Below are 57,671 nucleotides of genomic sequence, written 5' to 3'. Positions count from 1 at the left end.
CGCAAGTATGTTTGGTATTAAAAAAAGTGCATTGCTATTAGATTGCAGAACAGTAGAATCTGAACCTTATAAAATAGATTTTAAAGATTATAAATTAATGCTTATTAATAGTAATGTTAAGCACGATTTATCTGAAAGTGCCTATAATGATAGACGCGAAGTCTGTGAAAGAGTTTCTGAATTATTACATCTTGATGCCTTAAGAGATGCTTCGAAAGAAGATTTAGATAGAATTAAAACAGATATTTCAGAGGAAGACTATCAAAAAGCATTGTACGTGATTAATGAAAATAATCGTGTAAAACAGTTTTCTGAAGCCATAAAAAAAGATGATATAGAAGCTTTAGGAGATTTATTATATCAATCTCATGAAGGTTTAAGTACAAACTACAAAGTAAGCTGTAAAGAATTAGATTTCCTTGTGGACAGAGCCAAAGAAAACACTAATGTTCTTGGTGCTAGAATGATGGGTGGCGGTTTTGGTGGCTGTACTATTAACTTGGTGAAAAAAGACGAGTTCAAAAAATTTAAAAAAGAGGTCGCTAAAAAATTTAGAGCAACATTCGAATATGATTGTTCTGTGTACAGTGTAAAGCTATCAAGAGGAACACAAATTGTTAAAAAAGAAAACAACTAAGATGGATACAAATTTACAAGACTATTCGCATAAGCGATTTAATATACTTACAGGAGAATGGGTTTTAGTTTCTCCACATAGAGCTAAAAGACCTTGGCAAGGACAAAATGAAGATGTGTCCAACGAAAAACGTCCAGCACACGATCCAAGTTGTTACTTATGCGCAGGAAATACTAGAATAAATGGAGAAGAAAATCCAAAATATGAAGACGTATTTGTTTTTACAAACGATTTTGCTGCCTTACAAACAACCTCTCCAAAATTTGCTGTAAACGAAGGCTTATTTAGAGCAGAAAGCGAACAAGGTATCTGTAAAGTTATCTGTTTTAGTCCAGATCACTCTAAGAGTTTAGCAGATATGGCGGTTAAAGACATTGATAAGGTTGTAAAAACTTGGCAAAAAGAATATACCGAGTTAGGGTCTAACGACATGATTAACTATGTTCAGATTTTTGAAAATAAAGGATCTGTAATGGGTTGTAGTAATCCACATCCACATGGTCAAATATGGAGTCAGTCTACATTACCAAATGAAGTTGATAAAAAAGACCAACACCAAAAAGCATATTTTAGTAAAAATAACAGCAGTTTATTAGGCGATTATTTAAAACAAGAATTAGAAGCTAACGAGCGTATTATTTATCAAAACGACCATTTTGTAGTATTAACACCTTTTTGGGCTGTATGGCCTTTTGAAACTATGATTGTTCCAAAAACACAAAAAAGGAATATTGCAGAACTATCTAATGAAGAAAGTTTGGCTTTTGCTGATGCCATTTCTAAAATTACAGTAGCTTACGATAAATTATTTGAATGTTCTTTTCCATATTCTAGTGGTATACACCAATCTCCAACAAATGGAGAAGCAAACAACCATTGGCATTGTCATATGAGTTTTTATCCACCTTTATTAAGAAGCGCAACTGTAAAGAAATTTATGGTAGGTTACGAAATGTTTGGATCGCCTCAAAGAGATATAACAGCAGAACAAGCTGCTAATAGATTAAAAGATTTACTATAATACAAAAACATAAACATTGAAAAAAGCATTAAACCCTTTCTTATTTATTTTCATTCTATTATTAATAGGCTGCAAAGAAGACACTAAAAATATTAAAAAAGAGGAAGTAATAGTTACAACAACTAAAGATGCTGCTCCTACGGAAGCTACAGTTAAAACTCCTGAGGGAATGTTATGGGTGCCAGAAAAAATATTCTTGCAAGGTGGAAAAACTGGTGATCAATATGCAATGCCAAGAGAAAAACCATCTCATAATGTAAAAGTGGATGGTTTTTTTATTGATGTTACGGAAGTAACCAACAAACAATTTAAAGCTTTTGTTGATGCTACAAACTATTTAACTGTTGCAGAGCGTGAAATTGATTGGGAGGAAATGAAAACACAATTACCAGAAAACACTCCAAAACCACATGATTCTATATTACAGCCTGGTAGTCTTATTTTTAATAAAGATGTAAATGCTGTAGTAAACATGCAAAACTATGGGCAATGGTGGACATGGAAAATTGGAGCCAATTGGAAACAGCCACAAGGTCCCGATTCTTCTATAAAAGGACAAGATAATTACCCAGTAGTCCATGTAGCCTACGAAGATGCTCTAGCGTATTGCAAATGGGCAAATAGACGTCTACCTACAGAAGCCGAATGGGAGTCTGCAGCGCAAGGAAAAAACACAGATGCAATTTTTACTTGGGGAAACGACCCACAGTTACTAAATAAAAATGCAAATACTTGGCAAGGTACATTTCCAACTATAAACAATCCTATTGACAGATTTAAATATATATCACCAGTAAAATCTTATGATCCTAATTCGATTGGTTTATATGATATGTCTGGAAATGTTTGGGAAATAACTAGTGATTTTTTCAATACTAATTATTATAAAACCTTAACAGATAATGAAATTTTAGATAACCCTAAAGGAGCTTCAAAAACATATACAGCAACTAATCCTTTTGTTACTGAGTATGTTATTAAAGGCGGTTCTTTTTTATGTAATGCTTCTTATTGTGCAAGTTTTAGAATTTCAGCAAAAATGGGAATGAGTCCAGATTCTGGATCGGACCATATTGGTTTTAGAACTGTGGCTACAGTAGACATGCTATCTCAAAAATAATAGCTCTTTTACTTTTATAGCAATAGCTTAAAATTCTTTTAATTAAAAACACTCAATTCTATAAGTAGAATTGAGTGTTTTTTTTTGTTTTTATCTAAAGATAACTTCCTTTACATTTCTATCATATCCTTCACCTCTTAAGGATTCAAATATTTGAAGTAATTCTTCTAATTTTTCAGGATTTGATTTTGCTAAATTATTTTGTTGGCCTGCATCTTCTTTTAAATTATACAGTTGAAATTCTGGTAAATTACCCACTTCTATCCCAACTTTTTCTCTAAAATTCTTTCCTTTATAAGGCGGAATCATTAACCAATCTCCATGACGTAATGCTGTTTTTCCTGTGGCTTCAATAATTAAGTTTTCTCTTCCTACTTTAGATTCTCCCATTAAAACACTTAGAAAATCTTTACTATCTGTTGTAGTATCTTCTGTACCAACTAAATTAGCTAAAGATGCTAATAAATCCATTTGACAAACAACAGCGTCAGACACACTTGGATTAATTTTCCCTTTCCAATACGTTATAAATGGTACACGCGTACCTGCTTCAAAAATACTATACTTACCTCCTCTTAATCCACCACTAGGATCGTGCTTTCCTGTTTTTTCTACTGCATCATCATAATAACCGTCGTTAAGTACTGGTCCATTATCGCTAGAAAAGACAATTAATGTGTTCTCTAAAAGACCTTCATTTTCTAAAGTCTTCATGAATTCCCCAATACACCAATCTGCTTCTAAAATTACATCACCTCTTGGTCCTAAACCAGATTTACCAGCAAATCTAGGATGTGGTGTTCTTGGTACGTGTGGTTGTTGCATTGCATAGTATAGAAAAAATGGTTTATCCTTATGTGTTTTTACGTAATCTTGAGCCTTTACTAAAAAATGGTCTGCCATATCTGTATCTGTCCATTTAGCAGCTTCTCCACCTTTCATATAACCAATACGACCAATACCGTTTACAATACTGTTATTATGGCCATGATGCCATTTCATATCTACCATTTCAGGATTAGAAACAGCAGTTGGCTCTCCTTCAAAGTTCTCTTTGTAACTCACAGAAATAGGGTCGTTTTTATCTAAACCAACTACATTTCCATTATCTATATAAACCGTTGGTACACGATCTTGTGTTGCTGCTAAAATGTAAGATTCATCAAAACCAACCTCATTAGGTCCTGGAGAAACACGCGCGTTCCAATTTACAACTCCGGTTCCTAAACCTAAATGCCATTTACCAACAATTGCAGTATCATAACCTTGACTTTTTAACATTTTTGGTACTGTTTGTTGCTCTGTACTAATTAACAAAGGAGCGGTTCCTGGAAGGATTTTTGCTTTCTTATTTCTCCAAGGATACATACCAGTAAGTATTGCATATCTACTTGGCGTACATGTTGCTGAGGATGCATAACCATTAGTAAACTTTACACCTCCAGAAGCTATTGCATCTATGTTTGGAGTTTTTAATTCTGTAGCGCCATAAGCGCTTAAATCTCCATAACCTAAATCGTCTAAATAGATGACAATAATGTTTGGTTTATTAATAGCGCTTACTTTTTCAACCTGCTTTACTTCTTCTTTGTTTTTATCAGATTTACAACCTAATAAAATTGTAACGGTTAATAAAACGAATAAACTTATATAGCTTTTTCTTAACATACTTAGTTTTTAAATTATTATAATTACTTTAAATGAAGTAATAAAGAACTGCCTAGAAAGAGGTAGGTTTTTTACTTAAAAAAATAGTGTTTATTATCTAACTTCTAAAGGTCTCCAACTTAAATCGTCGAAATACATAATCTGTTCTCCAGTTACACCAACATTGTCTGATGCATTTATTTTAATGTCAAACTTTTTATTAGTTAAAGCGTCTACAGAAATTGTATTACTTACTTCTACCCATTGCCCTCTAGGTAAAGTAGAAATATCCCAAGCTGAAACTTCTCCACCTTGTACTTCCGTTTCAAAAGCTAGCATTGTATTTCCCGGCTCTAAGTATACCATGTAAGACACATTATAAGTTCCTGCTGGTAAAGTAGCAATAGCAAATGTTGATTGTGATCCATTAGTAAACCAAGTCCCTTGTAGTTTTACTGTTGTAACGCCTGCTGGGCTTTCATATTTCATTGAAGCAGACCCGCTATTTGAAAGATCTGTTGTTCTTGTAAGATTAAGAAATGCATTATTAGTGGCACCAACCCAATAACCTTCTGCATATCCTTTTCTAAGTAAATTACCTGTACTTGCTTCTACTTCGAAACCTGTATAATCTAATCCTGAACCTGTAATTATATTGTCGTTACTATGCATTACTACGTTTGTTACAGCAAAACTTTCTAAAACTCTAAAGTCAACAGAACCAATGTTTCCAGCTGTATATTCAACTGTAATGTTATCTGAATTATAAATTGGCGCAGACAATACTAAATCTATTTGTGTAGCATCTGAACTATTTACAGTTGCAGATTGAACTGCAATATTTTGATCGAACATAGGAGTTGCAGCTGCATTAACAACATGTACAGTAAAATTACCTTCCTCACCTATTAGTGTTTCTATTTCTCCTGTTACATTAAAAGAAATAACTTCAGAAGCATTTTCTGTTATCATGCCATTAAGTACGAAAGGTTGTGTAGATGGAATAACCTCAATTTTTAAAGGTATTAACTTAATCGCTTCACCTTCTGGTTTTTCATTATCTGTTCTTGCAGAAATGATAGCTCCAGCAGCAAAATTACCTAACCCGTTATAGGATACATTTACAGTCTCAGCTCCACTATTATTAGGCGATGCACCATTAAGAATCCAAGTTCTGGCATCTGGTGCTCCTGTTGTTGTTAAATCTATATAAGTCAATTGTTCACCAGCTTCTAACGTTACAGTTGGCCATGAAGCAGCATTAGCTTCACTAGGCATATCTGTTTCATTTATTGAAAGTATTTCTTCTGTCCCTTTCATAACTTTAAACATAGGTTTAACATCATCAAAAACAGTAACTGTAAACACTTTATTTACTTTCCATACACCATCACTAAAAACAGATTCTGCAACAGAATCTCTAAATGTATTCCTTAACTCTACCTCTTTAACTCCTGGTTGTCTAAAAATAACATTAATATGATTTTGACTAGATGCTAATGGTCCTGCAGAAGATATAAAATCTGTATAAATTGTATCTTGCTCTGCATTAAAATCTCCATTTAATAAATTTGTTCCTGATGGTATATGCCAACTATGCGTTAATGCATTTTTAGACACATCCCTAAATCCTACATAATCGTTTAAAGCTGAAACGTAATCAGATTCTTCAAAACCTTGAGTTGTAGTCCATAATAGACTTGAAAAATCGCCATAAGGTGCTTCATAATCATCTTTTTCACAACTAACTATAAACGCCAGTATCAATGCCGAAATAATAAATATTTTTTTCATCTTTCTTCTTTTTAAAATTAGTTTGAAACTGAATTGTTACTTAATGTTTCACTTGTTGGTATTGGAAAATATCCATTAGTATAAAACTGTGCAGCTCCTGTATATTCTTGTACTAATTGTGGATCTTCTGTTGAATCTGGACTCACACCTGCTTGTACTAAAGAACTATTTCTTGATAACGTACTAGATGTTTCATCGTCATAATAATCATAATCTATTACGTAAAACGATTGTGTAGATAAATTGTTAAATCTATCACTAGCAACGTTCCAACGTCTTAAATCTATAATTCTAGTTGAAACACCTTCTACAGATAATTCTAATGGACGCTCTACATACATTAAATGATCCATAAGAGATTCTTCTGTATATGGTGTACCATCTGTTAAACTTACGTTAGCATCAAGTAATTGTAATCCCCAACGTTGGCGAATAGGATTTATTAAATCTATTGCTCCACTTATATTATTGTCTCCTTTTAGCACAGCTTCTGCATACATTAAATAGACATCTGCTAAACGATTCATGATTACATTTTTACCAGACTTCCAACTTGTATCTCCAGTATCATTTTCGTTAGCTGCAATATCATGATTAGTATATTTTTTAAAATAACCATATTTTCTTTGTGAGCTACCAAAGTTTTGTGCTATTGGTGCAGATGGTTGTAAATAATACTCAGTGTCCTGGTCATTGACTACAGCTATCATTGCAGAGGATCTAAGTGATACGTGTCTTGCTCTAGGTAAATCTGTTTCTCTGTCTATTACTGTGTTTCTTGAGTCAGACATGTTTAATGGCTCGTTAGCATAAGCATGAATCAACCATGCTGCTGCTGTAAATTGTTGATTAAAACTAGAACCTCCAGCATCCTGTGGCCCGGAGAACCTACCGTTTCTCATATTAAAACTTTCTTCGTCCCATTGCGATTCTTCCAATTGCTGATCGACTGAATAATTAATTTCTAAAATAGACTCAGAATTAAAATCTCCAGCTTCTGTAAACATAAGACTAGCATCTTGTACTAAAGCATAACCATAAGGACCATTAATTACATCATCGAAATACGTTTTTGCTATTTGATAATCTGCTGGATTATTTGAAGCCGAATATAAATAACTTGTTCCCAAAATAGTAGCTGCTGTACCTGCTGTTACTCTTGTTTTCTGAGGAAATGTGTTTGGTAAATTTTGGTAAGCAAATACTAGATCGTCTCTAAAAAATGTCATTACTTCTTCTGAAGTGCTTAATGGTTTAGAAAAATCTGCTTGTGTAGCTGGTATAACGTCTCTTATTACTATACTTCCTTCGTTATATAAAGCGTGTAAATAAAAGTGAGCTAAGCCTCTAAAAAATCTGGCTTGAGCCATTTGTTCTGTCCAACGGTCTGCTGCTTGTAAATCTGCATCCATACTATTTAAACCATCCATAACTTGATTGGCTCTCCATATTACTTGATACAACGCATCCCATCGTTGATTTATAAAATCATTATCTTCATTAATAACGTGCTCATAAATATTTAATGCATCAGCTCTAATATTTCCAGATCTAATCCCTGGAAAGGCCATATCTGATCGCCAAGATTCTTCTCTAGCAGATACAATCCAAGTATTTAACATGGCTCCATAAACTGAAGTTAATACTGTTTCTGACTCGTCTAAATTTTGAAAAAAGGTGTCTGCCGAAATTTCATTTGGGTTCGTCTCTTCAAGATAATCTTCGCATGATTGTACCATTGCTAGGCAAAAAACAAATGCTGCTATTTTTATTAAATATGTTTTCATTTTTCTAAGTTTTTTTTGATTAAAAAGAAAGTTTGACACCTAAACTATAGGTTGACGAAATTGGATATCTTGATTGGTCGATACCTCTTCTTGCGACGTTGTTACCTCCTACTTCTGGATCATAACCGTCGTAACCAGTAATAGTAATTGGGTTTTGTGCGCTTAAATAGACTTTTAATTTGTTCAATCCTATTTTATCGCATGCTTCTTCAGGAAGAGAGAAACCTAAAGTTACTTGTTTCAATCTTAAATAATCTCCATCTTCTAACCAGTAATCTGTTGTTCCTGCATAGTTTGGATGTTCTCTACCTCGACCTTGAAACGAAGGAATATTAGACGTAGGATTGTCTGGTGTCCATTGATTTACTAGGTCTTGGTGACGTTGCCAACCGTACATTGCTGCTTTATTACCATTTAATATCTCGGCTCCTGATGTACCAAACCAATTCATTGAAAAATCGAATCTACCAATATCCCAATTAAAATTAATTCCATATTCAAAATCTGCTAATCCACTACCATGGTATGTTCTATCTTCTGCTGTTATATTTCCATCGCCATTAGAATCTACATATCTTAAATCTCCAACTTCTGCATTGGCTCTTGAAGGAAATTGTCTATAGAGATCTCTTTCTGCTATATTTTTAATTGTCCCAGATGTTTCATGTAAGAAAAATGCACCTGCTTCATAACCTTCCGCAATAACAGTTGTTGCATATAAATCGCTATCACCACTAATTAATGATGAATTACTATTATAAATTATACCATCACCAGCTACTTTAGTTATTTCATTATCGTTAGTAGTAAAAGTTGCACCTATTCTAAACTTACTTTTTCCTATTGATGCTCTATAATTAGCTGCTAACTCTAAACCTTTGTTAGTCATATTACCAACATTTAATATTAGACTTGGATCATAAAGCGCTCCTGAAGAACCTGGAAGTGTTACTGGAAATAACATGTCTTCTTTTTTAGTTATATAGTAATCTGCAGTTAAGGTCACCTTATTTCTAAATAATGAAATATCAACTCCTATATTATTGGATATTGAAGTTTCCCATTTAACATCTCTATTAGCATAAGAACGTATTGAAGAACCAAAGTCTACAGAACTATCATTTTCACTAAAAATATAATCTGCAAATGGTGCAATAGTACTTGCAAACTCATAATCACTAAAACTATCGTTACCTACTTGACCGTGACTTAAACGTAATTTAAATTTATTAACCACTTTCTTTAAAGGCTCCCAAAATGGTTCGCTAGATACATTCCATGCAGCAGCTACAGATGGGAATGTTCCCCATCTAAAGTCTCTACCAAATCTTGATGAACCATCACGTCTCGCTAATGCAGATATAATATATTTACCATCGTAATTGTATTGTATCCTTCCTAAAATACCAACTCTTTTAGTTGTATAATCAAACCCACTTCCTACATTCTCATTCAAAGTACCACCATTTAAAACGGTAATTGCATTATTTGAGACACCGTTTATAGAAGCAAAAAACGTTTTATTATTATCTTCTTCTAATGTAACTACTGCTTGAGCCGAAACACTGTGCTTCCCAAATTCTTTCTTAAAATCTAGACCAGCATCCCAACTAAACTTTGTAGTTCTTGTTGCCGTTTCTGTTACTCCATTTAAAGTAGGATCTGATTCGGTTGTACCATCATCAATATTAAATAAATCGAATTTTGGACGAAAAATACTTCTACTATCATTTGTAATTGAGGAACCAACATTGGTTATAAAATCTAAATTCTCCACTAGTTTACGTCTAATTCCTAAACTAACATTCGTTCTATCTCTATTACTATCATCTTTTCTTTTAAGCGCTTGCCCTAACGCTATTGCTGGTGTTCTAGTTCCTCCAGAGCTATTTACAACTGCAACATCGGCATCTGGATTAATTTCAGGAAAATAAGGTCTGTATCTACTAGCAGTTACTATAAGTCCTTCACTTGCTCTTCTTCTATTTTCGTTGGTAGTAGCTATACTTCCATTAATTTTCCATTTATCAGTATTGTACTGTGCTGAAATACGTCCATTGTAGCGTTTAAAATTTGAATTGACTAATGAACCATCTTGATCATACAAGCTTCCTGAAGCATTATAAGAGAATTTCTCTGTACCTCCAGATAAATTTAAATTATACGTTTTTACTTCGGCAGCATCGACTAAAACATAATCCTCAAAATTATTATCGTTACCTAACCACTCTGGGTTATTAACTGTCGCTGGATCAATACCTCCAAAATAGTTAGCTGTATTAATCTCATAAAATAATTGATCTGCTGTGTTCATTAATGGTGTACCAACGCCAAGAAATTGTTGTCCCACAGTATAATCAAAATCCACACTCATTACGCCATCTCTACCAGTCTTTGTTGTTATTAATATTACACCTGCTGCTCCTCTTGACCCATAAACAGCTGTAGATGCTGCATCTTTAAGTACATCTATAGTTTCTATTTCGTTAGCCGATAGTCCTGGATCTCCAATTTGTGGTATTCCATTAACAACAAACAATGGTGTATTACTTCCACTTAAAGAAGTAATACCACGTATTTGAATATTTGAAGCTTCACCAGGTTCTCCAGAGCTAGCAGATACACTTACACCAGCAATTTGCCCTTGTAATCTTGATGCTATATCTGAGGTTACAAATTGCTCAATATCTTTAGCTTTCACTCTGTTAACAGCACCAGTAACTTCTTTCTTTTTAACCGATCCATATCCTACTACAATAACTTCGTCTAGGCTTTCTGCATCTTCTTCCATAGAAATATTAGCAGTTGCAGAGCTTACTATTAAAGTTTGTGACTTTAAGCCGATAAATGTAAAATTTAGAACATCACCTGTTTTTGCTTCAATGGTGTAATCTCCATCAAAATTTGATGAAGTCCCAACATTTGTACCTTGTACAATTACAGTTACACCAGGAATAGGCATCCCATCTGATGCGTCTGTAATTTTACCACTTACTTGAGCATACCCAAAAAATGACACACCTAAGGTCATCGACAGTAGTAGAGAAATAGATCTCATAAAATTTAGTTTTTTGATTAATATTTTGCTTTTCATATGGTTGGTTTTGATTGATATATTCTATTTAAAGTTTAAGCTAGTTAAAGATTCGTCTGTCTCTAGGATTTCTTTTGCTTTTCCTTGATACGTGTTATTTTCTAATGTAATATTCTTTGATGCTTCAACTCTTATTGCTGGATTATTGGGATGAAGCTGAGGAAATGTACCAGAATTAGTAATCGTGTTTCCTTTAAAAACTAATCCATCTACATTGGTTACTTCTAAAATTAAATTATCGAATTGGTTGAAAGTATTGTTAGTAATTTCAATATTTTTAAAGGCTATATTTTTGTTATCATCATCTGTATCAAAACGAATAACACCTCTATTTTTACCTCCATGTTGACAGTCTTGAAATGTATTTCCTTTAATAACAACATTTGCTGCATTTCCAGATTCGTACCAATGACCACTTTCTACAGGTATTAAAAGGGCTTCCATTTCTGTACTAAAAAAATTGTTTTCTATAACCGTATTTACAGGATTAGAAATTAACAAACCTCTAGCTCTATTATTTCTTATTTTACAATTTTGAACTAATAAATCTGGATAACCATCAAGATTTTCTACTAAATCTCCTGGTTTTACATCTTCTGGCAATTTTTCATTTAATGTAATAATTTGATATCTATTATTAATGTATTCAATGCTTTTGATAGTTGATTTTTGATAGGCGAAAAATGAATTACTCAATCTTACAAAACCTAAATTATCATTTGGTTGACCAATAACAAATGCCTTTTGTTGATGATGTCCCATTCTTACTCCTACTCTATAATCGTCTAAAACATCTACAATTTTTTGATACGTGCCATGAATATTTGAAGCATCGTCTAGTTGATTTTCGAATGTGCAATTTTTTAAGACTACTTTACCACTACAACCTACAAAGTGTGTAGCATCTGCAGTGGTTGAAACCATGCGTCCTTGAGAAGGTGTTACATTAAAATTATCCAATATTAAATCTGAAGAGTTTTCTGCTATAATCCCCATGCCTCCAGCATGATGTACGTTTACATTTAAGGCATTAAAACCATCTGTATGTGTTACTCTAAATGCTGGTGCTACTCTATTTAAACCTTGTTCACCTTTCATCGATAAGACAAAACCAACTGGTGGCATTTTTTTAGTATGACCGTGAATTCTTATTAAGCCTGGTTTTAATTCTTCGGCAGTTACACGATTTTCGATACCTATATCTTTATAACCAACATCGCGTCTATCGTATTCGTACTTATAGCTTATATTTTTTAGGTTACGTTTTACATCTGCTTTCTTTTTAGTTGTAATACTTGTATAAGCTTCGGTATTAAAAGCAATTGCCTTTCTTTCTGGATCGTATAAAATAGATTGTCCGATAGTATGCTGATAGTATTCTTTAACAAAAATTAATTCACCATTTGTTATATAATAAGGATACTTCTCATCGATTTGCATATCGAAAGTTTTATTTTTCGCATCATTAGCTACAATTAAACCTTCACTATGAAAAGACTGAAACCAATCTATCGACACATTCTTTACACTAATATTTTTACTACCTTCAATTAAAAATGGAATGATAACACCATGGAAAATAAAAGTTGAACCTTGACCATCTATTGTTAAGTTTTCCATATTTAATAATGGAAAAGGTGTATTTATCATTAAATCTCCATGGTTTGAGATATAACTAAACTTCTCGAAACCTTTATCTGGATAAAAATGATATGTTCCTTTTTCGAATATAATTTCTGAAATAGGATTATCGTTAGTCTTTAATATTCTAGATACTAATGCTGGTGTTGCATCTTCTGCAATTTCTAAACCAAATGTAACAACTTCTGCTTTTGGCATTGCTTTACTAAAGCATCCTAAATTTAAGAAGGATAGTGCTAATAGAAATAATATGAAACTATTTTTTTGCATAGAGGTTTAAAATTGGTTTGTTACAATGGTTAAATTTCAGTTAATTATATAAAGTGTTTGTATATATGGGTAAATTATATGTCCTTAACAGTAAATTAACATTTAAAACCAAGCCATACGCGGCATTGTTTGATTTATTGAATACATTAAAAAACTTATTTTACTTCAAACTCTAAGTTGCCTTTTAATGATTCGGAACTTGCAGATACACTAATAACCTCTTTAGTGTTTCCTAATTGTAAGATTGCTGATGCAATTCCTGCTTCTGCTTTAACAGCATCAAGATTCATCACTTTTACATTACCATTGATGCTTAAAGTAATGGTTTCAGAAAATTCTGGATTAACTGTATCGTTATCATCAATTGCAGCAACATAAAGAAACATGGTGTCGCTTTGACCTGCAGTTGGAGCTTTACCACTTTCGTCTAACCAAACTTTTAGTTTCGTTGCTTTTTGAGGCGTTATAACAACGTCTTCTCCTATTGCTTTCCCATCAACTAAACCTACTGCTTTTAAAGTTCCAGGTTTAAAAGTTTTTAGACTGAAGGTAAAAGGTGGATGATTTAAATGTGTTGTATTTTTATTAGCATTAGGCTTTTGTTTTCCTACTAATTCATCATTTAAATACAACGCTACCTCATCTGCATTAGAATACACCATAATATCTGTTGGTGATTTATCATTCCAATAGGTTGCTAATTCAACAACTTTTAATTCATCTATATCACGCTGGCTTTGATAAAAATAATAGGCGAATTTTGGTAACCTAAATAAGTCCATTAAACCAGAACGCTCGATATCATCGTGGTAACCTCGGTTATAATCGTACATTACCCAATAACTATCTGAATACGCTCGCATACTTAAATTATCGTTATGCGCTTCTTGGACATTGTAGGCTTGACGCATCATACGTTCTTCTCCAAAACCACGAGCTTGACGACTACTCTTTTCTGTTCTTATATCCTTAGGCATTTTATCTTGATTTAAACCCGCATTTTTCGAGTAGTATTCCCAATCACCATATTCTGAAACTGTAATTGGTTTTTCTTTATAAGGATGTGGCCTTAATATTCTATGCTGACGTGCTTCTAAATAAATATCGTAAACATCGTCCTTCCAACCACAAGAATATACATTCTTACCTGGATATTCGGCATGTGTAATGTTGTTTAATTCTTCCATGAAATAAACTGGCATTGTCTTAGTTTCGTTTAAGGATACTTCCCAAGCCAAAACTGATGGATGATTTCTATCTCTTCTAATTAAGTTTGTTGCAGATTTATAACAATAGTTTCTAAAATCTTCGGTATCATTATAAAATTGCCAACCCATAATGGCATCTATAACAACTAATCCTAATTCATCGCAAGCATCCATAAACGCTGGAGACTGTGGATAATGTGATAACCTGATATAATCGAAACCTCCGTCTTTTATTTTCTTAGCATCTCTATATTGTGCATTGTCTGATAGCGCGTAGCCTATGTATGGATATTCTTGATGACGATTAACACCTCTTAAAAACGTTTTCTCTCCATTGATATACAATTGATGTTTATCATCAAAAGTAAATTCTCTAATACCAAAACGCGTAGTTTGTTGATCTATAATTTTGCCATCCTGAAGTACTTTGGTTTCTAAACTGTATAAATTAGGCAGTTTTGGTGACCATAATTTAGCATCTACAATGGTAATTTGTTTTGATAATTCTATATCTTTTTCTCCTTCTATTCTCACATCGGAAGACTTTATCTCTTCCACTACTTTTCCGTTTCTTAAAACTGTTTGAACTAGTTCAATAGATTTTGAATCTTTATATTCATTAACTAAATGTGTTTTTACATGAACTACAGATTCAGCTTTAGATACTTTTGGATAGGTAATAAAAACACCTCCACCTGCAACTTTATTGGCTAGCACAGGATGTGAAATATAGATTTTTTCTTTTGTAAATAAATTGGCTTTTCTATACAAACCTCCATACATATTAAAATCTAATCGATTTAATGGTTTTGGCCCAGTGACTAAGTTATCGGTATTATCTAAACGTACAGCAATTATATTTTTATCACCAGCTTTTATGTATTTTGAAATATCTACAATAACTGGTAAATAACCGCCTTGATGCTCATTTACTTCTATTCCGTTTATGTACATTTTAGAATAATTCATGGCAGCTTCAAGCTCTAAAAACACTTTTTTATCGTTATCACTCTTAGGTATTGTTATAGTTTTACGATACCAACATATGCCTTGCCACTGGTCGTTTACTGTTAAAGGCTCAATATTAGCTGTATGTGGTAAACTAACCGTTTCCCAAGCCGAATCGTTAAAATCTACAGTATGAATTTTACTATCTAAATCTTTAGATTCTTCTACTTTACTAAATTTCCAATCTTCATTAATTTTTATCTCTTCATTGGTAACAACTTCTTTACAAAATTGAAAAACTATAACAACAACTATTAGTAATAGTACTATTTTTAAATATTTCATATGCCTATATTTATTATTTTATATCACGTGTTATTCTCTATTAGTCATTCTCTTTGACTATATAATTTTGAGCAGCTCGTTATATTAATTAGTTTTTATTTTTGATTCTTTAAATAATTTCTATACTCCTTTCCCCATTTCTTAAAACCTACTTCTACTCCTTCCTCCATTTGTTTTTGAATTTCTGGATGCTCTGTTTTTATCCATTTAACCAAACCAATAGTTTGGTCCATGTTTTTTGGATTATAAATAATGCTTACTGGTTTCATTAGGTTGTCAAAACCTATTGTTTTTTCTCTTAAATCAGCTAACAAACCCTCGTATTGAGGGTTGTCTGCTAGATTCACTAATTCAAAGGGATCATTTATTAAATTATATAATTCTTCTACTGGTTTAGAATCTTCAAAAAAGAATGCTTGTTCTTTAGTTAGCTTTCCTTCTTTTTTCAACGTTCGCATAACATGAACTGCTGGTCTGTAAAATTCTAAATATCCTTGGTGTGCATCGAAAGGAATTTCTGGTTTATCGTTTCTTATATATTTCCACTCATCAGAAGTTATTCCTCGAGATTCTTCTGGAATTTCATCCCATAAATCTCTTGCTCCATAGACATATTCTCTATTGAAATTTTCATTGAACATAGGCTGACCTGTCATGTATTCAGGAATTTTAATATTAGCAAATTCTAAAATACTAGCTGTTATATCTGTAGCACTCACAACATCTTTTCGAACTTCTCCACCTTTAAATTGTTCTGGATAATAGACTATTAAAGGAATACGTAATCCTGGATCGTGTAAATAGCCTTTACCACGAATATTGCAACGACCATTATCTCCAATAAAAATGACAACTGTATTATCTGCCATTCCCTTATCTTCGAGTTCTTTAAAAATCATGCCGACTTCATTATCCATATATTCGATTTGGTCTAAGTATTTAGCCCAATCTAATCGTATAGCAGGATGATCTGCCATATATGGTGGCATTTCTACTGTATCAGGATTTACAGGATGTTTAGATTCACTTCGTACTTGGTCCCACCAATCTCCTCTATGCGTTACAGCTAATTGAATTTGAGCAAAGAAAGGCTCGTCTGCTTTTTCAAAAGTATCATACTTATCAAACAGACCAAATTTTGATTCTCCATCCCACTCTCCTAAAGCTTCATGCTTAAAATTAACGTCGATTTTACGTCCTTTTTTCATGACCGCATGGTTACCCAAAATAGTGGTGTATCCTGCTTCTCGTAATTTCTGAGTAAATGGAGTAAATTGTTTATCTAAAGGAACTTCTCTATTACTTCTATGATGATGCGTATTTGTTTTAACTTGATGTGTTCCAATTATCATAGCAGATCGACTTGGCGAACATATTGGATTGGTTACAAATGCATTATCAAACCTAATGCCTTCTGTAGCCATCTTGTCTAAGTATGGTGTTTTTACATTTGGTAAACCATAGCAAGCTAAATCTGTGCTCATATCTTCTGCCATAAGCCAGATAATGTTGGGTTGCTTCTTTTCTATAATAGCTTCTTTTGTTTGTGACTTTGATTTTTCACATGCTGTAAGTATTAAACTTAATGCTATAATAAAAATGAAGTGTTTTGTATATATTTTCATAGACTAAAAACTTATGTTCTAAAATTAAATTTTATGGTTGAAGCATTAATTAATTACAACTTTCTTCACCATACCAGTTTTACCAAATTTTAAAATATAGACTCCATTACTTAAATGCGAAACGTCTATTTTATTTTGTGATTGCAATTGGTAACTACCAACCCGTTTTCCTAGAATATTATACCACTGAACAGCTCCACCTTCCATATTATTTGGTAGTATAATGTTTAAAATATTAGTTGTTGGGTTTGGATAAATAACGATACTTTCTAATGCAAGATTAGTAACTGATAGTGTTCCATTTTCTAATGGATTTCTAGGATTAGGTGTGTTTTGATAGCCATTAGGTATAAAAAAGTTTACTCCGTTTACAGATTCATTACAAACCTCATAATCATCAACACTGCTTTTAAAAATAGCATTTGTAGGCAAGTAATGTGCTGCAATATTGTACCCAATTGCAGTAACTTCTGTATCTGGAAAATCTAATGTATAATATCCTGGCCTGTCCTCTTCGCTAAGTACTGCTCCCGGAGAAGGCGCAGTTCTGCTTTCTCCATCTGTGTTTAAGGCTGATGCTACACCAATACCTCCAGATCTTTCCACTCTTAACTGACAAGGAATATAACGCAATCTAGAATCTCTCATTTGAGCATTTTGTCCAAAAGTTGCGGTTACATTTCTAATTTTAGAAGTCTCATCAAAAGAACCTGGTATTAAACCATCTGTCTCTTGTGTATTTGTAGCAAACCCTGCAGCCCAAACTACAGCCATTTCGCAGCTAGTTGCAGTAATATTTTCAGCATTAAAATATCCTTGACTTAAGGTGTGTGGAGACAATTGCAAAGCACTTTGTCCATTGGTACATGCGATATTTCTAGCCCAAATATTATCTAATTTTATATCATTAAAATTATAAAGCTCTGTGTATTGTAATAAGTTGAAGCCTGTTTCTAGTCTGAGTGTAGCACCACCAACCGTTGACAAATTTCTAAACAACAAATTTTTACCACCTTGTGTTTGTACTAATCCAAAGCCATAATGTCCATTGGTCATAGATATATTTTCGATAATTCCTCCATTAGGAATACCTCTAATATTATTAATTCTTGTGCCTGATGCTGTAGATGTGGTCGTGTAATTACTACCAAAAGCTAATGAAGAAAACTCAGTATAATTATCTATTATATTAAAGTTAGAGACTTTAAAATTGCTACAATATTTGAAAGAAATAGCTCTTATCCTGATGGTAGCTGCTAATGCTGTAAAATCTATAGTAAAATTACCTCCAATACCAATAAGACTAAAATTATTTATTCCGGTATTTAAATCTGCATTAAACAAAGCATTATTTGCCGAAGCTGAAGGATTAAATGGTAAAAACGTAACACCAGAATTAACTTCAAGATGCACATTAGACCGTAAATTAACTTCCAAAACTCTATAAATCCCTGCGTTAACAATTACTTTTCCACCACCTGCAGTATTTACAGTATTAATAGCGTTTTGAAGTGTTTGCGAATCGTCTCCCGTTCCTCCAGATGCAGAAATAGTTTGTGTTTCAGCTCCTATAGTTGGATTAAAAAATGTGTTATCTAAAGGTAAGGTTTGCGAATAAACATTTGTAACCAACAATAGACCTATAGTGATTTTTAAAAATGATCTCATCTCGTTATTATTTAGTATTCCGGCACTGCTTCAGCTTCCCATGCAGCAATATTCGTTTTTAATTCTTCTTCAATTTTTAATCCTGTTCCAATTAAATTGTTTTGTTCGCTAATATCTTCAGCAACATTAAAAAGTTGAAACTTTCCGCTATGGTATTTTATTAATTTCCAATTCCCATTAATAACTGCTGCATATTGGTCTTCATAACTTCGGAAGAAGTATAGACTTCGGTTCTTAATAGTTTCACCTTTTAAAATTGGCATTAAACTCACGCCTTGAATGTCTTTATTATCGTATTTTTTTCCTGAAGCTATTTCCATTAACGTTGGATATAAGTCTATAGATTGTACAGGAATATTTGTTTCTGTGTTTGCTTTTGTTATACCTGGATAGTTTATTAACAATGGTACTCTTGCGCCTCCTTCGCCTAAAGCGTTCCCTCCTTTTTTACCTCCACTTAATGGCGCATTTGTATAAGCACCTCCTTGATCTGACATTATTATAATTACTGTATTATCGGCTATTCCTTTAGCTTCTATTGCTTCTCTAACACGACCAACAGATTCATCCATCGCTTCTACCATTGCAGCATGATGTGCGTATTTCCCTTTTAATCCTGCATCTTGGTATTTTTTTAGTAAATCCTCTCTTCCAATGGATGGACCATGCACTGAATAATACCAAAAAGACAACATAAACGGTTCGTCTTTATCATAATCTTTTATAAAGTTGACGGCACCATCCGTCAAGACATCTGTAAGGTAGTCACCTTCTTTAAGTCCAGATTTTAAAAATCCTTTTGGATCGTCTTTAGCTTTAAAAAACGGATAGTAATAACTTTTTGGATGTCCAGCATCTGTTGTGCCATAATCTGCATCAAAACCTTGATCTGTAGGATAGCGACCTTGATGGCCTAAGTGCCACTTACCAACAAACATGTTGTAGTAACCAAGCTCTTTTAAACGTTCGGCATAGGTAATCTCTTCTAGTGGTAAATAATTTCTAGATGGTCGTTGCACAGGATCACTTGGCCATAAATTATATTCTGCATCTGGATTTTCTGGATCAATAGAAATATGTCTTGGCATACCTAATCTAATAGCTTCCTTTCCTGTTAAAATAGACAATCTGCTTGGACTGCAAGTTGGTGTTGGTATATATGCACGATTAAAATCTAAACTCTCCTTTTTAAACTGATCTAGATTTGGTGTTTGAAATACATCATTACGATAACCAATATCCGACCAACCGTAATCGTCTATAAATAACAAAATGATATTTGGTTTATCAAGACTTACAACTAGTTTATCTTCTTGACTTTTGCAAGAAAACAAAATCATAGTAAATAGCACAATACTACTTTTTATAAATACATTTTGGATGGTCATGTGGCTATAACAATTAATGTTTAATGTAAATATCGAATGAAACTACTAAAAAATTGTTGTTATTGGTTTAGAAAATGTCTTTAGCAGTAAATTTTATAAATCCACTGTTGATGGGCTTAAAAAATGGCTCTTATTTATCTAAGCGTACATTTTATTTACCTACAAAAACATATTATGGTACAATCTTAGATATATTTATACTATAATTTTAATACACTTAAAAAAAATGAAATACTTAAAAACAACATTGGCAGTAGCAGCATTATTTACTTTTTCTCAAACTTATGCACAAGATATTGACGTTAAAGTAGAAAAGCGATTTAATAAGACTGACGCAAATAATGATAAGTCTATTAATTTAGAAGAATTAACTGCTTTTTATGAAGGAAAGAAAAACAAAAAAGGTGAAGCATTTGATGCTGCAAAAATTTTGAAAAGAAAAGATACTAATGAAGATGGAGCTCTGTCTTTAGAAGAATTTGCTGCAAAAGGAAAGAAAAAAGGAAAGAAGAAAAAATAGCCTCAAACAATTAGTCTGCTAAAAGTCAAAACCGTTTGTGTTTTGACTTTTTCAGTTTAGATTAAACCATTTTACTTTAACTTAGTCCAAAGTAACTTACATGTATACTCAACCAACCAATGCATCAAACTAAAGTATTACTATCTCTTCTTACTTTTGTAACAAGCATAACATTTACATTTGCACAAGATAATATTGCTATAAAAGGTGAAATTCTTGGTTATGGTCAAGAACCTTTAGAATATGTATCTGTAGCTGTTTTACAACAAAGTGATTCTACTTATGTTAATTCTATAACAACAGATGTTAATGGCAATTTTAGCCTTTACGACCTTCCTAAGGATTCCTTATTACTTCAACTAAATTATGTTAGTTATAAACCCTATTTTAAAAGTTTCGTTTATAATAATGAGCTTATAGATTTTAAAACTATTACACTAGAAGAAGATAATAATGCTTTAGATGAAGTGGTTATTACTGTTTCTGCTCCTATTCAAATTAAAAACGACACTATAGCTTATAATGCTAATTCTTTTAAGGTCAATCCTGGAGATAATATTGAAGGTTTATTAAAAAAACTACCAGGAATTGAGTTAGATTCAGACGGAAAAGTACTTGCTCAAGGCGAACCAGTAACGCGAATTTTTGTGGATGGAAAAGAGTTTTTTGGTGGTGATCCTTCAATTGTATTAAAAAATTTATCGGCAGATGCCATTTCTAAGATTGAAGTAATTGATAAAAAAAGTGATGAAGCCGAACTAACTGGTGTAGATGATGGTAATAAGGAAGTGGTTATTAATTTCACCTTAAAAAAATCTAAAAAAAATCGTGGCTTCGGGAAGCTATCTGGTGGATTAGGATTGGATAGTCGCTATTTTGGTAATTTAAATTACAATCAGTTTTCTTCAAAAACACAATTTTCTATAATTGGCAAATTCAATAATATTAACGTTACAGGTTCTAATATTCAAAGTTTTCTTGAAAATGCCGATGGTATTGATGACGACTCTGGAGAGGATGAAAATAATGCTAAACGAAGTAAAAGTTTAAATGGCTTCTTAACTACTGCAGTTACAGGTATACATATTGGTCATGAATTTAAAGATAAAGAATCTTTTAATGCTGATTATTTCTTCAATTTTTCAGACAATGATGGTGTTTCAAACTCTAAACGTATCTCTTTCTCTAACAATAATAATTTTGATTATAACTCTTTTAATCAAAATGTAAAAACTATAAATAAACATAATCTTAATTTTAATTACATTAATAAAGCGTCTAAAACAAAAAGTCTAACTATAAAAGGTCGAATTACTTCAGACAAAACATTTACAGACACCAATAGAGACGAAACCTATATTAACGATTTAGGAGCATTAGCAACAACAAATAATCAAAAATTTAATAACGATTTTAAAAGAACATACGGTAATTTAAAAATTGACTATTACCAACGCTTAGCTAAAGCAGGACGAAGCTTTAAAGTTGGTTTAAATACAAGATTAACTGATTTAACAAAGAACAATAATCAGAATACATTTAACATTAGAAACATTGGCAATACTAATGAATCGACACGAAATATCTCTGCTTTAAGAAATGAGGCTTTTAATATCTCTATTATAGATTTCAATTTTAAATATACTGAACCGATAGCCAAAAATCATTACTTAAAATTAGACACGTATTTTACAAATAAAGTTGAAAAAGAAGACGTTAATCAAACAAGACATACTCAAACCACAACTAGTACAGAAGATACACTTGCTTTTAAATATACTACTAAAGAGTTAAGTGCCCAAACACGACTTGGCTATAGTTATAACAATAAAAAATTCAATTTTTATTCTGCTTTAGGTATGCAAGATCTTAATCGCGCTTATGGTGTGGTTACAGAAAACTCAATACGTAAAAATCAGTATTATTTTAATCCTATTGCATTTGCGCAATACAAACCAAAGAGAGGTTATAAATACAGGATAAATTATAGTAAATCTGTTAAGTCACCTAATCCTTCGCAAAATTCTACGGTAATTAATGATTTAAACCCTAACTTTATTAGAGTTGGAAATCCAGATTTAAAACCCGAAAAACTGCATAATTTGGCACTACTTGCTGTGATAAATAATTACAAATCTGGTGTTAGCTTTTGGTCCAAATTTCAATATCAATATGCTACAAATGCTATTATACAAAGCATATCTATAGATGATGACTTTATAAGAACAAGAGGTTACAAAAATGAAGGTAATAGAAGATTGCTAAATGCCAACATAAGATTTAGTAAAAAAATTAAAACTTTAGGGTTGCGCTACTCTCTTAAAAACAACACCACTTATAGCACGTCGAATTCTTTAATTAATCAAGAACTTAATGACGTTACCTCGCAAGACTATCGATTTAGTACACTTATTGAAAACACCCGTAAAAACAAAATAGATATTAAAATTGGTGCAGAATATAGTATTAACAACACCTCTTTTTCTATAGAACAAGATTTGAATAGAGAATACTCCAAACAACAGTATTTTACTTCTGTAGATTATAACTTCACAAAGCAGCTGAATGTTAACTCACAGTTTGATTATATACTATTTTCTGACAATGCCTTTTCTTCAAATCAAAAATTACCACTTTGGAATGCAGCAATATCTTATTCCTTTTCAGAACAAAGAAATAGTATAGTAAAGTTAGTACTTATAGATTTACTAAATAAAGATGTGGATATTTATAGAAGGAGTACAACAAACTACTTTGAAGAAACTACGTCTCAAAGTTTAGGTCGCTATATTGTTTTAAGCTATACTTATAAGTTGAATGGCTCTGTAAAAAAATCTTAACTTATTTTTTAAACTGATCATACTCTGGATTTACCTTCGCATTTTTAAAACGAGGTCTGTCTTTCCATAAGTTATAAGTCGCTTCTAATTGTGCAGCATCTTCAGGATATTGTCCTTTATCATCCGTTTCTTTAATCCAGTTTTCTAATACATCTCTATGTTCTTTAAGAATTGTAGCAAATTCTGAATTATTAGCAAGATTGTTTATTTGATGTGGATCTGCTTTTAAATCGTATAATTCTTCAACAGGTCTTACTCCAAACCAATGTTCTGCTTGGTATGGTGTTAATTTTCCTTCATTATAAGCCTTTTTTAAATCTTTTACAATTGCTTTTTTATCTCTGTAACCAGCTTGCATCATTGGTCTGTTAGGATAAAAGTTTTTAATATATCGATAATCTTCAGAAACTACAGTTCTAATTCTATCAATAGTATAATCGCAACGATCTCTTGCTCCAATTACATACTCCTGCTCGTTAAACGTTTCCGCAAATAAGTCTTGACCGTCTAAATACTCGGGCATTTTGGCTTTTCCCATAGCTAAAGTAGTTGCCGAAATATCTAAAAGCGATACTAAATCGTTTCTAATTGTTCCAGATTTTAAAACAGGAAGGTTTCCTTTAATCATTAATGGTACTAACATACCACCTTCGTAACAAAATTGCTTGTGACGCAATGACACTGGACTTCCGTGATCTGAGAAAAAGAAAATAATAGTATTTTCTAATTCGCCATCTGCTTCTAATTGTTTTAAAATGGTTTCTACATTAACATCTGCACCACGATTGGCATTATAATGATCTGTCCATGCACTTTGCTGTGATGGAATGTTTGGAAAATATGGAGGAACAGGAACAGCATTATCAGCTAAAACTTCTCCTTCTCTAACGTATTTAGCATGCGCTTTTCCTCCATCTATTTGAATTTGGCCAAACCAAGGTTGGTTTTTATCTGGTCTTGAACTCCAAGCATCTTGGGTTGCAGACATTTTATGCTTAGGAAAGTTTCCTTGCCATCCATTCATTCCTGGTTTATAATCGTCTTTTGTACTTACAGTGTATAAATCTCTTCTATTATAATGAAAATTGTAATCGTCTTTTCCATTATTGAAGGTGAAATATCCTGCTTCTCGCATCAATTCAGGTATTGTTTTCATGCCATCAGGCAGATTTATACGTAACGCTTCTGGCACAACCACATCTGGCACTCTACTAGACCTGTGGTTATGTGTTCCAGTTGTTGTTTGCATAACCCCAGTAATTAATGCCGAACGTGCTGCAGAACATACAGGAGCTGTTGTGTACGCACGATTAAACAGTACACCTTCTGAAGCTAGTTTATCTATAGCAGGTGTTGCATTTTTATTAATTGAATCACCATAACATCCCATAAAAGGCGATAAATCTTCCGCAAAAATCCAAAGAATATTTGGTTGCTTTTGTTCCTTTACTTTCTCTTTTTGTGTATTACACGAAAAAAGCATTGAATTAATAACTAAAAAAAGAATTAATTTATATGATGTAATTTTCATTATTTACGTTTTTTATTTTTATCCAGTTGTACTAGCAATTTATTTTCATACTGTTAATTATGTAATCTGCTCCATTTTCAAAATCATCGTTAGTTATATTAATATTTTCAATATTAACCTCATAACACCCATCTTCACATCCACTTGCTTGGCTTGAATTGTCTCTAAAAACACCAATGGATTTACCAGATTTACTTTCTTCATCTACATTCCATAGACTATCAATTATAATCTGTCTATCCACACAGTTAAAAAACGGATAATCTTTAGATTTTATTTGTGCTCCATTTCCACCTGTACACGTAATATTCCCAACGTAAGACAAATTGTTAAAAGTCCCAATATTATCTAATGTTCCTGAATTATCTAAAAAACCAGCAGCCAAACGTACTGCATAAGTTGAATTGATTGCCACAATATTTTCTACATCCACACGACCTTGATCTACTCTATGAGGAGAAAATGTTAGCACACCATCACCAAATCGACCTATTATATTACGACCAACAACATCGTCAACAGTTAATTGATTGTCCATATTAATGGTTGATACACCAGTTTCTACTCTTAATGTACTTCCACCTTCACCATCAAGATTTTTAAACAAAATTGTTATTCCTGCTTGAATTTGAACAATCCCATATCCAACATGACTATCTGTAGCTATAATATCTTTTATAATGCCATTGTTAGAAATTTCATCTTTACTATTACTATCTGATAGATTTAACACAATACTCGAAAAAACAGAGTTAGTGTCTTCAATTTTTAAACCAGACATTTGAAAATTATGAGCATAACTAAACTCAGCTACTCGCACACCTCTATAATCTCCTGTTGGAATAACCACTGTAAACCATGTGCTTGAATCTACGCTATTTTGTTGGCTATTTGTAATTGCTGAATTTTGAACCAAAAACTCGTTTCCAATGTCGAAAATATTTAAGTTTTTATTTAAGGTATTTCCGCTTAAATCTGGCTGAATAATAACATCTGCATCAAATTTAAGTTGCACATTCGATCTTAATTTTACATCAAGTAAGTAATACGTTCCTCCTGTAATTTTAATTATTCCTCCTCCAGTATTTGAAAGATTTAGAATTTCTTGATTTAATAAATTACTGTCTGCTGCACTCTGGATACCGCTAAGTTGTAAAGTGTTTTCTGTATTAGGTATATTATCTGTATAAAAACGATCTTCGTTATCTGTTAATCTTGGAAAATTGTTCTGCTCTTCCTCTTCTACCACTTCTTCTTCCTCTTCTTGTGCAATTTCTTGTTGTGGAGCAACTTCGTCTTTAGAACAAGATGTTATACTTAAACACAAAGAAAAAAATAATATTTTAAAACCAAAAACGTGATAATTCAATTTTCTTTTAATCATAATAAAACTAATTTTTTACTAAAGTAATGTGAGAATAGATTTGAAATGTGCTTCTCGATTTATTCAATGTCTCCTAGAATAAATACATTTTGTTTTTTTATTCAGTAACATATCCTTGTTTAGCCTTTAATCCAGGCTCATCATACTTGTTTAATTGTTTAAACAATTCTGTTTGCATCATTTTTGCTATTTCTGAATACGCTTTATCGTAGTAAAAGTTTATTAGCTCATCTGGATCTTTTTCTAAATCGAATAAATACGGTTTCTCATTTTTATCAATAACCAATTTATAACGATCACTAACAGCTGTTACCCACCAACCGCCTGACTTGGCGTAATATGTAATTCTATCGCTATTTACTACTTTTTCTGAATTTGTAAAATCTTTAGAAGTATCTAAACCGTGAAATTTCACATCTGTTTTTACATCCATCAGGCTTAATATTGTTGGTGTAAAATCTACATTTGTATATGCGGTGTTAATCACTTTTCCGGATGGGATTTTGTTAGGATAACGAATCAAAAATGGAATTCTAGAAGAAGCTTCATAAGGCACACCTTTATTTCTTCGGTTGTGTTCAAAAAACATATCTCCATGATCTGATGTAAAAATAATTATGGTGTTCTCTACTAAATTATTATCATCCAAAAATTTAAGAATACGTCCAACACTATCATCGATATGACTCACCATTCCAAAATATTGCTTTAAGGCATTTTTTTCTTTATTATTTTCAAAAGATTTACTGCCAATAGTTTCGTTCTTGGTTTTATCTGTTGCCCAAGATGGTTTAATGGCTGTGTATTCTGGCGACATTGTTTTTGGTGCTTCAATCTTTAAATCCTTGTACATAACATCGTAAGGCGGACGCGCAACATCTGGTGTGTGCGGATCTGGAATAGATAACATGATAGCAAATGGTTTGTCTTTATCGCGCTCAAGAATTTCGAGTGTTTTATCTGTAAAGAAGTCCGTTACATGAATGATTTCTTCCTCAGGTAATTTAGCCGCGACTTTTTCATTAATTCCTGTTATAACGGAACCGTCTTTAGAAAGTTTGAAATATGGTGCATGACCACCACGCATCATAAAACGATTGTCTTCAAATCCTGCTTTATACTTTATTCCGAAACTATATTTATCATGACCTGCCAAATGCCATTTACCAACATAAGAAGTTGCATAACCTTGGTCTCTTAAAATGGTTGCAAAGGTTGGAACATCCTCACTTAAATGTAATCCGTTTTTTGGAGCACCAGTTGCTTGTGGATATAAACCTGTTACCAAAGATGCTCTTGAAGGTGTACATACTGGTGAAGCAGCATAATAGCTTGTGCTTATAGCACCTTGATTTGCCAATTTATCAATATTTGGTGTCGTGGTATTATTCCCTTTTCCCCAAACAAAAGCTTGCTCTTCTGATAATAATTTTTGATACGCACTTATGGTTCTAAAATTATGCTCGTCTGTATGGATAATGATAAGGTTAGGTTTCTTTTTAATATTTTTCTCTGTTGTTATGGTTGTTTTATTTCCTTTTTGTGCATTACAAGACAATACCATGAAACAACAAACGAAAACTGATAATTTTAAAAACTTTGAATTCATATTATTCTAATTTTACACAAGATTATGTTCTTTTGACTTATAATTCTAAAATTGGTTTAACCTAAAACTCTAAAACAGAATTTGGTGGTAAAGGCACGTTATTTGCTTTTCGCCATGCCACTAATTCCGACAGCAATACTTTAGATTTTCCTAACTCCATTTCTGAAAGGTTTTTACTTTCTGAAGCATCATTTTTCAAATTGTATAATTCTAATTTTCCATCAGTTAAAAATTGAATTAATTTATAATCTCCTTTTCGTATTACAGAACAGGTTCCGTGTTTATAACGACTTGCCAAATGCCAAAATAATGGTCTTTCGTTAAGTGATTTATCATCACTTTTAAATAATGGTATTATTGAAGCTCCATCTAATTCAGAACTATCGTAATCTTCCGTTTTAGATAAATCCATTAACGTTGGAAAAATATCTAAAGCAGTTACCGCAACATCACTTCGTCTTGGTGTTACTTTTTCAGGCCAGTTCACTAACATAGGTACTTTTATTCCACCTTCGTAAATATCGCCTTTTGCACCTCTTAATTGCTTGTTTGCACTTGCCATCCTGTGGTAACCATTATCTGATGTGAAAATGATAATAGTATTTTCTCTTAGACAACTTTCATCTAAAAAATCTAATACACGTTTTATATTATCATCGACAGACTCCACCATTGTAGCATATTTTATGGCTAAATCTCTTAGTTTAGCATTTCTACCAATACCTTGACCTAAAACAGAATCGACAGGTTTGTTTTTATATTTCTCGTACAAAGCGTCACTTCTAGACCTAATGGCTCTGTGGACTGCGTAATAATTTAAGTTGATTAAAAACGGTTCGGTTTTATGCGATTTCATAAAGTCAATAGCCTCGTCTGTTAATCGGTCTGTTAACCAATCATCATTTGCCTTTTCTCTTATAAATGGATTACTAAAAGGTGCCCAATAACCACCAGCAACACTTTTGTAACCACCTTCCTCAAAACCTGGATCACCTCTAAAAGTACCTCCAACATTTTTTATAAAACCACGTCCTTCTGGATAATATTGAGCAATTTCGGGTTTTTTATGTGTTTCTACCCAAGAATAATCTCCTGGTTCTGGTTGTGTTAGTTTTTGTTGAAACGGAAACGGCATGGCTAATTCTTTTTCAGGATATGGGCCAACGATATGATATTTTCCAATATGAATAGATTTATAACCAGCTTCTGCTAAAGGTTCTGCATAGATTGGATGTTCTTTTCCGACTGTCCATCGTGAAAAAATATTTTCTTCGGCTGTTCCTTTTTCTAAAACCGGAACGGTATAAACGCCTGTTCTAAACGATTGTTTTCCTGTAAAAATTGCAGTTCGAGATGGAGAACAAGTTGGATACATGTAGGCATTATCTAAAACTAAACTTTCTTTAGCAAGGGCATCCAAATTTGGTGTTTGAAAATATTTAGAACCGTTAAATCCGACATCTGCATAACCCAAATCGTCTACTAAAACGAAAACAATATTTGGTTTTTTAAAAGTTTCAACATTAGAAGATTTTTCCGTTTTACACGAGAAAAAAGCAATAATTATTACAAGTAGTAAACCCTTTTTCATTTTATCTATTTGTTTAAAATAATTAATTTCTCTCCAAATGCGATTCCCAAGCGTCTTTGTCCTTCTGCATTGTAATGCACATTATCTGTATGTTTTGGATAATCGCTCCAATTAGCATCTGTCGTTGTTTTAATAATGTCTGCGTTTGCATCTAAATTAACAACATCCTCCATTGCTTTTCTTACCATTGCAGGCCCTAGTTTTTTAAACTTACCATATCTAGAGTTAATTTGTCCGATAACAAATGGCATATTTTCGACACCAAATTCATCTCTATAACTTTGGACTAATAGTTTTAGATTTGCTTCATAGGTTGTTGCGCTAATCTCTTTAGCCGCATCGTTTTCACCTTGCATCCAAGCCAAACCAATAATTTTATAGGTTTTATTTTGAGTTTCTAATGCTTTTAGATTGGCCCTAACATCTTGAACATGCATATTATAAAGCTTAATATTTTGTTTCTTTGGTTTTTCAACAGCTTTTGCTTTTTCGGCTGTCCAATTAGGATTCCAAGCGCCATATAAAGCCGTTCCGCCTTGTGAACATTTTATTAATAAGAATTCTTGGTCAGGATTATTTTCAGCTAAGGTTAAACCAATAAAAATTTCTGGCCCAAAGCGTTTTGTAAACTCATATTTTTCTGATGGTTTATTATCATAATAAGATAATGGTTTTGCCTTACCACCATTAAAACTTAGTGAAACTCGACTTGAAATCTTTTCAATTCTTTTAATTTCTGAAGGATCTAATTGATCAAAATCTCCTGCACCTTGCATGTTTGATTGTCCTGCTAATAAAACGACTTGCACCTCTTTTTTATCCTCAGTTTTAGTTTCAACATTCTTTGTTTTACATCCTGTAAAAATGAATACCATTACAAAAATGAAAATATATTTTTTCATCGTTTATTTTTTTAATCCTTTATTGCTATTAAACTTTAATGTCTTTTGTGAAACCGCATCTGCTTTCAATACATTTTTAGAATTACCTTCGTATGTATTATTACTAATTTCGACATTATTACAATTAATTAAATCGAACATAAACGCATCAGGATATTGTTGTTTTTCAGTAAAGGTTTGTTTAATAGTATTGTTTCTCACTATTAATCCATCTACTCTATCTGCCCAAATAATTCGGTTATCGAAAGTTTCAATGGTGTTGTTTTCAAAGATTATATTTCTATCGTAAAGCACAGAATTATCAAAGGTTTTGCCTAGTCTTGGTGACACTTTTAAAATGGCATGTTCTGCGCCACCATAAGCGCAATGGATAAATCTATTATTTCTAATTAGCACATCTTCGACATTACCAGACTCGTACCAAAAAAAAGTTTCTCCTCGTAACATAATTGAAGACATCATTGATGACAAATCATTGTCTTCAATAATTATTTTCTTTGGTGTTTTAATAATAATATTTCTTGCCCTATGATCCCTAATGGTATTTCCGCGCATTGTAAAGTTTGGATTCCATGTTTTATTTTCTAAAATATCTCCTACTTTCAAATCTGTTGGGATTTTGGAAGTAAAGGTTAAATCTGTATAATCATCATTAATAACTTTAACTTTTGTTACAGAATTGGTTTCTCTTCGTTGCGGATTTGGTTGTTTAATAAACCAAACCTCATCATTAACTCCTGCAAACTGAAATCCCTTTTGCTGTTTGTGCTTTAATGCAACTCTCACCGTTTTACTATCGATAATTTTATCTACTGCTACATAGGTTCCATGAACGTTTGTACCATCGTCGTACATACCTTCTATTCGACAATTTTCTATTAAAACATCACCTTTACAATTGGCAAAATGTGTAGCATCTGCAGTTGCAGATATCATTCGGTCTGAACCTTCTCTTATATAAATTCCAGAGTTTATGATTTTAATGTTTTCCGATCTTTCAAACAAAAAACCCATTCCTAAAGCGTGATGAATTATTACTTTATCAAATACAATGTCTTTTGAATTTCTGGTTAAAAATGCAGGTGCGTATCTATTATTATCATGATCACCTTTAGATTGTAAAACAGAACCTACGCGAGGATAATGTTTTATTCCTTTAGCGTAAAAACGCAATAATCCGTTTGGTTGTTTTTCAACAGAATCTGGATGTAGAGACATGTCCCAAGCACCATAATCGACTGCTTTGGTTTCTTTATTGTGTGATAATGTGCTTCCTAATTCTGAATAGCTAAAACCATTAATATTTGGAAATGTAATTTTACCTTTTTTTAGTTCCCAAGAAAATCCTTCGGTATATGGTTTTAAATCGAACCATTCTTCGGCTTTATTAATTTCAATAATATCACCTTGAAAACTGAAAGGAATATCCCAATCTATAACAATATTGCTAACTCTAATTTTATTACACTCCTCAAAATCGAAAGGCATGGCTTGTCCACTAAAAATAAATTCTGACCCATTTCCTTCAATTTCAACAGAGTTAAATCCATCAAAATTGAAAATTATTTTTTTGAACCCATTACTATGATTTGTAACATACATGTACTTACCAATAGCGTAATCTGTTTTGAAGGTGTAAGTGCCTTTTTCGAAAACAAGTTTGATATCTTTTTCTTTGGCGTTTTTAATAGCTTCTCGAATTGTCATTGTCATGTCTCCTTCAGAATGAACTATGTCAATAACTTCCGTAGCGTTTGAATTACATGACATTAATAGACTGAAAATGATAAGTAGACTGATATGTTTAATTTTTTTCATATTATATTTTAACGATAAACTATTTTTTTCTAAAATTCCTTACAGGTTTTGGAAACCTGTAAGAAAAAATAAACTTATAAATTTACTCCACTACCTTGTAAAGATGCATCATGACTCCACATAATCATCCAAGGATCTTTAGTTTTGGTTTGAAAGGCTTTCATTTTGGTTTGCATAGTTTCTAAGACCTCTTTAAAAGCTTCATTGGTTGCTAGATTATTAGATTCGTTTGGATCTTTATTTAAATCGTATAACTCAAACTCCGGTCTGAATAAATAATCTTTTACTTTTTTAGGTCCAAAATACTCGATGTCATTTCTGTAAATAGCTTGCCATGTAGACGATGCCCACAAATCTGATGCAAATGGGTATTCTAGTTGGTAAGCTATGTTCCAAATAAGTTTATAATTATCACTTCTTACCACACGCATTGGGTAATACATGGTGATTTCGTGGAATGTGTGTGAGGCATAAATTTCGTCCCAACCTTCAACTTTTTCTTTTCCTATGACATCGTTAAAAGAATTTCCGTGAAATTTATTTGGCTCAAAATCCACCTTAGCCATATCTAGAATGGTTGGTGTTAAATCTACCCAAGAAATCATGGCATCACTTGTAATTCCCTTAGCATCTTTAGTTGGGTCTTTTATAATACATGGTAATTTAATTCCTGGTTCATGTACTGTAGTTTTTGCTCCAGGAAATGCCATTCCGTTATCAGAAATATAAAATACGATTGTATTTTCTGCTTTACCAGTGTCTTTTAACATTTGCATTAATTTTCCAAAACCTTGATCTATACGCGATACACTTTGGTAGTATTCTGCAATTTCTTCTCGTGTTTGTTTGGTGTCTGGTAAAAATGCTGGTACTAAAACATCTTCAGGTTTATAAGTAATAGTTTCAACATCTTTATAACCTTCTTTTTTATTTCCAAAACTGTTTGGTGCATCCCAAGGATCTGGAGTAAATGGTTGACCTCTATGTGGATCGTCTGTACAGAAATATAGGAAGAATGGTTTGTCAGATTTTAGAACTTCTGCACATGCTTCTGCCATTTCAACGGTATTTCTTGGATCTGCCTCTAATACTTGATTAAAATGATATACTTTTTCTGGTGCAACATGATATTTTCCAATTCGAGCTGTTTCATAACCCGCTTTACTTAATAATACTGGAAGTGATTTAATGCTATCATAAGTACTAAAATGATGATAATCGTGCACATGACCATAAGAACCTGTGGCATGACCAAATTGACCAGATAATATAACAGAACGACTTGCTGCACAGCTTGCACTGGTACAATAGGCATTTGTAAATTTGGTGCCCTCAGAAGCTAATTTATCTAAATTTGGTGTTTTAATGATTGGATTACCGTAAGCTCCTAAAGCATCTGTTCCGTGGTCGTCTGATACAAAAAGGATGATGTTTGGTTGATCTCTATTGTTCGTGTTATTTACAGCTACTTCCTTTTGCTTGGTATCACAGCTATTGAAACTGATAATTATTGCAAGTAGAATTATGTTGAAACTATATGTTTTCATTTGGTTGTTTTAAGAGATTTCTAATGAAATAAAAAGCCGGAATAGCGTAATGTTATTTCGGCTTTAATGCTGAATCAATTTAGACTAATTCATTAATCTTTAAATTGTTCTATAAATTAAGTAAAAGATTAAGCAACATTTGTATTTACTAATACATAAAATGTATCTATCAATACGAACTTTTATAATTCGTTTTCAAGTTCAATATCAATAAAACGAAAGCCTCCTAGTGGTATTTCAATTTTAATTTCAGAATTTGCATTCGCTTTAAACTCTTCATTATTTAAAATATCTTTAATTTTCACCACTTTAATATTATTAATCTTAACACTAGCTGTTGCTGCATTGGGATTAATATATCCATTTTCAACAATGGTTAATCGTAAATTTTTGGGCCCAGTTTGTGCTACAACCCAACCTACATTTCCTGAAACTGATAATGGTAGTTTAGACGCACTATTTTTAATATCTTCTTCTATTACTTTGTAATATTCGCTTGGCTGAAAAGTTTCTGTACCATCTGCCGACATATAGTTTTTACCATCAGTATGATATTCTTTCATAATATCTTTATACCATGGATGAATATTTTCAACTAAAGGTTTTCTAACTGCTTCTTTGTCTGCAAAAATGCCATTTTGAGGTGGTGTTATTAATACCATACCATTATTATACTTCGGAATAAAATTTAAGCGTCTCTCCTTTGCTCCTGCAGCATACCTTGAAAAATCCCATTCGGTTAAAGGTGCGCCTGGCCAAGTCCCATTTAATCTACTAAATGCAAAGTCATCTAAATTATCTCCTTCCTTTTTAAAAAACGTTAACCATTTTACATTGCTTGAGCTTGTTACGTACTCTTCATTAGGATTATTAATACTTAAATGTACAGGCGAAAAACTTAAAATATCAGAACGTTCTGGAACGTATAATGCACCTTCGGCTATTAAATCCCAAAGTAAACTCATATACTCTTGATCTACTGGAAAGTTATCGATATACTGTGCACCACTGGCAATAGAATATACCATGGTTCTTAAAAAATGGTTTGGCAACGTTTGGTTAGAATGCTGACGTAAACGATCAAAACTAGTATTATCTCTAGCACCACGTGCACCCCAACTATCTACAGATCCACTAGCCCAAAGTCCTAGTCTTGAAGTAAAACTTAGCTCCATAGACTTATCTGTTGTTTCCTCCATTGCTGGCACAAATACGTTTGCATATTTACCAGAAACTAAAGGCTTCCACATTGGCATGTAAACATCTGCTTGCCAAAACAAATGCTTGTTACGCATGTACAAATTACCATTTCTGGTCTTAGCATGATTTGCTAAAGGCCAATACATTTCATTCATAACATATTTAAATTCCTCTGAAGCATCAACAACTTCTGGGTAAATTAATACTGTTTTATTTCCATTGGCAAAATCCATACCTTTTTTAGTAGTTTCTACTTGATACATAAATGGATCGTTACCGTGTCCTCCCCAATATGAAATACCTTTACCATTAGATTTTTGATGCTTTTTCTTAATAATTTCTAACACTTCGTTTTGAGATAAAATATATTTCATTCTTCTATCTCGCTTATTTTTATATTTCTCACTTGCCATTGCAGAACGATCCCATTTTTCTTTATCAAAGTTTCCTCCCGTTAAGAAAATTGGATTATTGTACTTGGCTTCAATTCTTTCAATAGGTTCTGCAGTACCATTTTTTCTTCTGTTTTCTGACATGAAATAAACTGGAGCAGATTCTTTTTGATATGAAGGCTTTTTAAAGCTTTTTAAATTTTGTTTAATTTCTGCTGAATTAGATAGAATCTCTTGAATTTTTCCTGGTGGATTCAACTTCTTATAAGCGCTTTTCCAATCTTTATTACTAAAATCAATAATATGGACAGCGCTTCCACCACTTTGTGCACTTGCTAATATTACTTTGTTAGCATTAGGATCTTTATACATATCGTTAAAAGAAAATCGTGTTGGTATTACTTCAGCATTAGCTTGTGGCTCTCCAATATTTGAAATAACAATGTTACTTCCAAATAAAGCCATGTAAGCTGGTTTGCCGTTGTTATTTATAACTTCTGGTTGAATTACACGATACATGCCTCTTTTTAATGATGTTTTGTCTTTAGCTTTATTTAGATCTTGAATGCTTTGATTATTTGGAGATTTTGTATCAATAATACGAAAAGTCATTCCTTTTGCCTTAGCTCCAGTTCGTCCTAATAAAATTTCACTACTGCCATCTGCATTAGCATCAACAACTCTTAAGTCTCCATAAGGTCCACGTTTTTTTACACTAACAGTTTCAAAAGGTAACTTCTCTAAAGGGTTAAATAAATATATTGATCCATCTCCATTCATACTGTTTTGAACGCCATTAACAATTAATATCTCTTTTCCATTAAGCTTTCCTGGTCTTAAAAAATTGGTAACATGTAAACCAGATGGCGGTAATTCTTTATGTGATTTACCAAATGGTTTTTCTATAGAATACGTTTTTGAAGCTATTTCGTTTACCAGTTCTCCTTTTGGAGATACATAGTAGAAACTATTATCAAAACCACCACAAACTACATACGCTTTGCTGTCTTTATTAACAACACATACTGAATACATTGGTGCGTCATTCTGTTTAAATTGCCAAAGTAAATTACCTTTATTATCTAAGCAATACACAGAACCATCTGCATTGGCTGCTAAAATCTCATCGTTACCATCATTATTAATATCTGCTGCCCAAATATCATGGTTCATATAACCAGACAGTTTGTTTTTCCATAAAACATTTCCACTATAACTTACTGCTACAATAGTGCCTTCATAACTAGTTGCTGCTATATAGGTTTGATTTTTGTTTACTGCAGTTCTTACTTTGGTAATTGTTAAACCAGTTTCAATACTAAGCAGACCTTGTTCTGGACTTTTAGCAGTATGCTTGCTATCTTGTGCAGAAGAACAATTAATTAGCGTAAGTGAAATTACAATTAAACAAAACTGTTTTAACGTTTTCATGTTGCAGGATTTTATCATTCGTAGTGTTATTAATTATGAATTGAACATATAGATTGTTATTGTAAATGTCTTATTACAAATTGCTTTTCATGTATGCTTAAATAAATATAATGTCTTTGTGAATAATTTTACATTAAAAATAAAAAAAAGACCACTGTACAGTGGTCTTTTAGATAAAATATAATGTTAAAAAAAATTACTCCTTAACAAATTTCTTTGTTGCAACTCCTTTATCAGATGTTAATTTAATAACATAAACACCATTAGATAATGTAGATACATCCAAAGTATTTTTAACTGTATTAGAAGATATTACTTCTTTACCAAGTAAATTGTAAACAGTTACATTACTAATAGCATCTTGAGATTCTATGTTTAATGTGTTTTTTACTGGGTTTGGATATAAGCTAAATGCACTTAACGTGTTTTCTTCAACACTTAAAGTTGCTGGATCTACAATTTGAATTCGGTTAACCTCTATTGATCCACCATCTAGATTACCTGCTGTATTTACAAAACGTAATCTTAATTGAAAACTTCCAATCCATGTTGTGCTTCCTGCAGGAACATCAATCTGGTAAGATTGTTCAGCTGTATCTGCAGCAGTAATAGCTATTGTTTCTATAGTAGTTGTACCACCAGAAACTGTTTGAAGCACTAAACTGTTTGCATTAGAGTTGTTTTTTAAGTCAATAAAAACAGTTGTTAAAGTTGTTGGATCACCAATATCGTTAGCATTTTTTCTAAGTTGTAGATTGTTTCCTGTACCAGTTACTGCAGTTAAAATACCTGTAGTTGCCGAGTGACTTGATGAAGTTCCTGGACCGTTTACTGAAAAACCTTCATCGTCAGTATCGAATGTGTAATCAATTTGAGCAAAAGATGTAGTACAAACTACAAGCGCTAATGCCATAAATGTTTTTTTAAGTAAAGTTGTTTTCATAATATTTGTTTTAATATAGTTTTTAATATAGTTTTTAATATAGTTTTTAATTAAATCAAATGTATTTATGAATAACAAAAAACATGTTCCTTATGGTTAATTGTTTGTCTTTATGAGTAAATTTATTCAACTATAAGTAAAGTTAATTAGTGATTTTTCTTTGACTCTGATGCATACTTTCCGGGAGATGTTTCGTACTTCTCCTTAAAAACTTTAGTAAAATGTGTTCTGCTTTTAAAACCCGTCATTGTAAAAACTTCGTTTACAGATAATCCTTTTTGAGTTAAAAGGTCTGCCGCTTTTTTAAGTCTATACATTTTTAACAACTCGAAAGGCGTTTGATTAGTAAGTACTTTTACTTTTTGATAAAAGTGTGTACGATTAAGATATAATTCTCTAGCAAGATTATTTAAATCGAATTCTTGATTATCTAAGTTTTCTTCAAATAAGCTATAGAGTTTTTCTAAAAACGCATTATCATTTCTGTTGTTCTTATTATTCTCTTTGGTTAATGGAATACCAACTTGATAACGCTCTCTAAGTTGTTTTCGAATGGTTAATAATGCTTCTACATTAGTAATTAAGTGCTGTACATTAAACGGTTTTTTAATATAAGCATCTGCTCCATCTCTAATGCCTTGAAGATGGTCTTCTATATTTGTAAGTGCTGTTAATAAAACAACTGGAATATGACTTGTTTTTAAATCTGATTTAATTTTTAAGCACAAGTCTAAGCCATTCATTTCTGGCATTTGCACATCACTAATTACAATATCTGGCCACTCATCTTCCATGGCTTCGAAACACTCTTTACCGTTTCTAAATGATTTTACCACAAAATAATTAGCGAGTAAATTAGAAACAAAATTTCTCATCTCTAAATTATCTTCAGCATAAAAAATAACAGAATCTTTAAAATCTCCAGAACTAACAATATCTAACGCTGTATTTTCCTGAATAATTGTAGAACTTACAGATACCTCTTTTTCTTTTGGTAAATCAATTTCATTTAGAACATCTGTAGGTAAATGCTTTTTTACAATTGGTAATCGAACAGTGATAGTTGTTCCTTCGTTTTTAATACTCTCCGCAGTAATAAAACCGTAATGCATTTCTACTAATCGCTTTGAGAATGCTAAACCAATTCCAGAACCACTAATATGTGTATTGTCCTTTTTTTGCGATTGATAAAAACGCTCGAATACATGAGCAAGATCGACACTATCGATTCCTTTACCTGTGTCTGTTACTTTTACAATTAAATCTTTATCGTTTTCTTTCTTGAACTCAACTTTTATTAAATCGTCTGTAATTGTATACTTAAAAGCATTGTTAAGTAAATTATTAAATATTTTTTCTAACTTATCTCTGTCAGCTGAAACAATAGTTATAGAATCGTCTCCAATACACTCTATTTTCTTACTATCGTTGTCTGCTAAAAACTTAAAATCTACAATTATATCTTTAATAAAAGTATCAAAATTAAATCGCGAATAGTGCATTTTAAGCATATTTGCATCTGCTTTTCTAAAATCTTGAACCTGTTCTATTAACTGTTGTATTTTTTTAGACTGTCTTGTTATTAAATCTAACTTTTCATTAGCATCTGGATTATTTCTAAAAGATTTTTTAAGTACATCTAATGGCCTTGAAATTAGCGTTAATGGCGTTTTAATTTCGTGAGAAATATTTGCAAAAAACCTTAATTTGGCTTCATTAACTTCTTCTACTTTATCTTTTTCAAATTGTTCTATTTCTACCTTATGATTTAAACTTTGTATTTTAAGAATCACCTTAACAATAATATATGCAACAAGTAAACCTAAAAGCGCGTAAACCAAATAAGCTAAATTAGTATTCCATTTTGACGGTTTAATTTCAATATTCAAGGTTTTTGGTTCGGTCCAATCGTTTAAAGAATTAGAAGCCATGACGCTTAATTTATACGAACCAGGTTGTAAACCGTTATAAGAGATTGTTTTCTGGTTTGATGGCACCTCTATCCATTGCTCGTTAAAAGGGAGTAATCGGTACTTTATACCATGGTTTTTTGAATTTAAAAAATGTAAACTTGTAAAATCTACAGAAAATACATTTTCGTTATGCTTTAGGGTGATTTTATCAACTTCAGAAATACTTTTAGAAAGTAACACTCTTTTATTAATAGTATCTCCCGGAATAATTTTTTTATTGAAAATTTTAAAATTTTCGAATGTTATCTTCGGAAGTGCTTCTGCATTTGGTACATCATTTGGATTAAAGCTAATAATCCCATCAAGACCAGACAACAATAACATACTATTTTCTTGACGACTAGAAGCATACCAAAAGTCCTCAAAAGCTAAGCCATCTGAATTATTGAATTTTCTAAATTCTCTTTTTTGAGTATTAAATAAGTTTAAGCCAATATTTGTAGCGACCCACAAATTATAATTATTGTCGTAAACTATACTTTTTACTACATTATTAGACAATCCATTTTTTTCTGTAAACGAAATAAAAGTTGGTGTTGTATTAGAATTTAGCACTTTACAAATTCCACCACCTTCTGTACCTATCCACAAGTCGTTATTAGGTAATCTTATTATTGAAGTTACAAAGTTACTAGAAATAGAATTTTCGTTTAATTTATCATGTGTAAAAGACTCTATAGTAGATGCTTTTACTGATGCGCCTTTATTATTTTCTATTTTAATTAAACCTTTTGACTGTGAGCCTACCCAAACAAAATCATAAACAGGATCTGCGTAAACACGTCTAGTAATTAGAGTAGTTTCACCTTTAAAAAATTTATTATCACTTAATTTTTCAAACGTTTTTAATGTATTATTGGCCTTTAATACAATTTTATAAACATTAGTATTAGATGCAATCCAAATGTTTCCAAATTTATCTTCAGTAAATGATCGTAATGCAAAATTAGTGTTGTTACTAAAAACAATACCCTCTACTTTTTCTATAGTCTTACTCCCTTTAGTAATTCGTCTTAATCCATTTTCATCTCTAAACCTTACCCATACATTTTCTTTAGAATCAACATATACTGCTGATATTAAAGATAAATCGGTTTTAGAAATTTGAAATGGGAGCCTTTCAAACGTATTACTTTGGGTGTTTAATATCGTTAAACCTCCAAGAGAAGAAGTTAAATAGACTCTATTTTTATCGATTGAAGCAATATGAGTCACGCTAGCCGAACCTAAACTGGTCCTAAAACTAGAATTAGTACGAAAATTACAAAACGGATTTTTATTGGTATCAAACCTATATACTCCTTCATTAAAAGTTGAAAACCAACAATTATTATTTGAAGTTGACATTAGACTACTAGCTCTTAAAATAGGTAAACCGTCATTAAAAGTTTTTATATTAAAATTGTCCTGAGATTTAAAATTCTCAACATCTTCAATAGAAATGAAACCTTTATTTAAAGTTCCTAACCACAAGTTGTTTTTTGTATCTACAACAGCACTATTAAACTGGTATTCAATTAAATTTTTACTTTTTAAATGGAATAATTCATCTTTAGAATCCTTATTTTTTTCTATAATAGCGACACCGTTTAAAAGTGTAATAAGGAAAGAATTATCATCAAGTTTTGTAATAGAATTACTATATGTAATGTCTTTTTCTAAAATATTTTTAAATGTTTTGGCTTCAAAATCAAAAACCAATAAACCTTGTGAAGTACTAACTAAATAATTAGATTTATCTACTTGCAAGCCTTTAAAAAAAGTATAATCACTTTTCTGCTCTGGAGCATAATGCCCTATAAATGTGTAATCCTTGCTATTAAAAATAAACAAGCCATTACTTTCTGTTACACAAATACTAAAACCATTAGTCTTATTAATGATTATATCTCTAATTTTTGAAGATTGAAAACCAGCCTTGTTTAATGCGTTAGATGTGAGTTTTCTATAATTATCTAAATCATATTCATAAATTGTAACGCCCTCATCCGTACCTATCCAAATATTATTTTGTGCGTCTTGATTTAATGTTCTAACTCTATTACTTGTTAGAATATTATTATCTACAGTGTTCTTAATTGTTTTTAGCTCGTAACCGTCATACTTATTAATACCCTCGTAAGTACCAAACCATAAAAAACCTTTAGAATCTTCTAACATTGAAGTTACTCCATTATGAGCTAAACCTTCGGTTATTGTTAGTTTTTGATGATAATTAAGCTCACTATTTTGAGACGTTACACCAAAAACAACGCAGATAAACAGGACAATTAATAAACAATGTTTTTTTAGCATATATCTTTTCCAGGTTTACAAGAATAGTACAAAGTTATTTATAATTAAAATAACTTAATTGCTAAAAATAAGTATTACAAAACTAATCCGCTAATAAAACCAACCAGTAACTATTTTTTTTTATTAGTAAGAATTCATTTTCGGAATTTAAAAAACAGAAAAGACTAACCTTTATTAATAACTTTAATCTTAGTCATTTCTTCTACCGAAAAATTAATATTATCTAATGCTTTTACATTTTCCTTTAACTGATTGGTAGAGCTAGCTCCAATAAGAACTGAAGTAATCTCAGGTTTATTTAACAACCATGAAATTGCCATTTGCGATAATTTTTGACCTCTTGCTTCTGCGATAGTATTTAATGCTTTTACTTTATTGATAGTCGCATTTACTTTATTAATGTCTAAATGCCTACTTTCTTTTGCTGCTCTAGAATTAGGAGGAACACCATTAATATATTTATCTGTAAGCATACCTTGAGCCAAAGGTGAAAAAGCAATACAACCTAATGCTTCTTGTTTTAAGGCCTCTAATAAACCGTCTTCAACCCAACGGTCTAAAATAGAATAGCGTACTTGATTTACAATAAAAGGCACTTTTAAATCTTTTAATAATTTTGAAGCTTTTACAGTCTCTTCAGGTTTATAATTAGAAATACCTACATAAAGCGCTTTCCCTTGCCTTACAATATCTGCCAAAGCACCCATTGTTTCTTCTAAAGGTGTGTTTGGATCTGGTCTGTGATGATAAAACACATCTACATAATCCAACTTCATACGTTTAAGACTTTGGTCTAAACTTGATATTAAATATTTTCTAGAACCCCAATTCCCGTATGGTCCAGGCCACATATCGTAACCTGCTTTTGTGGAAATAAACAACTCATCTCTGTATGGCTTAAAATCTTTTTTAAAAATCTTACCAAAATTCTTTTCTGCAGAGCCATAAGGCGGTCCATAATTATTGGCCAAATCATAATGTGTTATTCCTAAATCGAATGCACATTTTAAAATGTCTCTTGCGTTTTTAATATCATCTACAAAACCAAAGTTATGCCATAAGCCTAAAGATATAGCTGGTAAAAGCACACCACTATTTCCACATCTTTTATAGATCATTTTATCATATCTATCTTCTAATGCTTTGTAGTTTTTACTTTTAGATTTGTCGCTCATGTTAAAAATATATTACTTAGCCAAGATACATTAATCTAAGCTAAATGTTTTCTCAAAATGAGGCATGCCATCTGCTTTCCATTCGTTGATACAGACGATGAAGTTTTAGAATTAGCAAATGATACAGAATATGGTTTAGCCTCTTACATTTTTACCAACAACCATAAACGAATATAGCGTTTTACTGAAGATTTAGAATTTGGTGAAATACAAATAAATGGTGTAAAGTATGCCATTTACTTACCACATGGAGGTATAAAAAACAGTGGTATTGGTCACGATTGTTCTCATTTAGCACTAGATGATTACTTAGTAAAGAAACGTGTTTCTACTGCTATTTAAAAGAATTTAAGTAAATCCTTAAAATCAATAATTCCACTTAATGTTACTAAAACATATCAACTACAGTCAAATCTTATGAATGATGTTAAATAATTGTTAAAAAGGGACTAATTAGGGGTCACTACATTTTGAAGATCCTCAAAACACCTATAAATATTAATAAATCAGCAATTATGGTTAGACCCTTACTCTCCGCAAAAAAACCTATAAACTTAATGTTTATAGGGTTTTATTTTTTTACCAATATAAATTACTACCATTCTAAAAAGGACTATTTAGGTGTCTCTTTTATTTTTCTTCAACTGAATCCTAATTAATCATCTCAAACAAAAATACTTACAAATACATTTCTTTGTTTTACATTTTTATAAATTCAAAATAAAATCTTATGGATAATACAATTTCTCCACTTTCTTATATTACAAAATGTAAAAACATAGTAATGGTAAAGCCAATATCGACCTTAGAATGACTCTAAATGGTAAGCAATCAGAATTTAGTATCCTTGAAAACCAATGCTAAAAACAATAAATCGTTATCAAACATTCATTTTACTAATATTAAAAAAAAACAAAATTGTACTAGAGTACTACCCTATTGTTATTCCTTTTCCTCCAATCCTTTAGACAAAAAAAACACCATTACAACTAAAAATGTAATGGCTTCCAATAGTACTATCTCAAATTTAAGTTAATCAAAGTTGTAATAGATTATTTCCATTAAATATCTAATATGTTCCACAAATGACCTAAGTCATTCCATACACAAAAACTCTAAATTATCTTTATACTCTAAAATCTAACATCATGAATAATTTTAGATACAGACCAAAAGATAATTACATTTACGAAGCCAATTGGGAACAACTCTATATCCTTACTGAACATTGGAAATCTAACCTCCTTTTCTATAACGTAGATTTAAAATTCTTGCATCATCTTATTGATAAATATTTTCTCTTTATTTCAAAAAAAGAGAATATAGACAATGTTCAAGATATTGAAATCAGCTTATTAAAGTTAGATAATATATGTGATTCATTGTTAGAAAGTATCGATTTACATTTACATCATATCGCTGAGTTAATTGATGACCCTTTCCTTTCTGATTCACCAAAATTTAGAAAAGAGCACGAACAATTAGAAGATAACATAGCTCAATTTGTAAAAGATTTCAGGAAAAACCGAAAAGACGTTTTTAAAATTAGTGAACATTTAATAAAAAGTGAAGAACTCGTGAGTCAACTTAATGTTCTTTCAAAGTAATTTATTCAATTTTGAATCTATAAAGCACATATTCTATGAAAAATCTACACAACATATTAAACCAGATAACACAACTAACCTCAAATATTGAAACCAATTACCCAGAACTTTATCGCTCATTAGATGAAAACCCAATAACCTTGCCTGTTAGTAAACATCCACAAATAGACAAAAAGGTAATGGAGGAATATCTAGAAAGTTTAAAAGACTTATTGGAACGTTACTTAGAAGAGGAAAAAAACAAATAATTCGAAATTTAAAATCAATGTTATGGGTGAAATAGCAACATCAAAAAGACAAATTACCTTGTTTTATAATTCTAAATCTGTAAGAGCAAAGCAAACCTTAGCATATGCCAAATCAGAAGGTTATAAGCTTAAAGAAATCGATATTCTAAAAACAAAACTAACTGGAACACAATTAGCTGAACTTGCCGAAAAATTACACATCGAAGTAGTCGACCTTGTAAACCAGGATCATCCAGCTTATACTTCCCATTTTGACCATCACAATTTTTCTACTAACGATTGGATTAAAATGATTCAACATAATCCAGAAATCATGAAACAACCTATTGTATTACGAGGCGATAAAAGTATTCTGGTCGAAACACCCACAGATATTCTTAAAATTTAAGCACCATTTTTTGAGTTTTATTTTTAAGAATGACCTAAGTCATTTCATAGAGGTAGATAAAACGTAACCTTTGAATTATATTAATTTTAATAAAAAACACCATGGAAAAAGAAGTTTTATACAATTCGAATATGCATTTCGAACACCACCTGTGGAAAAGCGAACTCGAATTCTGGAAAGACGAATTAAAATCCTTTAATAACAGATTGAGCGAGCTCGTAACACGCTGGACAAACAAGGATGTACTCGCTCAATTAGAGCACTATCAAAATGAATTTGTACTTCACGGTAGCGTCATCGAAGAATTAGAAGAAACCATAGAACAGCACGAAGAACGTATTGCAGGACAAAGCATCACAGACCAAAATGCAATAGATTTGCAATTAGCAAAAAAACACATTGAATTTAGAAACCGCATAGAAACGCAAAGACAGATATATTCAGAACTCAAAAAAGGTTTTTTTAGATTTTTAGAAAAGTATATGTAATCTGTTCACTGTTCACTGTTCAAAATAAATAACTAGAAATATAATACTACTTGAAATGTAAGTTATAAAAAAAGACCTCACAGGTTTTCAAAACCTGTGAGGTCTTTTTTTTATTCCAAAGTATATTGATATAATAACGTTAAATTTTAGTTAGGGCATGATTAAAAGAGTCATGCTCTCCATTACAATTACCGGTTCTTCCTTGTGGTCAAGTTTTAAGATTTTAATTGTAATCATCCTCACATAAGTATCTTCATAAATAAAATCTTATTTTTTTTCATCACGCTGACCTAGGTCATTATAGCTCTCACCATAACTATCTAATTTTGAGTATTATTTAAAACGAACAAATAAGCTTTAAAATAAAAAGAGGTAAAAACTAAATCAGAATTTTTAAACAAAGGATTTATTAAGTTCCTTAAATATAGAACTGGACAAGAAGAGTATTCTTCAAGATTATACCTAACAAAGTTAATATGATTAGTTATGCTAAAAGAATTACATGAAGAAATGGGATTATTAGCAGATTAAGAAACGTCTTTTATTAAAAAAATAATATTAATTAAATCTAGAATGAAGTTCTAGGTAAAACACAAATAAAATGGCAAATATCATAGTTATTCCTTTTAAGGAAGAGGCAAAAGCAATTGATGCTTTACACAAAATTAAAGAACTAGATGCTTATGGAGACATTACACTTTATGAACACGTGATGATTCGTAAAACAGATAAAAATCAATACGAAGTACTAAAGAATAAAACAGATGGATCAGGATGGAGAATATTATCAGGAATGGCCATCGGCGGATTAGCAGGTGCATTGGCTGGTCCAATAGGTTTTGTTATTGGTATTTATACAGGTACTGCTGCAGGTGTTATTTGGGATGTTAACCACTTTGATTTCGAAAATGATTTTATTAAAAAAGTAAGCAATAAAATGACTGTTGGCACCACTGCTATTATTGCAGAAGTAGCAGAAGATAGTTCTATTTTCATTGATGAAGCCCTTAAATCGACAAGTTCAGAAATTATAAGAAGTCAAGCAGAATTAGAATACGATGATTATATAGATGAACAAATCGAAGAATTAGAAGAAGAAATTGAAGATGAACGTCAACATATTAAAAAAGCTACCTCAGACGAAAAAACTAAGATCAAGAATAAGATTACCAGTTTAAAATCGAAACGAAAAGCTAAAATTGCTGAGTTAGACGCCAAAAGAAAATCCACTTTAAAAGAGATTAAAGAGAAAACAAATTCTCGAATCAAAAAACTGGAATCTCGCCTTGAAGGCTTTGAGCATGCCGTTTCTAATTCATTTACAACAGCACGAAAAAACAGATTAAAAAAGAGAATAAAAAGACAAGAAGAAAAATTATATCAATTGCATAACGCATTAGGCGAAGATATTGTGGATTAATAACCTGAATTCATCTCATCTTATAAATAATGTAATTATGGGAAAATTAATATTAGTAAACAGAAAAAATTAATAATTTTTAAAACAATTAATTATGAAAACAAATATTCTATCCTTTATCATAATACTATTTATGACAGGAACAGTATTAACAAGCTGCGGAGAAACATCTAAACAAGATGCTAAAGCTGTTAAACAAGATACTAAAGAGCTGAGTAAAGATTTAAGACAAGGAGCGGCAGATACTAGTAAAGAGATTAAAACTAAAGTAAGTTCTGAATGGCAAAAATTTAAAGCGGAGTCTGAAACAACTATTGAAAACTCTGAAAAAGAAATCAAAGTATTGAGAGAAAAAATTGCAAAAGCAAGTAAAAGTGAAAAAGAAAAATGGACAAAACAACTCGATAATCTTGAACAAAAAAATAATGAACTAAAAGAAAAATTAGGAAAAAGAGCTAAAGCGTTTACAGACGGCGTAATTTCTTTTAATGAGGCCTCTATTGCTAACGAGCAAAAATTTGAACGCGAGTTTTTACATGATATGAGCGAACTTGGTACAGCTTTAAAAGACCTTTTTAAAAATAACGTGAATTAAAAAAATCATGGCAACTACAGTATTCAGTTCAGTACAATCTACAGTAAAAAATTGGTGGATATCACTCTTAATTGGAATTTTATACATCATTGCTGGAGTTTGGGTGTTTCAAACACCATTAGCAAGTTATGTGTCCTTAAGTATTGTTTTTAGTGTGTTTATATTTGTTTCAGGTATATCTCAAATTTTCTTTTCTATTTCTAATAAAAACGATATAAATAATTGGGGTTGGCATCTTGCAGGTGGTATTCTAGATCTTATTATAGGCATATTATTAATATCACATCCCTTAATAACAATGACCATTTTACCTTTTTACGTTGGTTTTTGGTTATTGTTTCAGGCCTTTATGGCTATTGGATTATCGTTTCAGTTTAAAGCTATTGATGTTCCAAATTGGGGATGGTTATTATTTTTAGGGTTTCTTACTTTAATGTTTGCATTTCTACTATTAGCAAATCCGGTGTTCACTGGTTTAAGCATTGTTTACATGACAGCGATGGCATTTGTAAGTGCAGGTATATTTAGAATATTGCTGGCATTTGGTTTAAAGAAAATTAAAAACAATTTCAGTTAACAACAAGAATAGTAGTCACTTTTCTTGAGTAAAAAATAAAAATTATGAAACGACATAAAAATAAAAATCCAAAAGACGCTAAAGTATATCTTATTGGTAGCGGAATAGCATCGCTTGCAAGTGCTGTTTATTTGGTGAAAGATGCTGGATTGCAAGGTGAAAATATTCATGTTTTAGAAAAAGATAATATCCTTGGTGGAGCTTTGGATGGCTATGGAAATCAAGAGGACGGCTTTGTGGTTAGAGGAGGAAGAATGCACGAAAAACATTATGAGTGCTACTGGGATTTACTATCCTATATTCCATCTTTGGAAGACCCAAAAGTTTCTGTAAGAGATGAATCGTTTGAATTTAATGAAAGGTTTGTTTCAAACGGTAAAGCGAGGCTGCTAAAAGATGGAAAAAAATTAGATGTGTCTTCTTATGGCTTATCATTAAAACAGCAAGCAGATTTCTTAAAACTATTAATGACATCTGAAAAGTCATTAGAAAACAAAAGAATTGAAGATTGGTATGATCACGATTTTTTTGAAACTAACTTCTGGTACATATGGTCATCCATGTTTGCTTTTCAGAAATGGAGCAGTGTTGCCGAAATGAGAAGATACATGAGACGTTTAATTCATTTGGTAGATGGACTTTATCGTTTAGGAGGTGTTATGCGTACAAAATACAATCAGTACGATTCTGTAGTGCGTCCTATGAAAACATATCTAGAAGACAAAGGCGTTATATTTGATATGAAATGTGAAGTTGTTGATATCGATTTTGATTTATCTTCAGATAAAAAAACAGCGAGTGTAATACATCTAAAAAATAAGAATGAAATAGTACTTGGTGAAAACGATTACGTTTTTATTACCAATGGTTCTATTACAGATAGTACAGATAATGGAGCTTGGGATAGACCCGCAAAACTAAAAGGAGTTGCAGAGTCTGGAGCTTGGAAACTATGGAAAAACATTGCTAAAAAAGATAAGGATTTTGGTAATCCTGGTGTTTTCTGTGATAATATAGATTTACAAAAGTGGTATTCATTTACGGCAACCTTAAAAGATAGCACATTCCATGATTACATGGAAAATTTTTCAGGTAATGTAGATGGTACAGGTGGTTTGGTAACCATGACTGATTCTAATTGGCTGATGTCTATTGTTATTGCGCGTCAACCACATTTTCCTAATCAACCCAAAGATGTTAAGGTATTTTGGGGGTATGGTTTATATCCAGATAGAAAAGGAAATTATGTCAATAAAACAATGGCAGAATGTACAGGTGAGGAAATTCTAGAAGAACTATGGTATCATTTAAAAATTCAGAATTTAATGAAGCCAATTGTTACTGAAGGAAAAGTAAATTGTATTCCAACAGCGATGCCTTTTATTGATAGTTTATTTATGCCAAGAGCATATGGCGATAGACCAGATGTTTTAGTTGAAGGAGCAACTAATTTCGCTTTCTTAGGTCAGTTTTCAGAGGTGCCAAAAGATATTGTATTTACGGTAGAATATTCTGTAAGAACAGCGCAAACAGCAGTATACGGATTGTTTGAAACAGGAAAAAAAGTGATTCCTGTTTATCCTTCAATTCATGAAGCAAAATCGCTTATTAAAGCTGCTAAATCTATTAGTAGGTAGCAACTTATAATTTAGAATTATTTTGAAATGAAATTACAAAGCAGTGTTATTACTGTAATCGGACATAAGACTTTTTGGTATAGTTTGTTGTTTTGTATTGTTTGGGCAAATTCCCTAATTGGTACTACAGACATTAAGAATTGGCTTATAGAAAATACGTTAACATTAATAGCATTGCTTTTTTTAATAGTCTCTTATAAAAAACACAAATTCAGCAATTTTAGTTATCTCTCAATTTGTGTTTTTTTATGCCTGCATGTTTACGGCTCTAAATATACTTATGCGGATAATACATTTGGTTTTTGGCTTCAAGATGTATTTCACACCTCTAGAAATCCATATGATAGACTCGTTCATTTTAATTTTGGATTTCTACTTTTCTTCCCATTACAAGAATTACTTTCAAAATGGTTTAGACTTTCAAAACTCGAAGCTTTTGTAATTCCCATTCTAATAATTCTATCTGCAAGCGCCATATATGAAATTACAGAATGGTTGGTAGCAGATGTATTTTTTGTAGAAGAAGGGATTTCTTATTTAGGTACGCAAGGAGACGTATGGGATTCGCAAAAGGATATGTCCGTAGCATTTTTAGGTGTTGTATTTGCTGCTATAGTATATCTTATTTATTCCGTAAAAAAAATCTTAAAAATAGTCCATAATGACCTAGATCATAATAATTTTTAAATGCATCCAATACCTTTACCCTATAATTAATTAAAAATCACAAAGATGAAAACACCAAACATAGGAATTTCAGCAGAAAATAGACAAGCTATAGCAGACCAATTATCAAAAATATTAGCGGACGAATTTGTATTGTATTCTAAGACTTTAAACTTTCATTGGAATATTGAAGGTCCAGATTTTCATTCGGTACATGTTTATTTGGAAACCTTATATGAAGAACAACAAGAAGTTGTAGATACCGTAGCAGAAAAAATACGCATGATAGGTCATTATGTGCCAGCAACGTTAGCAAAGTATTCTGAATTGACACATCTAACCGAAAAAACAAAAGGTAAAAATGATAGTCAAAGCATATTTGCAGAACTGTTAGAAGATCACGAAAGCATCATTATTTATATTCGAGAAAACATTTCACCAATTGCCGACAAATGGAAGGCAGATGGTATAAGCGATTATATTACTGGACTAATGGAACAACACGAAAAAACGGCATGGATGTTAAGATCGCATTTAAAATAAGTTAGTCAATTATTAGTTAAAGTGACCAATTTAAACCTAAGTAGCTACACGCTATTTAGGTTTTTTTTATGTGTAAACTTTGAAGTGCACAATCCATAATTATGTTAAAGTTTTTAAAATAAAAAGTAAGACTGATGTGAGTCAGTGTCAGTGGTTTATAATCTAGATATCTTTAACGTATATTAATTGTTTAATTTAAATCATTAAAATTATGAGAACAGATTTAAGTATTAAAGAAGACATCTTAGATGAATTAGAATGGCAACCAAGTATTAACGAAACTCAAATTGGAGTTGTTGTAAAAGATGGTATTGTAACACTAACAGGAACTGTAGATAGTTATGTTAAAAAACGAGAAGCAGAAAATGCTGCTAAAAGCGTTGTTGGTGTAAAGGCTGTAGCCGAAGAGATTGAGGTGCAATACAGCGAAACATCCCACAAATCGGATACAGAAATAGCTACCGCTGCTGTTAATGCATTAAAATGGAATATTTCAGTACCTTCTAAAAAGATCGAGGTTAAAGTTGAAGATGGCTGGGTCTATTTAAGTGGTGACGTGATGTGGGATTTTGAAAAAACTGCTGCAAAAAAAGCAGTCGAAAACTTACAAAGTGTGAAGTATGTAGTAAATAATATTGCATTAAAAAACGCGGTGAGAGCAGAAGACATTAAAAATAAAATTAAAAAAGCATTTGAGCGTTCTGCAGATATTGATGCTAAAGATATTACAGTAAAAGCCGAAGGTCATAACATTAAATTGACAGGTAAAGTACATTCATTAAAAGAAAAAGATGATGCTAGACGAACTGCATTTTACGCACCAGGAGTATGGAGTGTAGACAACGAGTTAGAAGTAGAGTATTAATTTTTTTTAAGTTTATAAGACATAATAAATTTGTTGTCTTGTAAGAAATCACCCTAACACATGGTATTGTGCTAGGGTGATTTTTTTTTTGAGACTGACTTAGGTCAGTGCATAGTGTAATTAAGAGTAGTAATTTTATATAGTATTAAATAATTTGAAACTTATAGAATATGAAAACAGATTTTGAACTTAAAAACAACATTTTAGAAGAATTGTCATGGCTGCCAAATATAGACGAGACTCAAATTGGTGTAACCGTAAATAATGGTATTGCAACACTTACAGGAATTGTAAGTGATTTACCAAAAAAAATAGCTATTGAAGATGCTATAAAGTCTCTCTCTGGAGTAAAAGCTGTAGCCGAAGCAATTAAAGTAAAATATGGTAGTAGCGATAAACAGTCTGATATAGAGATTGCAAAAGCAGCAATAAATGCTTTAGAGTGGAATGCATCTGTACCATCAGAGGATATTATTGTTAAGGTGGAAGACGGTAGGATTTATTTAACTGGCGAATTAGAGTGGCCTCATCAAAAAAGTTTCGCCAAAAGAACTACTGAACATTTATATGGTGTAAAAGAAGTGGTTAATAATATTCATTTAAAACCAAAAGCAACACCTCATAATGTAGAGCACCTCATTCAAAAAGCATTTAAGCGTTCGGCCAATATTGACGCTAAAAATATTAAAGTAGCGGTCAATAATCAAACGTTAACATTAAGTGGAACTGTGCATTCTATTAAGGAAAAAGATGATGCCGAAATTGCAGCGTATAATGCGCCAGGAATTAATAACGTAATCAATCAATTGCAAGTCGATTATTACCCAATGTATTTATAAAAGCAAATAAAAATTATTACAATGAATTATAAAAATGTAACCGTAGCAGGAAGTGGTGTTTTAGGATATCAAATAGCATTTCAAACCGCATTTCATGGATTTAATGTCACCGTTTATGATATTAATGATGCTGTTTTAGATAAAGCAAAAGCTAAATTTGAGAACATGTGTGAAGTCTTTAAAAGGGACCTAAATGCAACGCAAGAACAATTAGATCAAACGCGTCAAAACTTAAGTTATACGTCCGATTTGGCACAAGCCGTAAAAGAGGCTGATTTATTAATTGAAGCCGTGCCGGAAAATCCAAAAATAAAAATAGAGTTTTACCATAAATTAGCAAAAGTAGCTCCTGAAAAAACAGTGTTTGTAACCAATTCTTCAACATTATTACCTAGTCAGTTTGCAGAATCTACAGGAAGACCTTCAAAATTTTTAGCATTGCATTTTGCAAATAATATTTGGATTCATAATACCGCAGAAGTTATGAGTCATGCCACTACAGATCCACAAAATTTTAATGATGTAATTGCTTTTGCTAAAGCTATTGGTATGTTAGCATTACCACTGCATAAAGAGCAACCGGGATATATTCTTAACTCTTTACTTGTACCATTATTAAGCGCAGCTACTAACTTATTAGTAAATGAGGTTGCAGATGTGCAAACTATAGATAAAACATGGATTAAAGCAACTGGAGCACCTGTTGGACCTTTTGGTATTCTGGATGTTGTAGGGATTACTACAGCTTATAATATTAATAAAATAGCAGTAGAACAAACTAATGATCCTTTAAAAATTAAAACAGTAAAATACCTAAAAGAGAACTTTATAGATAAAAATAAATTAGGAGTTTCTACAGGTGAAGGATTCTATAAATATCCTAATCCAGCCTTTCAAGATTCAGATTTTTTAAAATAGTATCATTTTATAGTGAAAGTAATAAAATTAATAATAGATTAATTCATTAGACCATGAAAACTGATTCAGAAATTAAAAAAGATATATTAGAGGAGCTTGAATGGCAGCCAAATATAGATGAAACTCAAATTGGAGTCGTTGTAGAGAATGGTACTGTAATGCTAACAGGTGTTCTTGATAATTATCAGAAAAAAGTAGCTGCAGAGAACGCAATAAAACGAGTAAAAGGTATAAAAGCTTTAGCAGGAGATATCAAAGTAAAATATGGAACAAAATACCAGAAGACAGACTTAGAGATTAGCAAAGCTATTGTTAAAGCGTTTGAATGGAATATTGCAGTACCAGAAGATAAAATTGCGATTGAAGTACGAGATGGTTGGATTAATTTATCTGGAGAAGTCAACTCTGCTTACCAAAGAGATGCTGCTAAACGTGTTGCAGAGAACATCACTGGTGCAAAATGGATAAACAACACCATTACTATAAAAGAAAGTTCTCAGCCATTTGATATTAAAGAGAAAATAGCTAAAGCATTTATTCGTTCAGCAGATATTGAAGCCAATACCATCTCTGTAGACATCACCAATGGTCTCGTAAAATTAAACGGAACAGTACGCTCTATAACTGAAAAGAAAGCCGCTGAAAAAGTGGCTTATTTAGCTCCTGGTGTTCATATTGTAATTAACGCATTAAATGTAATAGGTTATTAATCTATCATGAATTTTAAGAAGATGTTTTTCTATCGAAATAACTCTGAGTACGATATCAATAAAAAACAAAACTGCTCTTTCAGCGCTAATTATAGTTCTAAAGAACAATTAAAGTTAATACTGAAGGAGCTTTCTGCTCTCTAAAAATTTGATGCCAATTGTATGTTTAATGCACTTTTAAAAAATTATTTAAAATATTCATTTGAAATTCACTAACTGCTTGTAAATTTTTATCCGCATTCATCAATACCAATCCATATCCTACATCGGAAAGTTTACAATCTTGAACAATTCCTTCTTTTAAGCTACTAAAAACAGGCATAAAATGTTTGTGAGCAGCAATACCTGAAGCATTAATCACTTTAATAGCAACACTAACAGCATCAGAAATTTGAGCTGGTGTTAATCCTTTCTTTAAAAGGTCGCTTGCCAAATATGGCATGTGTGTTGCATAATAGATATTCATAAAATTTTGAACCGTATCTGTTACGTCATAGTTTGTTGTATAAATTGCTAATTCCATAATGTCTTTTTTTTAAAATTAATAGTTAACCAAATACAGATGTATGCTGTTTTATAACATCTAAAAGTTGCGATTTACTTTGTACACCAGATTGTCGCCAAACAATCTTACCTTCTATAAATAAAACCAAAGTTGGCACGCCTCTAACATTATAACGCTGTGCAACTGCCTGGTTTTTATCAATATCTATTTTTATAACACGTACTTTACCATCGACTTCTTGTGCTAGCTCTTTAATAACTGGCGATTGCGCTTTGCAAGGGCCACACCATTCTGCGAAGAAATCTACCAGAACAGGTGTTTTTTTATTTATTATTTTATTAAAATTGCCATTCATCTGTTTTAATTTTAAAACCAAACTATTAATGCACTCATTGTATTTCCTTAATCAGTGTTTTAGATAGATCTTCATTTAATTTAACAAGCAAATCTCCATGTGTTATCTAACACCTAATATTTTGTAATAATTCTTGTAGCTCATCTTACAAAGTGATTTACTATTTTAAAGGATATCTATTTATAAAACTGACTTTAAGTGCTTTTTTTGCAGTCGCTAAATGTAGTTTTACAGCTTCGATTGTAATATTTCTTATTTCAGCAATTTCAACCAATTCTAAATGCTGAACGATAGACAATTGAAAAACAGTTCGAACTTCTAATGGTAAATAATACAATACCATCGCTATATGATTTTGAATGTCCTCTGCTGTTAAATCTTTGTCTATTTTTTCTATCCAATCTTTTTCGTTATCTTCTATAAATACATGATTTAAAGTGTAGTCGTTATGGTTATAAGACATATCGTCTAATTCTTCAATCATCAATAAATGACCGTTAGCATCTGTGCTAAAATTTTCTTGCATGGCATCCCATTCTGGCTTGGTATAATCATCTATATTTTTAAGAAAAGAATCATCAAATTCTTCTTCTGTAATAACATCATCCAACAAATCATTTGCTTTCTTAAATAACCAAGGGTATAGTTGTTTTTCATTTTCAACGTCTTCAAAATGATCATAGACTTCTATAAAAAGTTGATCTATAAAATCATCTGCTTTGTATTTGCCGTGAGGTAGATTTCCTTTTGTTAAAGCAGTACTTAATCTTTTAATAATGTAATGTTTTACTTCGTACAAGTCTGTAAATAATAATTCATTGAAGGCTGCTTGTTTATTTTCGAGTTTATATGTCTTTAAATCTGAAAACGTACTTGCTACAAATACATTAAATTCATTTTTACTTTCATAATATTTTAGACTATTCATTTTGAAATTTTTTATACGTGGTTATATATTTCAAATTTAAGGATGCCTTTATCTATTTAGAATGACTTGGGTCAGTCTATAAAAATATATCAATCTGATTTACATTATTTAACACCTTAATACTCTAAAGTAATTTTGAGCATGTTAAATTAAAACTTAGAATATTATATAATTGTTTAGTTAATTAAGTGAACTTATTAATGAAGCTTATTGCTATGAAATGTTATAAAATATTCTCAATAACATTAAAAACACTATTAATTTAATAATATTGAATCAAAGTAAAATCTAAGTTTTTGTGTCTAAAAATTAAACCAAAAATGGTTTTAGCTTAGTTATTTTACTTTTATCGCCTCTAATTACAAGTAACAAATCTCCCTTATTTAATGCTTGTGAATAATAAGAAACATTTTCTTTATCTATACCCAAACCTCTTAAAATCCCATAAAAACCAGCAGGCATAGCTCCTATTGTTTTGCCATTAATTTCTTGTAAAAACATAGGTTCTAAAAATCCTGCTATAAAATATGTTCCAATCTCAGGGTTGAAAACCATTCCAAAATTTGAATTTAGACGTAATTTATTTGAACAGTATGATTTTAATTTCGTCCATGAATCTGCAAAATTTGTATCTAAATTGATATCTTCAACTTTTCCTAATACTGAAATCTGAATATCATCAATGTTAGAACTACAAATTTGTTTTATTACATTTTCAATTTGTTTAATGGATTGAAATGACTTTAATAAAATTCGTTTATCCTTTATATCTTCTACTCTATTCTTCATCTGTATTTTACAACTAAGACTATTATTCCTAATTGTATCGCTAAATTAATAGGATAATTAAACTTGTAAAATGATCTACATCAATCCTCCTTTTTTTAAGCTGTTTTATTTTTTACAGACTTGCCTTGGTCATTCTAATCTTATGATATTAGTATTAATTTTGAAGTATCTAATTAAATTATTAATCTGCCTGCCATTATATACTGTAAGCTTTTAAAACATATAATTATGACAAGAAATAGCAAAAAC

Annotated in this window: 43 protein-coding genes and 1 pseudogene (1 of these 44 running past the window's edge); 20 read left to right on the top strand and 24 right to left on the bottom strand. The window is 31.5% G+C overall.

The window, feature by feature from the left end; all coding sequences use genetic code 11:
• The 3 genes in view from galK to ASC41_RS12260 are tightly spaced (at most 16 nt apart) and all read left to right on the top strand, a layout consistent with a single transcriptional unit that may run on beyond the window.
• Positions 1-637 carry the 3' portion of a galactokinase gene (gene galK / locus ASC41_RS12270; RefSeq protein ID WP_055436940.1) on the top strand. 524 nt of this gene lie to the left of the window's left edge, so 637 of the gene's 1,161 nt are visible here — the last part of the coding sequence; the start codon falls outside the window, past its left edge; its stop codon occupies positions 635-637.
• A 1-nt stretch (position 638) separates the two neighbouring features.
• Entirely contained in the window at positions 639-1,658 is a 1,020-nt protein-coding gene (locus ASC41_RS12265) for a UDP-glucose--hexose-1-phosphate uridylyltransferase (RefSeq protein WP_055437078.1), read from the top strand.
• 16 nt (positions 1,659-1,674) lie between these two features.
• Positions 1,675-2,778: a formylglycine-generating enzyme family protein gene (locus tag ASC41_RS12260; protein WP_055436939.1), complete on the top strand. Its 1,104-nt coding sequence runs from the start codon at positions 1,675-1,677 to the stop codon at positions 2,776-2,778.
• A gap of 90 nt (positions 2,779-2,868) precedes the next feature.
• Here ASC41_RS12260 and ASC41_RS12255 read toward each other — a convergent pair whose 3' ends face one another.
• From ASC41_RS12255 to ASC41_RS12215, 9 genes are all read right to left on the bottom strand, one after another.
• Positions 2,869-4,446, bottom strand: coding sequence for a sulfatase family protein (locus ASC41_RS12255; RefSeq protein ID WP_055436938.1), 1,578 nt, complete (start codon positions 4,444-4,446; stop codon positions 2,869-2,871).
• A gap of 93 nt (positions 4,447-4,539) precedes the next feature.
• Positions 4,540-6,219, bottom strand: a complete 1,680-nt coding sequence (locus ASC41_RS12250; protein ID WP_055436937.1) for a hypothetical protein — start codon at positions 6,217-6,219, stop codon at positions 4,540-4,542.
• A gap of 17 nt (positions 6,220-6,236) precedes the next feature.
• A complete protein-coding gene (locus ASC41_RS12245; protein ID WP_055436936.1) occupies positions 6,237-8,006 on the bottom strand; it encodes a RagB/SusD family nutrient uptake outer membrane protein in 1,770 nt (589 codons plus the stop codon).
• 19 nt (positions 8,007-8,025) lie between these two features.
• Positions 8,026-11,064 carry a SusC/RagA family TonB-linked outer membrane protein gene (locus tag ASC41_RS12240; RefSeq protein ID WP_241489666.1) on the bottom strand — a complete coding sequence of 1,013 codons (3,039 nt, stop codon included), beginning with the start codon at positions 11,062-11,064 and terminating at the stop codon, positions 8,026-8,028.
• 60 nt (positions 11,065-11,124) lie between these two features.
• Positions 11,125-13,011, bottom strand: coding sequence for an alpha-1,3-galactosidase-related protein (locus ASC41_RS12235; RefSeq protein ID WP_055436934.1), 1,887 nt, complete (start codon positions 13,009-13,011; stop codon positions 11,125-11,127).
• A gap of 155 nt (positions 13,012-13,166) precedes the next feature.
• Positions 13,167-15,512 (bottom strand): glycoside hydrolase family 2 protein, encoded by a 2,346-nt coding sequence (locus tag ASC41_RS12230; protein WP_055436933.1) that lies wholly within the window; start codon positions 15,510-15,512, stop codon positions 13,167-13,169.
• 95 nt (positions 15,513-15,607) lie between these two features.
• Complete coding sequence (locus ASC41_RS12225) at positions 15,608-17,137, bottom strand: sulfatase family protein (protein ID WP_055436932.1); 1,530 nt, start codon at positions 17,135-17,137, stop codon at positions 15,608-15,610.
• Between the two features lie 45 nt (positions 17,138-17,182).
• Positions 17,183-18,805, bottom strand: a complete 1,623-nt coding sequence (locus ASC41_RS12220) for a T9SS type A sorting domain-containing protein (protein WP_083476207.1) — start codon at positions 18,803-18,805, stop codon at positions 17,183-17,185.
• A gap of 11 nt (positions 18,806-18,816) precedes the next feature.
• Positions 18,817-20,193, bottom strand: coding sequence for a sulfatase (locus tag ASC41_RS12215; RefSeq protein WP_241489665.1), 1,377 nt, complete (start codon positions 20,191-20,193; stop codon positions 18,817-18,819).
• 226 nt (positions 20,194-20,419) lie between these two features.
• Here ASC41_RS12215 and ASC41_RS12210 point away from each other — a divergent pair, with 226 nt between their 5' ends.
• Both ASC41_RS12210 and ASC41_RS12205 read left to right on the top strand, forming a co-directional pair.
• Entirely contained in the window at positions 20,420-20,713 is a 294-nt protein-coding gene (locus tag ASC41_RS12210; protein WP_055436929.1) for an EF-hand domain-containing protein, read from the top strand.
• A gap of 119 nt (positions 20,714-20,832) precedes the next feature.
• Positions 20,833-23,553, top strand: a complete 2,721-nt coding sequence (locus tag ASC41_RS12205; protein ID WP_055436928.1) for an outer membrane beta-barrel protein — start codon at positions 20,833-20,835, stop codon at positions 23,551-23,553.
• 1 nt (position 23,554) lies between these two features.
• Here ASC41_RS12205 and ASC41_RS12200 read toward each other — a convergent pair whose 3' ends face one another.
• The 11 genes from ASC41_RS12200 to mgrA form a co-directional block, all read right to left on the bottom strand.
• Complete coding sequence (locus ASC41_RS12200; protein WP_206542926.1) at positions 23,555-25,084, bottom strand: sulfatase family protein; 1,530 nt, start codon at positions 25,082-25,084, stop codon at positions 23,555-23,557.
• Between the two features lie 31 nt (positions 25,085-25,115).
• Positions 25,116-26,468, bottom strand: coding sequence for a hypothetical protein (locus ASC41_RS12195; RefSeq protein WP_055436926.1), 1,353 nt, complete (start codon positions 26,466-26,468; stop codon positions 25,116-25,118).
• A 97-nt stretch (positions 26,469-26,565) separates the two neighbouring features.
• On the bottom strand, positions 26,566-28,077 hold the full coding sequence (locus ASC41_RS12190; protein ID WP_083477200.1) for a sulfatase family protein: 1,512 nt from the start codon (positions 28,075-28,077) through the stop codon (positions 26,566-26,568).
• 61 nt (positions 28,078-28,138) lie between these two features.
• Positions 28,139-29,668 (bottom strand): sulfatase, encoded by a 1,530-nt coding sequence (locus ASC41_RS12185; protein ID WP_055436924.1) that lies wholly within the window; start codon positions 29,666-29,668, stop codon positions 28,139-28,141.
• Between the two features lie 5 nt (positions 29,669-29,673).
• Entirely contained in the window at positions 29,674-30,570 is an 897-nt protein-coding gene (locus ASC41_RS12180) for a sialate O-acetylesterase (RefSeq protein ID WP_083477199.1), read from the bottom strand.
• 3 nt (positions 30,571-30,573) lie between these two features.
• A complete protein-coding gene (locus ASC41_RS12175; protein WP_055436922.1) occupies positions 30,574-32,388 on the bottom strand; it encodes an alpha-1,3-galactosidase-related protein in 1,815 nt (604 codons plus the stop codon).
• Positions 32,389-32,462: 74 nt separating this feature from the next.
• Entirely contained in the window at positions 32,463-33,935 is a 1,473-nt protein-coding gene (locus tag ASC41_RS12170; protein WP_055436921.1) for a sulfatase family protein, read from the bottom strand.
• A gap of 182 nt (positions 33,936-34,117) precedes the next feature.
• Positions 34,118-36,958 carry an outer membrane protein assembly factor BamB family protein gene (locus ASC41_RS12165; RefSeq protein ID WP_055436920.1) on the bottom strand — a complete coding sequence of 947 codons (2,841 nt, stop codon included), beginning with the start codon at positions 36,956-36,958 and terminating at the stop codon, positions 34,118-34,120.
• Between the two features lie 196 nt (positions 36,959-37,154).
• Entirely contained in the window at positions 37,155-37,901 is a 747-nt protein-coding gene (locus ASC41_RS12160; protein WP_152971469.1) for a T9SS type A sorting domain-containing protein, read from the bottom strand.
• Positions 37,902-38,047: 146 nt separating this feature from the next.
• Entirely contained in the window at positions 38,048-42,169 is a 4,122-nt protein-coding gene (locus tag ASC41_RS12155; RefSeq protein ID WP_055436918.1) for a hybrid sensor histidine kinase/response regulator transcription factor, read from the bottom strand.
• A gap of 164 nt (positions 42,170-42,333) precedes the next feature.
• A complete protein-coding gene (mgrA, locus tag ASC41_RS12150; protein WP_055436917.1) occupies positions 42,334-43,344 on the bottom strand; it encodes an L-glyceraldehyde 3-phosphate reductase in 1,011 nt (336 codons plus the stop codon).
• 57 nt (positions 43,345-43,401) lie between these two features.
• Between mgrA and ASC41_RS16650 the strand changes: the two are divergent.
• The 15 genes and pseudogenes from ASC41_RS16650 (at position 43,402) to ASC41_RS12080 (ending at position 54,845) form a co-directional block, all read left to right on the top strand.
• Positions 43,402-43,686 (top strand): annotated as a pseudogene (locus tag ASC41_RS16650) (aldehyde dehydrogenase family protein).
• A gap of 806 nt (positions 43,687-44,492) precedes the next feature.
• Positions 44,493-44,951 carry a hypothetical protein gene (locus tag ASC41_RS12145; RefSeq protein WP_055436916.1) on the top strand — a complete coding sequence of 153 codons (459 nt, stop codon included), beginning with the start codon at positions 44,493-44,495 and terminating at the stop codon, positions 44,949-44,951.
• 35 nt (positions 44,952-44,986) lie between these two features.
• Positions 44,987-45,199: a hypothetical protein gene (locus ASC41_RS12140; protein WP_055436915.1), complete on the top strand. Its 213-nt coding sequence runs from the start codon at positions 44,987-44,989 to the stop codon at positions 45,197-45,199.
• A gap of 22 nt (positions 45,200-45,221) precedes the next feature.
• Positions 45,222-45,587, top strand: a complete 366-nt coding sequence (locus ASC41_RS12135; RefSeq protein ID WP_055436914.1) for an arsenate reductase family protein — start codon at positions 45,222-45,224, stop codon at positions 45,585-45,587.
• Between the two features lie 101 nt (positions 45,588-45,688).
• Positions 45,689-46,075: a hypothetical protein gene (locus ASC41_RS12130; protein ID WP_055436913.1), complete on the top strand. Its 387-nt coding sequence runs from the start codon at positions 45,689-45,691 to the stop codon at positions 46,073-46,075.
• A 601-nt stretch (positions 46,076-46,676) separates the two neighbouring features.
• Positions 46,677-47,495 carry a DUF1269 domain-containing protein gene (locus ASC41_RS12125; protein WP_055436912.1) on the top strand — a complete coding sequence of 273 codons (819 nt, stop codon included), beginning with the start codon at positions 46,677-46,679 and terminating at the stop codon, positions 47,493-47,495.
• Between the two features lie 94 nt (positions 47,496-47,589).
• Positions 47,590-48,090, top strand: a complete 501-nt coding sequence (locus ASC41_RS12120) for a hypothetical protein (RefSeq protein WP_152971468.1) — start codon at positions 47,590-47,592, stop codon at positions 48,088-48,090.
• A gap of 7 nt (positions 48,091-48,097) precedes the next feature.
• Positions 48,098-48,667 carry an HdeD family acid-resistance protein gene (locus ASC41_RS12115; RefSeq protein WP_055436910.1) on the top strand — a complete coding sequence of 190 codons (570 nt, stop codon included), beginning with the start codon at positions 48,098-48,100 and terminating at the stop codon, positions 48,665-48,667.
• Positions 48,668-48,711: 44 nt separating this feature from the next.
• Positions 48,712-50,304 (top strand): oleate hydratase, encoded by a 1,593-nt coding sequence (locus ASC41_RS12110; RefSeq protein ID WP_055436909.1) that lies wholly within the window; start codon positions 48,712-48,714, stop codon positions 50,302-50,304.
• Positions 50,305-50,331: 27 nt separating this feature from the next.
• Entirely contained in the window at positions 50,332-50,991 is a 660-nt protein-coding gene (locus tag ASC41_RS12105) for a DUF2238 domain-containing protein (protein WP_055436908.1), read from the top strand.
• Between the two features lie 45 nt (positions 50,992-51,036).
• Positions 51,037-51,513 carry a Dps family protein gene (locus tag ASC41_RS12100; protein ID WP_055436907.1) on the top strand — a complete coding sequence of 159 codons (477 nt, stop codon included), beginning with the start codon at positions 51,037-51,039 and terminating at the stop codon, positions 51,511-51,513.
• A 211-nt stretch (positions 51,514-51,724) separates the two neighbouring features.
• A complete protein-coding gene (locus tag ASC41_RS12095) occupies positions 51,725-52,378 on the top strand; it encodes a BON domain-containing protein (RefSeq protein WP_055436906.1) in 654 nt (217 codons plus the stop codon).
• A 170-nt stretch (positions 52,379-52,548) separates the two neighbouring features.
• Positions 52,549-53,217 (top strand): BON domain-containing protein, encoded by a 669-nt coding sequence (locus tag ASC41_RS12090; protein ID WP_055436905.1) that lies wholly within the window; start codon positions 52,549-52,551, stop codon positions 53,215-53,217.
• 21 nt (positions 53,218-53,238) lie between these two features.
• Complete coding sequence (locus tag ASC41_RS12085) at positions 53,239-54,135, top strand: 3-hydroxyacyl-CoA dehydrogenase (RefSeq protein WP_055436904.1); 897 nt, start codon at positions 53,239-53,241, stop codon at positions 54,133-54,135.
• Positions 54,136-54,188: 53 nt separating this feature from the next.
• Entirely contained in the window at positions 54,189-54,845 is a 657-nt protein-coding gene (locus ASC41_RS12080) for a BON domain-containing protein (protein WP_055436903.1), read from the top strand.
• Positions 54,846-55,011: 166 nt separating this feature from the next.
• Here the strand turns inward: ASC41_RS12080 and ASC41_RS12075 are convergent, their stop codons facing one another.
• From ASC41_RS12075 to ASC41_RS12060, 4 genes are all read right to left on the bottom strand, one after another.
• A complete protein-coding gene (locus ASC41_RS12075; protein WP_055436902.1) occupies positions 55,012-55,368 on the bottom strand; it encodes a hypothetical protein in 357 nt (118 codons plus the stop codon).
• Between the two features lie 25 nt (positions 55,369-55,393).
• Positions 55,394-55,705, bottom strand: a complete 312-nt coding sequence (gene trxA, locus ASC41_RS12070) for a thioredoxin (RefSeq protein ID WP_055436901.1) — start codon at positions 55,703-55,705, stop codon at positions 55,394-55,396.
• A 160-nt stretch (positions 55,706-55,865) separates the two neighbouring features.
• A complete protein-coding gene (locus ASC41_RS12065) occupies positions 55,866-56,633 on the bottom strand; it encodes a sigma-70 RNA polymerase sigma factor region 4 domain-containing protein (RefSeq protein WP_055436900.1) in 768 nt (255 codons plus the stop codon).
• Between the two features lie 309 nt (positions 56,634-56,942).
• Positions 56,943-57,422: a hypothetical protein gene (locus tag ASC41_RS12060; protein ID WP_055436899.1), complete on the bottom strand. Its 480-nt coding sequence runs from the start codon at positions 57,420-57,422 to the stop codon at positions 56,943-56,945.
• Between the last annotated feature and the right edge of the window lie 249 nt (positions 57,423-57,671).

Source organism: Lacinutrix algicola (assembly GCF_001418085.1).
GTDB classification, from domain to species: Bacteria; Bacteroidota; Bacteroidia; order Flavobacteriales; family Flavobacteriaceae; genus Lacinutrix; species Lacinutrix algicola.
Note: the sequence above shows the minus strand (reverse complement) of the source record. Positions and strands in the feature narration are given on the sequence as shown.

Coding starts and splice junctions, on each gene's coding strand:
- ASC41_RS12155 (WP_055436918.1), bottom strand. CDS start 42,169: ATGCTAAAAAAACATTGTTTATTAATTGTCCTGTTTATCTGCGTTGTT.
- ASC41_RS12060 (WP_055436899.1), bottom strand. CDS start 57,422: ATGAAGAATAGAGTAGAAGATATAAAGGATAAACGAATTTTATTAAAG.
- ASC41_RS12135 (WP_055436914.1), top strand. CDS start 45,222: ATGGGTGAAATAGCAACATCAAAAAGACAAATTACCTTGTTTTATAAT.
- ASC41_RS12265 (WP_055437078.1), top strand. CDS start 639: ATGGATACAAATTTACAAGACTATTCGCATAAGCGATTTAATATACTT.
- ASC41_RS12230 (WP_055436933.1), bottom strand. CDS start 15,512: ATGAAATATTTAAAAATAGTACTATTACTAATAGTTGTTGTTATAGTT.
- ASC41_RS12110 (WP_055436909.1), top strand. CDS start 48,712: ATGAAACGACATAAAAATAAAAATCCAAAAGACGCTAAAGTATATCTT.
- ASC41_RS12105 (WP_055436908.1), top strand. CDS start 50,332: ATGAAATTACAAAGCAGTGTTATTACTGTAATCGGACATAAGACTTTT.
- trxA (WP_055436901.1), bottom strand. CDS start 55,705: ATGAATGGCAATTTTAATAAAATAATAAATAAAAAAACACCTGTTCTG.
- ASC41_RS12195 (WP_055436926.1), bottom strand. CDS start 26,468: ATGATTAAAAGAAAATTGAATTATCACGTTTTTGGTTTTAAAATATTA.
- ASC41_RS12235 (WP_055436934.1), bottom strand. CDS start 13,011: ATGCAAAAAAATAGTTTCATATTATTTCTATTAGCACTATCCTTCTTA.
- ASC41_RS12085 (WP_055436904.1), top strand. CDS start 53,239: ATGAATTATAAAAATGTAACCGTAGCAGGAAGTGGTGTTTTAGGATAT.
- ASC41_RS12210 (WP_055436929.1), top strand. CDS start 20,420: ATGAAATACTTAAAAACAACATTGGCAGTAGCAGCATTATTTACTTTT.
- ASC41_RS12165 (WP_055436920.1), bottom strand. CDS start 36,958: ATGAAAACGTTAAAACAGTTTTGTTTAATTGTAATTTCACTTACGCTA.
- ASC41_RS12160 (WP_152971469.1), bottom strand. CDS start 37,901: ATGAAAACAACTTTACTTAAAAAAACATTTATGGCATTAGCGCTTGTA.
- ASC41_RS12130 (WP_055436913.1), top strand. CDS start 45,689: ATGGAAAAAGAAGTTTTATACAATTCGAATATGCATTTCGAACACCAC.
- ASC41_RS12065 (WP_055436900.1), bottom strand. CDS start 56,633: ATGAATAGTCTAAAATATTATGAAAGTAAAAATGAATTTAATGTATTT.
- ASC41_RS12175 (WP_055436922.1), bottom strand. CDS start 32,388: ATGAAAAAAATTAAACATATCAGTCTACTTATCATTTTCAGTCTATTA.
- ASC41_RS12075 (WP_055436902.1), bottom strand. CDS start 55,368: ATGGAATTAGCAATTTATACAACAAACTATGACGTAACAGATACGGTT.
- ASC41_RS12200 (WP_206542926.1), bottom strand. CDS start 25,084: ATGAAAATTACATCATATAAATTAATTCTTTTTTTAGTTATTAATTCA.
- ASC41_RS12255 (WP_055436938.1), bottom strand. CDS start 4,446: ATGTTAAGAAAAAGCTATATAAGTTTATTCGTTTTATTAACCGTTACA.
- ASC41_RS12125 (WP_055436912.1), top strand. CDS start 46,677: ATGGCAAATATCATAGTTATTCCTTTTAAGGAAGAGGCAAAAGCAATT.
- ASC41_RS12090 (WP_055436905.1), top strand. CDS start 52,549: ATGAAAACAGATTTTGAACTTAAAAACAACATTTTAGAAGAATTGTCA.
- mgrA (WP_055436917.1), bottom strand. CDS start 43,344: ATGAGCGACAAATCTAAAAGTAAAAACTACAAAGCATTAGAAGATAGA.
- ASC41_RS12240 (WP_241489666.1), bottom strand. CDS start 11,064: ATGAGATCTATTTCTCTACTACTGTCGATGACCTTAGGTGTGTCATTT.
- ASC41_RS12180 (WP_083477199.1), bottom strand. CDS start 30,570: ATGAAAAAATATATTTTCATTTTTGTAATGGTATTCATTTTTACAGGA.
- ASC41_RS12120 (WP_152971468.1), top strand. CDS start 47,590: ATGAAAACAAATATTCTATCCTTTATCATAATACTATTTATGACAGGA.
- ASC41_RS12250 (WP_055436937.1), bottom strand. CDS start 6,219: ATGAAAAAAATATTTATTATTTCGGCATTGATACTGGCGTTTATAGTT.
- ASC41_RS12170 (WP_055436921.1), bottom strand. CDS start 33,935: ATGAAAACATATAGTTTCAACATAATTCTACTTGCAATAATTATCAGT.
- ASC41_RS12215 (WP_241489665.1), bottom strand. CDS start 20,193: ATGACCATCCAAAATGTATTTATAAAAAGTAGTATTGTGCTATTTACT.
- ASC41_RS12205 (WP_055436928.1), top strand. CDS start 20,833: ATGCATCAAACTAAAGTATTACTATCTCTTCTTACTTTTGTAACAAGC.
- ASC41_RS12220 (WP_083476207.1), bottom strand. CDS start 18,805: ATGAGATCATTTTTAAAAATCACTATAGGTCTATTGTTGGTTACAAAT.
- ASC41_RS12145 (WP_055436916.1), top strand. CDS start 44,493: ATGAATAATTTTAGATACAGACCAAAAGATAATTACATTTACGAAGCC.
- ASC41_RS12245 (WP_055436936.1), bottom strand. CDS start 8,006: ATGAAAACATATTTAATAAAAATAGCAGCATTTGTTTTTTGCCTAGCA.
- ASC41_RS12140 (WP_055436915.1), top strand. CDS start 44,987: ATGAAAAATCTACACAACATATTAAACCAGATAACACAACTAACCTCA.
- ASC41_RS12080 (WP_055436903.1), top strand. CDS start 54,189: ATGAAAACTGATTCAGAAATTAAAAAAGATATATTAGAGGAGCTTGAA.
- ASC41_RS12185 (WP_055436924.1), bottom strand. CDS start 29,668: ATGAAAAAGGGTTTACTACTTGTAATAATTATTGCTTTTTTCTCGTGT.
- ASC41_RS12095 (WP_055436906.1), top strand. CDS start 51,725: ATGAGAACAGATTTAAGTATTAAAGAAGACATCTTAGATGAATTAGAA.
- ASC41_RS12225 (WP_055436932.1), bottom strand. CDS start 17,137: ATGAAAATATATACAAAACACTTCATTTTTATTATAGCATTAAGTTTA.
- ASC41_RS12115 (WP_055436910.1), top strand. CDS start 48,098: ATGGCAACTACAGTATTCAGTTCAGTACAATCTACAGTAAAAAATTGG.
- ASC41_RS12100 (WP_055436907.1), top strand. CDS start 51,037: ATGAAAACACCAAACATAGGAATTTCAGCAGAAAATAGACAAGCTATA.
- ASC41_RS12190 (WP_083477200.1), bottom strand. CDS start 28,077: ATGAATTCAAAGTTTTTAAAATTATCAGTTTTCGTTTGTTGTTTCATG.